Origin of the sequence: Lederbergia citrea, assembly GCF_018343525.1 — a bacterium.
Classification (GTDB): domain Bacteria; phylum Bacillota; class Bacilli; order Bacillales; family Bacillaceae_C; genus Lederbergia; species Lederbergia citrea.
Genome location: NZ_JAGYPH010000001.1, coordinates 1055449 through 1113119, shown reverse-complemented (window position 1 = coordinate 1113119; position 57671 = coordinate 1055449). Strand labels below are relative to the sequence as shown.

At 35.0% G+C, this 57671-nt stretch carries 69 protein-coding genes and 3 pseudogenes (2 of these 72 only partly in view); 55 read left to right on the top strand and 17 right to left on the bottom strand.

Going from position 1 to position 57671, the window contains the following annotated elements; genetic code table 11:
* From KHA88_RS05795 to spoIIP, 7 genes are all read left to right on the top strand, one after another.
* On the top strand, positions 1–169 hold the final stretch of the coding sequence (locus KHA88_RS05795; RefSeq protein WP_213121541.1) for an ABC transporter ATP-binding protein. 836 nt of this gene lie to the left of the window's left edge; 169 of the gene's 1005 nt are visible here — the last part of the coding sequence; its start codon lies off the left edge, out of view; its stop codon occupies positions 167–169.
* Positions 150–1118, top strand: coding sequence for an ABC transporter ATP-binding protein (locus KHA88_RS05790; protein ID WP_213107155.1), 969 nt, complete (start codon positions 150–152; stop codon positions 1116–1118). The genes KHA88_RS05795 and KHA88_RS05790 overlap by 20 nt, the downstream gene beginning before the upstream one ends.
* Before the next feature lie 54 nt (positions 1119–1172).
* Positions 1173–2753 (top strand): ABC transporter substrate-binding protein, encoded by a 1581-nt coding sequence (locus KHA88_RS05785; protein ID WP_213107154.1) that lies wholly within the window; start codon positions 1173–1175, stop codon positions 2751–2753.
* 93 nt (positions 2754–2846) lie between these two features.
* Positions 2847–3848: an ABC transporter permease gene (locus KHA88_RS05780; RefSeq protein WP_213096755.1), complete on the top strand. Its 1002-nt coding sequence runs from the start codon at positions 2847–2849 to the stop codon at positions 3846–3848.
* A gap of 14 nt (positions 3849–3862) precedes the next feature.
* On the top strand, positions 3863–4777 hold the full coding sequence (locus KHA88_RS05775) for an ABC transporter permease (RefSeq protein WP_213096756.1): 915 nt from the start codon (positions 3863–3865) through the stop codon (positions 4775–4777).
* Positions 4778–5148: 371 nt separating this feature from the next.
* On the top strand, positions 5149–7899 hold the full coding sequence (gene ppc, locus KHA88_RS05770; protein WP_213121540.1) for a phosphoenolpyruvate carboxylase: 2751 nt from the start codon (positions 5149–5151) through the stop codon (positions 7897–7899).
* A 242-nt stretch (positions 7900–8141) separates the two neighbouring features.
* Complete coding sequence (gene spoIIP / locus KHA88_RS05765; protein ID WP_213121539.1) at positions 8142–9152, top strand: stage II sporulation protein P; 1011 nt, start codon at positions 8142–8144, stop codon at positions 9150–9152.
* 66 nt (positions 9153–9218) lie between these two features.
* Here spoIIP and lexA read toward each other — a convergent pair whose 3' ends face one another.
* Complete coding sequence (lexA, locus tag KHA88_RS05760; RefSeq protein ID WP_213096759.1) at positions 9219–9839, bottom strand: transcriptional repressor LexA; 621 nt, start codon at positions 9837–9839, stop codon at positions 9219–9221.
* A gap of 162 nt (positions 9840–10001) precedes the next feature.
* Here lexA and yneA point away from each other — a divergent pair, with 162 nt between their 5' ends.
* From yneA to KHA88_RS05725, 7 genes are all read left to right on the top strand, one after another.
* Positions 10002–10325, top strand: coding sequence for a cell division suppressor protein YneA (yneA, locus tag KHA88_RS05755; RefSeq protein WP_213107151.1), 324 nt, complete (start codon positions 10002–10004; stop codon positions 10323–10325).
* Positions 10326–10339: 14 nt separating this feature from the next.
* Positions 10340–10996, top strand: a complete 657-nt coding sequence (locus KHA88_RS05750) for a YneB family resolvase-like protein (RefSeq protein ID WP_213107150.1) — start codon at positions 10340–10342, stop codon at positions 10994–10996.
* 102 nt (positions 10997–11098) lie between these two features.
* The gene (locus KHA88_RS05745) at positions 11099–11332 is read left to right on the top strand and encodes a DUF896 domain-containing protein (RefSeq protein WP_213107149.1); all 234 of its coding nucleotides are present in this window, start codon (positions 11099–11101) and stop codon (positions 11330–11332) included.
* A gap of 171 nt (positions 11333–11503) precedes the next feature.
* Positions 11504–13507 (top strand): transketolase, encoded by a 2004-nt coding sequence (gene tkt / locus KHA88_RS05740; RefSeq protein WP_213107148.1) that lies wholly within the window; start codon positions 11504–11506, stop codon positions 13505–13507.
* A gap of 202 nt (positions 13508–13709) precedes the next feature.
* Complete coding sequence (gene sirA / locus KHA88_RS05735; protein WP_213096764.1) at positions 13710–14141, top strand: sporulation inhibitor of replication protein SirA; 432 nt, start codon at positions 13710–13712, stop codon at positions 14139–14141.
* Positions 14142–14217: 76 nt separating this feature from the next.
* Positions 14218–14430, top strand: coding sequence for a YneF family protein (locus KHA88_RS05730; protein ID WP_213096765.1), 213 nt, complete (start codon positions 14218–14220; stop codon positions 14428–14430).
* 401 nt (positions 14431–14831) lie between these two features.
* Positions 14832–15299 carry a DinB family protein gene (locus KHA88_RS05725; protein ID WP_213096766.1) on the top strand — a complete coding sequence of 156 codons (468 nt, stop codon included), beginning with the start codon at positions 14832–14834 and terminating at the stop codon, positions 15297–15299.
* Positions 15300–15602: 303 nt separating this feature from the next.
* Here KHA88_RS05725 and KHA88_RS05720 read toward each other — a convergent pair whose 3' ends face one another.
* A complete protein-coding gene (locus KHA88_RS05720) occupies positions 15603–15746 on the bottom strand; it encodes a hypothetical protein (protein WP_213096767.1) in 144 nt (47 codons plus the stop codon).
* Between the two features lie 220 nt (positions 15747–15966).
* On the opposite strand from KHA88_RS05720, the gene KHA88_RS05715 reads away from it, so the two are divergent.
* The 17 genes and pseudogenes from KHA88_RS05715 to KHA88_RS05640 all read left to right on the top strand — a co-directional run bounded on the left by KHA88_RS05715 (position 15967) and on the right by KHA88_RS05640 (position 27689).
* Complete coding sequence (locus KHA88_RS05715; RefSeq protein WP_213096768.1) at positions 15967–16350, top strand: YkvA family protein; 384 nt, start codon at positions 15967–15969, stop codon at positions 16348–16350.
* A 270-nt stretch (positions 16351–16620) separates the two neighbouring features.
* Positions 16621–17748, top strand: coding sequence for a helix-turn-helix domain-containing protein (locus KHA88_RS05710; RefSeq protein WP_213096769.1), 1128 nt, complete (start codon positions 16621–16623; stop codon positions 17746–17748).
* A 414-nt stretch (positions 17749–18162) separates the two neighbouring features.
* Positions 18163–18681, top strand: coding sequence for a hypothetical protein (locus KHA88_RS05705; RefSeq protein WP_213107147.1), 519 nt, complete (start codon positions 18163–18165; stop codon positions 18679–18681).
* 86 nt (positions 18682–18767) lie between these two features.
* A complete protein-coding gene (locus KHA88_RS05700) occupies positions 18768–18971 on the top strand; it encodes a hypothetical protein (protein WP_213107146.1) in 204 nt (67 codons plus the stop codon).
* 164 nt (positions 18972–19135) lie between these two features.
* A complete protein-coding gene (locus KHA88_RS05695; protein WP_213107145.1) occupies positions 19136–19300 on the top strand; it encodes a hypothetical protein in 165 nt (54 codons plus the stop codon).
* 907 nt (positions 19301–20207) lie between these two features.
* A complete protein-coding gene (locus KHA88_RS05690) occupies positions 20208–21125 on the top strand; it encodes a polysaccharide deacetylase family protein (RefSeq protein ID WP_213107442.1) in 918 nt (305 codons plus the stop codon).
* Between the two features lie 58 nt (positions 21126–21183).
* On the top strand, positions 21184–21474 hold the full coding sequence (locus KHA88_RS05685) for a hypothetical protein (RefSeq protein WP_213107144.1): 291 nt from the start codon (positions 21184–21186) through the stop codon (positions 21472–21474).
* A 186-nt stretch (positions 21475–21660) separates the two neighbouring features.
* On the top strand, positions 21661–21831 hold the full coding sequence (locus KHA88_RS05680) for a hypothetical protein (protein ID WP_213107143.1): 171 nt from the start codon (positions 21661–21663) through the stop codon (positions 21829–21831).
* A 12-nt stretch (positions 21832–21843) separates the two neighbouring features.
* Positions 21844–22044 (top strand): annotated as a pseudogene (locus KHA88_RS21530) (YhfM domain-containing protein); the annotation flags it as partial.
* A 263-nt stretch (positions 22045–22307) separates the two neighbouring features.
* Positions 22308–22817, top strand: coding sequence for a DinB family protein (locus KHA88_RS05675; RefSeq protein ID WP_213107142.1), 510 nt, complete (start codon positions 22308–22310; stop codon positions 22815–22817).
* Positions 22818–23107: 290 nt separating this feature from the next.
* The gene (locus tag KHA88_RS05670) at positions 23108–23794 is read left to right on the top strand and encodes a hypothetical protein (protein WP_213121538.1); all 687 of its coding nucleotides are present in this window, start codon (positions 23108–23110) and stop codon (positions 23792–23794) included.
* A 243-nt stretch (positions 23795–24037) separates the two neighbouring features.
* Positions 24038–24313, top strand: coding sequence for a DUF4190 domain-containing protein (locus KHA88_RS05665; RefSeq protein WP_213107139.1), 276 nt, complete (start codon positions 24038–24040; stop codon positions 24311–24313).
* A 165-nt stretch (positions 24314–24478) separates the two neighbouring features.
* Entirely contained in the window at positions 24479–24793 is a 315-nt protein-coding gene (locus tag KHA88_RS05660; protein ID WP_213107138.1) for a putative quinol monooxygenase, read from the top strand.
* Positions 24768–24950, top strand: coding sequence for a hypothetical protein (locus KHA88_RS05655; RefSeq protein WP_213107137.1), 183 nt, complete (start codon positions 24768–24770; stop codon positions 24948–24950). Before KHA88_RS05660 ends, KHA88_RS05655 begins: the two co-directional genes overlap by 26 nt.
* A gap of 78 nt (positions 24951–25028) precedes the next feature.
* On the top strand, positions 25029–25694 hold the full coding sequence (locus tag KHA88_RS05650; RefSeq protein WP_213107136.1) for a hypothetical protein: 666 nt from the start codon (positions 25029–25031) through the stop codon (positions 25692–25694).
* 261 nt (positions 25695–25955) lie between these two features.
* The gene (locus KHA88_RS05645) at positions 25956–26441 is read left to right on the top strand and encodes an NUDIX hydrolase (RefSeq protein WP_249305868.1); all 486 of its coding nucleotides are present in this window, start codon (positions 25956–25958) and stop codon (positions 26439–26441) included.
* 123 nt (positions 26442–26564) lie between these two features.
* Positions 26565–27689 (top strand): restriction endonuclease, encoded by a 1125-nt coding sequence (locus KHA88_RS05640; RefSeq protein WP_213107135.1) that lies wholly within the window; start codon positions 26565–26567, stop codon positions 27687–27689.
* A gap of 157 nt (positions 27690–27846) precedes the next feature.
* Here KHA88_RS05640 and KHA88_RS05635 read toward each other — a convergent pair whose 3' ends face one another.
* On the bottom strand, positions 27847–28242 hold the full coding sequence (locus tag KHA88_RS05635) for a VOC family protein (protein ID WP_213107134.1): 396 nt from the start codon (positions 28240–28242) through the stop codon (positions 27847–27849).
* Positions 28243–28588: 346 nt separating this feature from the next.
* Between KHA88_RS05635 and KHA88_RS05630 the strand changes: the two genes are divergently transcribed.
* From KHA88_RS05630 to KHA88_RS05580, 11 genes and pseudogenes are all read left to right on the top strand, one after another.
* Entirely contained in the window at positions 28589–28993 is a 405-nt protein-coding gene (locus KHA88_RS05630) for a GNAT family N-acetyltransferase (protein WP_213121537.1), read from the top strand.
* 89 nt (positions 28994–29082) lie between these two features.
* A complete protein-coding gene (locus KHA88_RS05625) occupies positions 29083–30039 on the top strand; it encodes a phosphotransferase (RefSeq protein WP_213107132.1) in 957 nt (318 codons plus the stop codon).
* A 141-nt stretch (positions 30040–30180) separates the two neighbouring features.
* A complete protein-coding gene (locus KHA88_RS05620; RefSeq protein WP_213107131.1) occupies positions 30181–30417 on the top strand; it encodes a DUF3977 family protein in 237 nt (78 codons plus the stop codon).
* A 117-nt stretch (positions 30418–30534) separates the two neighbouring features.
* Positions 30535–30714 (top strand): hypothetical protein, encoded by a 180-nt coding sequence (locus tag KHA88_RS05615; RefSeq protein WP_213107130.1) that lies wholly within the window; start codon positions 30535–30537, stop codon positions 30712–30714.
* A 188-nt stretch (positions 30715–30902) separates the two neighbouring features.
* A complete protein-coding gene (locus KHA88_RS05610; protein ID WP_213107129.1) occupies positions 30903–31094 on the top strand; it encodes a hypothetical protein in 192 nt (63 codons plus the stop codon).
* A gap of 215 nt (positions 31095–31309) precedes the next feature.
* Positions 31310–31621, top strand: coding sequence for a DUF4367 domain-containing protein (locus KHA88_RS20900; RefSeq protein WP_249305866.1), 312 nt, complete (start codon positions 31310–31312; stop codon positions 31619–31621).
* A gap of 480 nt (positions 31622–32101) precedes the next feature.
* Entirely contained in the window at positions 32102–32503 is a 402-nt protein-coding gene (locus KHA88_RS05600) for a hypothetical protein (protein WP_213107128.1), read from the top strand.
* 344 nt (positions 32504–32847) lie between these two features.
* Positions 32848–32913 (top strand): annotated as a pseudogene (gene rpsI / locus KHA88_RS05595) (30S ribosomal protein S9); the annotation flags it as partial.
* Positions 32914–33289: 376 nt separating this feature from the next.
* Positions 33290–33526: a hypothetical protein gene (locus tag KHA88_RS05590; protein ID WP_213096787.1), complete on the top strand. Its 237-nt coding sequence runs from the start codon at positions 33290–33292 to the stop codon at positions 33524–33526.
* Positions 33527–33588: 62 nt separating this feature from the next.
* Positions 33589–35808 carry a transglycosylase domain-containing protein gene (locus tag KHA88_RS05585; RefSeq protein WP_213121536.1) on the top strand — a complete coding sequence of 740 codons (2220 nt, stop codon included), beginning with the start codon at positions 33589–33591 and terminating at the stop codon, positions 35806–35808.
* Between the two features lie 918 nt (positions 35809–36726).
* Positions 36727–36909 carry a hypothetical protein gene (locus KHA88_RS05580; protein WP_213121535.1) on the top strand — a complete coding sequence of 61 codons (183 nt, stop codon included), beginning with the start codon at positions 36727–36729 and terminating at the stop codon, positions 36907–36909.
* A gap of 41 nt (positions 36910–36950) precedes the next feature.
* Here KHA88_RS05580 and KHA88_RS05575 read toward each other — a convergent pair whose 3' ends face one another.
* From KHA88_RS05575 to KHA88_RS05565, 3 genes are all read right to left on the bottom strand, one after another.
* Positions 36951–37109, bottom strand: a complete 159-nt coding sequence (locus tag KHA88_RS05575) for a YvdQ family spore coat protein (protein ID WP_213121534.1) — start codon at positions 37107–37109, stop codon at positions 36951–36953.
* A gap of 321 nt (positions 37110–37430) precedes the next feature.
* The gene (locus KHA88_RS21130) at positions 37431–39032 is read right to left on the bottom strand and encodes a metal ABC transporter solute-binding protein, Zn/Mn family (protein ID WP_213121533.1); all 1602 of its coding nucleotides are present in this window, start codon (positions 39030–39032) and stop codon (positions 37431–37433) included.
* Between the two features lie 123 nt (positions 39033–39155).
* Complete coding sequence (locus KHA88_RS05565; RefSeq protein ID WP_213107123.1) at positions 39156–40340, bottom strand: GTP-binding protein; 1185 nt, start codon at positions 40338–40340, stop codon at positions 39156–39158.
* A 435-nt stretch (positions 40341–40775) separates the two neighbouring features.
* On the opposite strand from KHA88_RS05565, the gene KHA88_RS21525 reads away from it, so the two are divergent.
* Positions 40776–41174, top strand: a complete 399-nt coding sequence (locus tag KHA88_RS21525; RefSeq protein WP_283247401.1) for a hypothetical protein — start codon at positions 40776–40778, stop codon at positions 41172–41174.
* A complete protein-coding gene (locus KHA88_RS21520; RefSeq protein ID WP_488153870.1) occupies positions 41077–41391 on the top strand; it encodes a hypothetical protein in 315 nt (104 codons plus the stop codon). Before KHA88_RS21525 ends, KHA88_RS21520 begins: the two co-directional genes overlap by 98 nt.
* Before the next feature lie 315 nt (positions 41392–41706).
* On the opposite strand, the gene KHA88_RS05555 is transcribed toward KHA88_RS21520, so the two are convergent.
* The 4 genes from KHA88_RS05555 to KHA88_RS05540 are packed head-to-tail and all read right to left on the bottom strand — an operon-like array spanning position 41707 to position 44341.
* Entirely contained in the window at positions 41707–42501 is a 795-nt protein-coding gene (locus tag KHA88_RS05555) for an ABC transporter permease (protein WP_213121532.1), read from the bottom strand.
* A gap of 12 nt (positions 42502–42513) precedes the next feature.
* Positions 42514–42759, bottom strand: coding sequence for an ABC-2 family transporter protein (locus KHA88_RS21285; protein ID WP_346729158.1), 246 nt, complete (start codon positions 42757–42759; stop codon positions 42514–42516).
* Between the two features lie 35 nt (positions 42760–42794).
* Positions 42795–43295 (bottom strand): ABC-2 family transporter protein, encoded by a 501-nt coding sequence (locus tag KHA88_RS21280; protein ID WP_213121531.1) that lies wholly within the window; start codon positions 43293–43295, stop codon positions 42795–42797.
* Positions 43292–44341 carry an ABC transporter ATP-binding protein gene (locus KHA88_RS05540; protein WP_213096795.1) on the bottom strand — a complete coding sequence of 350 codons (1050 nt, stop codon included), beginning with the start codon at positions 44339–44341 and terminating at the stop codon, positions 43292–43294. Before KHA88_RS05540 ends, KHA88_RS21280 begins: the two co-directional genes overlap by 4 nt.
* 421 nt (positions 44342–44762) lie before the next feature.
* Between KHA88_RS05540 and KHA88_RS05535 the strand changes: the two genes are divergently transcribed.
* The 3 genes from KHA88_RS05535 (at position 44763) to KHA88_RS05525 (ending at position 46011) form a co-directional block, all read left to right on the top strand.
* Complete coding sequence (locus KHA88_RS05535; RefSeq protein WP_213096796.1) at positions 44763–45254, top strand: VanZ family protein; 492 nt, start codon at positions 44763–44765, stop codon at positions 45252–45254.
* Positions 45255–45603: 349 nt separating this feature from the next.
* Positions 45604–45768, top strand: a complete 165-nt coding sequence (locus KHA88_RS05530) for a hypothetical protein (protein WP_213121530.1) — start codon at positions 45604–45606, stop codon at positions 45766–45768.
* Between the two features lie 60 nt (positions 45769–45828).
* A complete protein-coding gene (locus KHA88_RS05525) occupies positions 45829–46011 on the top strand; it encodes a hypothetical protein (protein WP_213121529.1) in 183 nt (60 codons plus the stop codon).
* 80 nt (positions 46012–46091) lie between these two features.
* Here the strand turns inward: KHA88_RS05525 and KHA88_RS05520 are convergent, their stop codons facing one another.
* Both KHA88_RS05520 and KHA88_RS05515 read right to left on the bottom strand, forming a co-directional pair.
* Entirely contained in the window at positions 46092–46457 is a 366-nt protein-coding gene (locus tag KHA88_RS05520) for a hypothetical protein (protein ID WP_213121528.1), read from the bottom strand.
* Positions 46454–46759, bottom strand: coding sequence for a DUF2089 family protein (locus KHA88_RS05515; RefSeq protein ID WP_058000497.1), 306 nt, complete (start codon positions 46757–46759; stop codon positions 46454–46456). Before KHA88_RS05515 ends, KHA88_RS05520 begins: the two co-directional genes overlap by 4 nt.
* Positions 46760–47615: 856 nt before the next feature.
* Between KHA88_RS05515 and KHA88_RS05510 the strand changes: the two genes are divergently transcribed.
* Entirely contained in the window at positions 47616–48713 is a 1098-nt protein-coding gene (locus KHA88_RS05510) for an L-dopachrome tautomerase-related protein (RefSeq protein ID WP_213121527.1), read from the top strand.
* Positions 48714–48866: 153 nt separating this feature from the next.
* On the opposite strand, the gene KHA88_RS05505 is transcribed toward KHA88_RS05510, so the two are convergent.
* From KHA88_RS05505 to KHA88_RS05485, 5 genes are read right to left on the bottom strand one after another with little or no spacing between them, the layout of a single operon-like run.
* Complete coding sequence (locus tag KHA88_RS05505) at positions 48867–49166, bottom strand: spore coat protein (protein ID WP_213121526.1); 300 nt, start codon at positions 49164–49166, stop codon at positions 48867–48869.
* An 18-nt stretch (positions 49167–49184) separates the two neighbouring features.
* Positions 49185–49379 (bottom strand): hypothetical protein, encoded by a 195-nt coding sequence (locus KHA88_RS05500; protein ID WP_213121525.1) that lies wholly within the window; start codon positions 49377–49379, stop codon positions 49185–49187.
* A gap of 17 nt (positions 49380–49396) precedes the next feature.
* Positions 49397–50533: a zinc-dependent alcohol dehydrogenase gene (locus tag KHA88_RS05495; protein ID WP_213121524.1), complete on the bottom strand. Its 1137-nt coding sequence runs from the start codon at positions 50531–50533 to the stop codon at positions 49397–49399.
* 18 nt (positions 50534–50551) lie between these two features.
* Entirely contained in the window at positions 50552–50920 is a 369-nt protein-coding gene (locus KHA88_RS05490; protein WP_213121523.1) for a spore coat protein, read from the bottom strand.
* Positions 50921–50935: 15 nt separating this feature from the next.
* Positions 50936–51181 (bottom strand): spore gernimation protein GerQ, encoded by a 246-nt coding sequence (locus KHA88_RS05485; RefSeq protein ID WP_213121522.1) that lies wholly within the window; start codon positions 51179–51181, stop codon positions 50936–50938.
* Between the two features lie 175 nt (positions 51182–51356).
* Between KHA88_RS05485 and KHA88_RS20875 the strand changes: the two are divergent.
* The 7 genes and pseudogenes from KHA88_RS20875 to KHA88_RS20870 all read left to right on the top strand — a co-directional run.
* Positions 51357–51881, top strand: a pseudogene (locus KHA88_RS20875) (class I SAM-dependent methyltransferase); the annotation flags it as partial.
* 150 nt (positions 51882–52031) lie between these two features.
* A complete protein-coding gene (locus KHA88_RS05475; RefSeq protein ID WP_249312914.1) occupies positions 52032–52439 on the top strand; it encodes a GNAT family N-acetyltransferase in 408 nt (135 codons plus the stop codon).
* A 180-nt stretch (positions 52440–52619) separates the two neighbouring features.
* On the top strand, positions 52620–52883 hold the full coding sequence (locus KHA88_RS05470; RefSeq protein ID WP_430413693.1) for a transposase: 264 nt from the start codon (positions 52620–52622) through the stop codon (positions 52881–52883).
* A gap of 188 nt (positions 52884–53071) precedes the next feature.
* Entirely contained in the window at positions 53072–53362 is a 291-nt protein-coding gene (locus KHA88_RS05465; RefSeq protein ID WP_213121521.1) for a hypothetical protein, read from the top strand.
* A gap of 479 nt (positions 53363–53841) precedes the next feature.
* Entirely contained in the window at positions 53842–55377 is a 1536-nt protein-coding gene (locus KHA88_RS05460; protein WP_213121520.1) for a dsDNA nuclease domain-containing protein, read from the top strand.
* 7 nt (positions 55378–55384) lie between these two features.
* Positions 55385–56032, top strand: coding sequence for a hypothetical protein (locus KHA88_RS05455; RefSeq protein WP_213121519.1), 648 nt, complete (start codon positions 55385–55387; stop codon positions 56030–56032).
* Between the two features lie 2 nt (positions 56033–56034).
* A protein-coding gene (locus tag KHA88_RS20870) for an SMC family protein (RefSeq protein WP_249312912.1) crosses the window boundary here: on the top strand, positions 56035–57671 show its 5' portion. The gene runs 451 nt beyond the window's last position; the window shows 1637 of its 2088 coding nt (coding positions 1–1637); the start codon lies at positions 56035–56037; its stop codon lies off the right edge, out of view.

Genomic DNA, 57671 nt, shown 5'->3' with positions numbered 1-57671 from the left:
ATTAATCAAAACAGGCTGTGAATTTGCTCCAAGATGTCCTCATGCCTTCCAGCGCTGTATAGATGAAACTCCTGAATTAATCGCAATTGCCGGCGGACAAAAGGTCAGATGCTGGCTCTATGAGGAGGAGAAGAAGGAGGAAGTCTTAAATGAGCGAGTATTTACTTGAGATTAAAAGCTTAAAAAAGACTTTTCCGATTAGAAAAGGAATATTAGGAAGGAAAATAGGTGAGGTCACCGCAATTAATGATGTGTCGTTTTTCATTAAAAAAGGCGAAACCTTAGGTCTCGTTGGTGAAAGTGGCTGCGGAAAATCCACAACAGGCAGGACGCTGCTCAGATTGCAGGAACCAGATGAAGGAGAAATCTTTTTTGAAGGACAAAATATCACACACTTATCCCCTAGTAAAATGAGACATATGCGCAAGGAAATGCAAATGGTATTCCAGGATCCATTTGCTTCTTTGAATCCCAGACATACAGTTGAAAGAATACTAGAAGAACCGTTAATTGTTCATGGTGTAACCGATTCAGCAAAAAGAAAGAAGAGGGTGTACGAGCTCCTTGAAATTGTTGGATTGAGTGAATTCCACGCAAAGCGTTATCCACATCAGTTTAGTGGTGGACAGAGGCAGCGGATTGGAATAGCTCGTGCATTAGCATTAAATCCAAAGTTGATTGTGGCAGATGAACCCGTATCTGCGCTAGATGTGTCTGTACAGTCACAAATCTTGAATCTTCTTCAAGATTTGCAAAAACAATTACACTTGACTTATTTATTTATTGCTCACGATCTTGCTGTCGTTAGGCATATTACCAATCGGGTGGGAGTCATGTACCTTGGAAGCATCGTCGAACTATCGCCAAGTGAACAAATCTATGAAAATCCGAAACATCCATACACTCAAGCATTGCTTTCAGCAGTACCAATTCCAAAGATGGGTGAAAGAAAAGAAAGGATTATTCTTGAGGGGGATGTACCAAGCCCAGCGAACGTGCCAAAAGGTTGTCCCTTCCATACTCGATGTCCGAACGTGATGGATATTTGCCGTACAGTCCGCCCTGAATTTAAGGAAGTGGACAAAGATCATTATACAGCATGTCATCTTTACCACTGACAGTTTGTATATATGTAAAGAAAGAAAAAACGATGGTGGGGGGAAGAAGATTCAATGACAAAAAGGATGATTTATGCATTTGCAATAATGCTGGTTCTATCGATTGTGATGGTAGGTTGTAATTCAAATAAAACAGGAGGTTCCGGCGGCGGTATTTTAGTTTATGGACGAGGCGGTGATTCGGTCAAACTAGATCCCGCATCAATAACGGATGGAGAATCACTTATTGTCACAGAACAGATAACGGAAACACTTGTAGAATATGAAAAGGATAGTACGGTCGTTATTCCGCATCTTGCAAAAAAATGGGAGATTTCAGATGATGGGTTAACCTATACTTTTGAATTAGAAGAAGGGATCAAATTCCATGATGGGACTGATTTTAACGCTGAAGCGGTAGTGAAAAATTTTGAGCGATGGATGGTCGGCCCTGAGGAAAGCTTTCCTTACTTTAAATCACAATTTGGCGGTTATAAAGGTGAAGAGTCCGCAGTCATTAAAGAGGTAAAGGCATTAGATGATAATAAAGTGGAATTTACACTATTCCGCCCACAAGCTCCTTTCTTGAAAAATCTTGCTATGTCACCATTTGCCATATCTAGCCCTACGGCATTCGAAAAAGCTGGAGACAAATATTACAAGCATCCTGTTGGCACAGGACCTTTTAAATTTGATAGCTGGAAGCAAAAAGATGCGATAACGGTCGTGAAAAACGAAAAGTATTGGAAAAAAGGACTTCCGAAAGTTGATAAGGTTATCTTCAAAGTCATCGAAGACAATTCTGCACGCTTGAATGCTTTAATAAAGGGAGAAATTGATTTAATGGATGGATTAAATCCAAGTGATGTTGAGCGTGTGAAATCTGAAGGGAAATTGCAGATATTTGAACGACCTTCCATGAACGTTGGCTATCTTGGATTTAACGTCGAAAAAGAACCTTTTAATAATAAGAAAGTGCGGCAGGCATTGAGCCACGCAATCAATAAACAAGCGATCATCGATAATTTCTATGAAGGGACTGCGCAACCAGCTAAAAACCCAATTCCACCTACAATTAACGGTTATAACGATGATGTCCAAGATTATGAATATGATTTGGATAAAGCTAAACAACTTCTTGAAGAAGCTGGTTTTGGTGATGGCTTCAAAATGGATTTATGGGCAATGCCCGTACCACGTCCATACATGCCAAATGGCAAGAAAGTAGCAGAAGCGATTCAGGCAGACTTTGAAAAACTCGGTATAGAAGCCAAGATTGTATCAGTGGAGTGGGGACCATATCTCGAGAAAGTCCGAGACGGAGAAGCGCCAATGTTCATGCTTGGATGGACTGGGGATAATGGGGATGCAGACAATTTTTTATATGCTTTGCTTGATAAAGATAGTATTGGCTCCAACAACTATTCACGTTACGCAAGCGAGGAAGTCCATGATCTGCTAATAAAGGCACAGACGGAAACAGATGAAGATAAGCGAAATGAGTATTATAAAACAGTTCAGGAGCTCATCCATGAAGATGCTCCATGGGTACCATTGGCACACTCAGTGCCACAGCTCGCAGGAAAAAGCACAATAAAAGGGTTTGTTCCACATCCTACAGGTTCACAAAGTTTCGCTGACGTTACAGTCGAGTAAACAAAAGAATTTTCTATCATAGGAAAGGGATGGTGAACTGTGCCTTCCCTTTCTTTCTTACATATTTATTGGATGTGGGGAAGGGGTGACAGCGTGTTAGCTTACACGATAAGGCGTCTTGCATTGCTTGTTCCGGTTTTATTAGGAATGGTTTTCATTGTGTTTACAATTATTCATGCTATTCCAGGAGATCCAGCTCAATTAATCCTTGGACAACAGGCTACTGAATCTGCTGTAGCCGCTCTCAGAGAAAAAATGGGTCTCAATCATGCCTATCATGTTCAATTTTTAACTTATATTAAACAATTGCTTATGGGAGATCTCGGTATTTCAATGAGAACTCAGAATCCAATTTCAGAGGAAATTTGGCCATTCATGGCTGCGACGATTGAACTTGCCTTAGCTGCAATGCTTGTTGCTGTCATAGTGGGGGTAAATGCTGGCATTGTCTCTGCATGGTTTCAAAACTCATGGTTTGATTATGGGGCTATGCTTGTAGCCTTGATCGGCGTATCAATTCCAATTTTTTGGCTTGGGCTCATGGGTCAATATGTCTTTTCATTGCAGCTTGATTTACTTCCGACAACAGGAAGAGATAATATCCGAGACCCGGTTTCCGCAATCACTCATTTGTATTTGCTTGACACCCTTATCCAAGGTAGGTTTGATCAGTTCATTGAAGTAGTGAAGCATTTAGTACTTCCAGGGTTGGCACTAGCAACCATACCCATGGCGATCATTGCAAGAATAACCCGTTCAAGTATGCTAGAAGTAATGCGCTCGGACTATATTAGAACCGCACGAGCGAAAGGCTTAAGAATGTTTTGGGTCGTGTATAAACACAGTTTGAAAAATGCCTTTATTCCAATTTTAACAATGATCGGGCTTCAAACAGGACTTTTGTTGGGCGGGGCTATATTGACCGAAACCATTTTCGGATGGCCTGGTATTGGAAACTATATTTATAATGCAATCCAATTTAGAGATTATCCTGTTATTCAATCTGGGATTCTAGTCGTTGCCATGATATTTGTATTGATTAATTTGCTTGTAGATATTTTGTATGCTGCAATTGATCCTCGCATTAAATATTAACTGGAGGGGAAAGTATGGCAGAACCAACAACAAATATACCAGCTACCAAGCCAAGTTTTATCCCACATCAAGTAAAGGAAGAAAAAGTGCTTTCCCCCTGGATGGAAGCATGGCAAAGCTTCAGAAAAAATAAAGCGGCACTTTTTGGTCTAGGCTTGGTCATCTTTTTTATTTTGCTAGCTATTTTTGCTGATTTTTTGGCTCCATATGGTTTTAAGGAGCAAAACATGGCCAATAAACATTTGTCTCCATCTGCTGCACACTGGTTTGGAACTGATGAATTTGGAAGAGATATTTTAAGCAGAATTATTTATGGTGCTCGTATTTCATTAACCGTAGGATTTGGCGCTGTTGCGGGTTCAGTGGTTTTCGGATCTGGCCTAGGAATTTTGGCGGGATATTACGGAAAGTGGGTAGACGGGATAATTTCTAGATGTTTTGACATCTTGCTTGCATTCCCAAGTATATTATTGGCGATTGCAATCGTTGCGATGCTTGGGCCATCGTTAAGAAATGCATTAATTGCCATTGCGATTATTAATGTTCCGACATTCGGTCGCCTCGTTCGCTCTCGCGTTTTAAGCGTGAAGGAAGAGGAGTATATCGTTGCGGCTAGAGCAATTGGCATGAAGGACAATCGGATACTGATACACCATGTTTTGCCGAATAGTATGGCACCGATCATTGTACAGGGATCATTAGCGATTGCTACTGCTATAATCGAAGCTGCAGCATTGGGTTTTCTTGGTCTCGGTGCCCAGCCTCCTTCACCTGAATGGGGAAAAATGCTTGCTGATTCAAAAGACTTCATTATTAATGCACCTTGGACAGTATTTTTTCCAGGTATCGCCATTGTACTGACTGTTTTAGGTTTTAATCTGATTGGAGACGGTTTAAGAGATGCGCTAGATCCAAGGATGAAAAACTAAATGAAAGCTTTAATCGTGTTGTTCGAATGTTTAAAGAGAGATTTTAAGGGGAAGACCTTGACAATAAGCGTCAAGGTTTTTACTTTGAACATTAAACTAACCTTATTGTAGAATAATTATAATAATTGTTCCCATAGAAAATATTAATTGACTATGGGAACTACCTCCAACTCTAGTATTTATTTTCAATAATCAAAACTTCATTAACCCAAATCAATTGATACTCTTTACTACTTATGATAAAATTTTATGTACTTTCAGGTGGTACATATTTCTATTGTATAGGGACAGTTTATACCTCTCAGGGAGATAAACTGTCCTTGATTTATTCCGAAGAAAAACAGCAGTATTGGGAAAAGGAGGAAGCATGAATGATTGATACAATCGATAATAATGCGTTATTGCGAAATGATGTAAAAAAACTTGGGAACATTTTAGGAGAAATATTAGTTCATCATGGTGGGATTGAACTATTTAATAAAGTTGAATCTATTAGAGAGATGACAAAGAGTATACGTAAAGAATATAACGAAGAAACGTATAAGAGGTTAAAGGAAGAAATCAATCTACTTAAACCGCCGACCCGCCAACAAGTTATTAGAGCATTTTCAATTTATTTCCATCTAATTAATATAGCTGAACAAAATCATAGGATTCGCCGGAGACGTCAGTATTTGCTCCAAGATCAAGGAAGTCAGTCTTTTTCACTTGAAAATGCAGTATCCAAAGTTAAAGACTATGATCTTTCCAACGAAATCATTCAGCAAGTATTAAATGAATTATCAATTGAATTAATTATTACAGCGCATCCTACTGAAGCAACAAAACGAACTGTGCTAGAAATACAAAAGAGAATTTCAACGATCCTTCAAAAGTTTGATAATCCAATGACTACACGTAAGGAACGGAAATTCCTTGAAGAAAGCTTGTTCAATGAAGTAACTGCTTTATGGCAAACGGATGAATTGCGTCATCGTAAACCAGAGGTATTAGATGAAGTTAGAAACGGTCTTTATTATTTTGATCAAACTTTATTTGATACATTACCATCCATTCACCAGGAATTAGAATTGCAATTACAGGAACATCTGCCAGATAACAATTGGGAAGTACCAAACTTCATTCATTTTGGCTCTTGGATTGGTGGAGATCGAGATGGGAATCCGAATGTGACGCCTGAAATCACATGGAAAACATTGCAAATGCAGCGAGAACTCGTATTAAAGAAATATGATGAGGCGATTGTTGATTTAATGAAACGGTTCAGTCATTCAACATACCGAATTACTATTAGTGAACAGTTTATCGAAACAGTCCAACGTGAAGAGCCAGTCTATTTAGAAGAAGAGGAAAAATGGCCAATTGAATCTGAAATCTACCGCCGGAAATTTGCGATCGTTCTTAAACGTCTTCGTGAAGTGGGTAAATCAGAGCTAGGATATCAACATGCCGAAGAATTATTAAATGATTTGATACAAATAAAAGAGTGTTCGGAAAAACATCAGCCTGCAAAGAAAAAGATGAAAGAAATCCGAACGCTAATTCGCCAAGTTCAGTTATTTGGCTTTCATTTAGCTACACTTGATATAAGAAACCACAGTGGAGAACATGAATCGGCAGTAAATGAAATATTACACGCTGTCAATGTGACTAAAAACTACTCAGAGCTTACTGAAGAAGAAAAACTGAATATACTTGGAAAAGTATTATCCGATCCTAGGCCTCTTCTCCTGTTTGAAGAAGCATATACAATAGAAACACAAAAAGTTTTAAAAGTTTTCAGAATGATTAAAAATGCTCATGCCGAGTTTGGTAAACGCTCCATTGAAGTATATTTAATTAGTATGACTCAATCAGCAAGTGATTTGCTTGAAGTTCTTCTTCTAGCAAAAGAGGCAGGGATTTATCGACTCCACTCAAATGGTAAAGTTGAAAGTGATTTACACGTAGCGCCATTACTGGAAACAATTGATGATTTAATCGCTGGTCCAAACATTATGAGAACATTATTCGAAATGGATGTTTACCGAAATCATCTTTCAGTTCGAGATAATCATCAGGAGATCATGCTCGGGTATTCTGATGGCAGCAAGGACGGCGGCACATTAACCGCTAATTGGAAACTTTTTAAAGCTCAACAAGAAATCCATAATATGGCGAGAGAATACAATATTCGCCTAAAGTTTTTCCATGGTCGCGGTGGTTCTTTAGGTCGTGGTGGCGGATCTTTAAACACAAGCATCCTTTCTCAGCCCGTGGAAACACTGGGCGATGGTGTGAAAATTACCGAACAAGGAGAAGTCCTCTCTTCTAGATATTTACTTGAGGATATCGCATATCGTAATCTGGAACAGGCAGCTTCCGCCTTGTTTGAGGCTTGTGTTAGAGTATCAGCTGCCCCGGAACAAGATCATTTCCGTAAAAAAGAATGGGAAACAGCAATGGAAAATATATCTACTGAGTCTTTGAAAAAATATCAATCCCTCGTTTTTGGAGATAAGGATTTCTTAACATATTTTAACCAAGCAACGCCATTAAAAGAATTAGGTGCATTAAATATTGGCTCACGTCCGATGAGCAGGAAGAACAGCCAACGTTTTGAAGATTTACGTGCGATTCCATGGGTATTTGCGTGGACACAATCAAGGCAAATGATCCCTGCTTGGTACGCAGCTGGAACAGGCTTGCAATTATTCATTGAGCAGGATCCGGGCAATTTGAAAATGCTGCAATCTATGTATAAAGAATGGCCATTCTTCCATTCGACGGTTAATAATCTTCAAATGGCATTGATGAAAGCTGATATGAAGACAGCAAAGGAATACTTGAATTTGGTAGAAGACCAAACGATCGCTGACCGTATTTATAAGGATATTTCGGATGAATACTATCGAACACGGGCAGCGCTTTTACAAATTTCAGGAAACGAAGAATTGTTGGCACATACGCCGAATATTCGCGAATCCGTCCATCGACGCAATCCATATGTAGATCCATTAAATTTCTTACAAGTGGATTTAATCCACCAATTAAGAGAAACCGAAAATCCTTCGGAAGAGCTAGTAACGGAAGTGTTGCTAACAATTAATGGGGTAGCGGCAGGTTTAGTCAATACGGGTTGATATTTCAACAAAAAATCTTAAAAAACCTTGAGGTGCATTATTTGCCTTCAAGGTTTTTTTGTTTTTTAAACGACTCTATTAGTTTTTTTAAAATTTCATTCATAGACTATTATTTTTATCATATGAATGAATAGTAATCACATTTTAATTAAGGAATGAAGCCCATGTTCAAAATTGCCGCCAGATCCTCCCTTTCAATTATAGCCGTCTTCTGCTTAATTTCCGTGATCGCATTTTCTAGCTTGAAGATCAACTTTTTCTCATTCATTGGTAATGAAGCAAATCGTACGGAATCTTATCTATATATCATGTCGCTTGAAAATCGCTCACTCCAATCAGTATTACCGGAACGAGCTGAGAAATCGCTAGGAAAGGTGGCTTTAGAGCTGCTGACAAATATTAATTTATCAGATATGAAAAGCTTCTTGATCAGTGAAATCCCAGGTTTAGACGCTACCAGTCCAAAGATTCTGATAGCTGGTGAAGGAACGGATTTTACAAATTTGCCTATAGAATCTCCGCCACCACCAGATTTCGGCCTAAATGAAGGTCCAAATGATAAAGAGGAAAAACCACAAGAGGTGAAAAAACCAGAAACAAACGACTACACCGCTTTTATTTATCATTCACATACACGCGAATCATTTTTACCACTATTACCGGGAGTGAATGATCCTGATTCCGCATCCAGTAAAGATAAAAATGTCACTCTGCTTGGTACTAGACTCGGTCAAAAACTAGAGGAAAATGGGATAAAGACATTGGTTGACACTACTGATATTCAGGACAAGCTCGTAAAAAGAAATATGAATTACTATCAGTCTTACGCAGTATCAAGAGAGATCGTTGTGGAAGCGATGAATCAAAATAAGAAACTTCAACTAATCTTTGATATCCACCGGGATTCACAAAGGAAGCACGTTACAACAACTACAATAAACGGCCTACCATATGCAAAACTCTACTTTGTTATTGGAAAAGGAAATTCAAATTACAGAAAAAACCTTCAGTTTGCCGAGAAACTTCATAATAGTTTGAAAAATAGATATCCAAGTTTATCCAGAGGTGTTTTTGAAAAGCCAAAGACCATAGGTACTAACGGAGTTTATAATCAGGATCTAGCTGAAAATGTTCTCGTAATCGAAATTGGCGGTGTAGATAATAACCTCGATGAACTGAATCGGTCGGTTGATGCTTTAGGAGAAGTAATCAGTGATTATTATTGGGGAGAGGCAGTAGAGGTAAATAAATAGCCTCTTCATAACGTAAACAGAGCCTTAATCAAGAAAACCACTCGTTAAGGCTCTAAGGATAACATATTAATGGATAACATTCCTGTAAAGACCTATTACTTTTCCTAGAATAGAAACTTCTCGCAATATAATAGGTTCCATATTAGCGTTTTCCGGTTGAAGACGGAAGAAATCTTTTTCTTTAAAGAATCTTTTTACAGTTGCCTCATTATCTTCAGTCATCGCAACGACAATCTCACCGTTATTTGCAAATTGCTGTTGACGGACAATTACGTAGTCGCCATTAAGAATTCCCGCTTCAATCATACTTTCACCAACGATTTCAAGCATAAATATATGTTCGTCTGCAGGTGCAAGCTGCTCAGGAAGAGGAAAGTATTCCTCGATATTTTCAATGGCGGAAATAGGTAATCCAGCGGTTACTTTACCAACCAATGGCACATTGACTGTTTTTTGGCGCGGAATATCATCTTCCTCAAGTTGTAAAATTTCAATTGCTCTCGGTTTAGTTGGATCTCGTCTAATTAAACCCTTGCTTTCCAGTCTTGCAAGGTGACCGTGTACAGTCGAACTGGAAGCTAGTCCAACAGCTTCGCCGATTTCACGCACGGAAGGGGGATAGCCCTTAGACTGAACTTCAAGCTTTATAAAATCAAGAATATCTTGTTGTCTTTTTGACAGTTTCATAACGTTTCACTCTCCCTTTTTTCATATTATCGATTAATTTCATTATAACATGGTATACGAACGCATACAAACATAAGTTCGAATTTTGATTGACAACAAACGGATGTTCGTAATATAATAAAATCATAAATAGGAACATACATTCGAAAGAGGGTTATTGTAATGATTTCATTATGGAGAAAATATTCTTTCAGTATATTATTTATTATTCTATCATTGGTAATGGGTCTTTATTTAATCTTTAATGTAAGTGAAGATGACTCTACGAATATAAAAATTACTGTTCAAGACGGGGATTCGCTTTGGACAATTTCTAATGCACATGCTGAGCGCTTTGGCATGTCTACCTCTGACCTAGTAAAATTAATCCAAAAAGAAAATCATCTATTCGGTACTACTATTAAAAGCGGAGATGAATTAGTCATTCCCGGCTCATATTTAAGAAATAATAATAAAGAATCTGAACTCGCTTTCGAAACAAACTAAGGATGTGACTTCAATTGAGGGCAATTATATACTGCAGGGTCAGCACGGATAAGGATACACAAGAGACCTCACTGACAAGGCAAAGGGAAGAACTCCATGCAGCAGCAGAAAAGTGGGGATTTGATGTCGACTCTATCATTTGCGATCAATCCAGTGGTTATGATCTTGATAGACCTGGTGTTCTAGATATGCTAGAAAAAATTAAAGCAAAAGAGATTGATGCGATTCTTATTCAGGATGAAACAAGGCTTGGTAGAGGGAATGCAAGAATCGCCTTGCTCCATTGCTTGATGAAAGAGGGTATTAAGCTATATTGCTATTCACAAAATGGAGAGCTTCAATTATCTGAAACCGATTCAATGGTATTAAGCATTGTAAGTATGGTTGAAGAACATCAACGAAGACTCCATAATTTAAAAATTAAACGTGGCATGAAAAGAGCTGTGGAACGAGGTTATCGCCCTGAAAAAAATTTAAAACAACGCGGTAATGTAGATGGACGAGAACGAAAGGATGTCCCTATTGAGGAAATTGTCCGTTTACGAAGTAACGGGCTTACTTTTGGTGAGATAGCTGCGACGATGAGAGGATTTGGCTATGATGTTTCAAAAGCCACTGTACATAGAAGATACAAGGAATATGAAAATAATATAGAAGTCATAGTTGATTAGCATCTTTAATGAAAGGACAGATTATTTGAGATCTGGCCTTTTTTTTTGTATTATGGCATAAAGTCCCGAACTCTAAGGGAATAAACCAAAGGAGTTTTTTAGATGCTGCCAAAAGAAAAACTTGCAAGAATCAACGAACTGGCTAAAAAGGCAAAGGAGCTTGGACTTACACAGGAAGAAGCAAAAGAACAATCAAGTCTTCGTGCGGAATATTTGCGAACCTTTCGTTCTTCTATGAAGCAAACAATTGAAAATGTAAGGATTTATGATTCAGAAGGTGAGGAAGTTACACCAGATAAAGTAAGGAAAATACAAACGAATAAAAAATTGCACTGAAAAAGTAAAAGCGGAAGTCGGTGCGGTCAGGGGTGGTGCTAAACGCGAAAATGGAATTTTCAGGCTATCGTTTTTTCAATCACTTCTCACTTCCTTTAAATAAAGTTGTTTATTCAACAAATTATCTTTATGATAGAAGAGATAAAATTCAAGAAAGAAAGGTTGTTGTTAATGTTTAATCAGGTCGATCAATTAGCGGTAAATACTATTAGAACCCTTTCCATCGATGCGATTGAAAAAGCCAAATCGGGGCATCCTGGATTGCCAATGGGGGCAGCTCCTATGGCATACGCTTTATGGACTCGATTCATGAACCATAATCCTAAAAATCCTGCATGGTTTAACCGTGACAGATTTGTCCTTTCTGCTGGGCATGGATCTATGCTTCTTTACAGCTTGCTTCATTTATCAGGATATGGAGTAGAAATGAATGATATTAAAAACTTCCGACAATGGGGAAGCAGAACACCAGGACATCCTGAGTATGGGTATACACCTGGAGTAGAAGCAACAACTGGACCACTTGGCCAAGGTATCGGAATGGCTGTTGGAATGGCCATGGCAGAGCGTCATTTGGCGGGAGTATATAATAAAGATGGTTATAATGTTATTGACCATTATACATATGCATTATGTGGTGATGGAGATTTAATGGAGGGTGTGGCCTCTGAAGCAGCTTCTTTAGCAGGGCATCTACAACTAGGTAAAATGATCATGTTATACGATTCTAATGATATAACACTTGACGGGGAATTGGATAAATCATTCTCAGAAAGTGTAGCGGAACGCTTTAAAGCATACGGCTGGCATTATGTTAGAGTTGAGGATGGAAATGATATGGAGGAAATCTCCAAAGCGATCGAAGCCGCAAAAGCTGAGACATCAAAACCGAGTTTAATCGAAGTGAAAACAGTCATCGGTTATGGCTCTCCAAATAAATCAGGTAAATCAGCCGTACATGGAGCTCCATTGGGCGAAGCAGAAATGAAGCTAACGAAAGATTATTATAAATGGACATATGAAGAAGATTTTTACGTACCATCTGAAGTTTATGAAGTATTTGAAAATACAACAATACAAAATGGTACACAAAAAGAATCAGAATGGGAAAGCCTCTTCTCAAAATATAAGCAAGATCATCCAGAGCTTGCAAATCAGCTTGAACAAGCAATTGCCGGCAATTTACCAGAAGGCTGGGATAAGGATATTCCTGTATATGAAGAAGGTAAAAGCCTTGCAACAAGAGCATCTAGTGGGGAAGCCATGAATGCAATTGCTAAAAATTTACCTTCTCTCATCGGAGGAGCTGCTGACTTAGCTGGTTCAAATAATACGATGATTAAAGGTGAAACGGATTACAATCATGACAATTATTCCGGGAAAAATATCTGGTTTGGTGTAAGGGAATTTGGCATGGGTGCAGCTATGAATGGTATTGCACTTCATGGAGGACTTAAAATATTTGGCGGAACTTTCTTCGTCTTCTCTGATTATTTACGTCCAGCTATTCGTCTTGCATCCTTAATGGAATTACCTGTTACTTATGTATTTACTCATGACAGCATTGCTGTTGGAGAAGATGGACCAACTCATGAGCCTGTAGAGCAGCTTGCTTCATTGCGTGCAATGCCTGGTCTTTCAATTATTAGACCCGCAGATGCTAATGAAACTACAGCAGCATGGCGCCTGGCTGTCGAGTCTAAGCATAAACCAACAGCCCTTATTTTAACACGACAAAACTTGCCTACATTACCAGCAACTGCTGAAAATGCACAGCAAGGTGTTGAAAAAGGTGCATACATTGTTTCACCTGCTAAAAATGATGCAGACGCCCTATTGCTTGCTACAGGTTCAGAAGTAAGTCTTGCAGTAGAAGCGCAAAAAGCGCTTGCAGAGAAAGACATTCATGTCTCAGTTGTGAGCATGCCATCATGGGATCGCTTTGAAGAGCAAACAAAAGAATACAAAGATTCTGTTCTTTCGCCAACTACGAAAAAGCGTTTAGCCATTGAAATGGGCTCCTCTTTTGGATGGGAAAGATATACTGGAGATGAAGGTGAAGTCTTAGCGATTGATCGCTTTGGGGCTTCCGCACCAGGTGGAAAAGTTATTGAAGAATATGGATTTACAGTTGATAATGTTGTAGCAAAAGTAGAAGCTTTAATACAAAAATAATAGTGACAAGAAGAGAGGAGTAAATTCCTCTCTTTTTTCTTTGAAAAAAAATGCAGGAAAAATGAATTATGTAAAGAAATATTAAATAAGAATGTTTTCTGACATATTTATATTAACAGAATATTAATTACAGAATTAGACAAAAATTTTAAGATACCTCGTCTATAATATTAGAAAGCCTGGCTGAGGAGTGATGTTTACCATGAGAATCTATTTCATTTATTTAATAGAGGATGAAATTGCCGAGTACTTTTATGGGCGTGAAAGTAAATTTATGGAATTGTTTTCTGCGAATGACCAAGGAGAACTGCAAAATATTGTTCAAAAACAAGTACAATATATCACCAGACCATTGCCATATTTAGATCTTCATAAACATCTTTCTCACTCAGTCCAGAAAAAAGAATTTTATATTAAAGGGAAGATCTATTGGACAGAAAGCGCAGATGGCCGTGAAGGGGCACAGTTAAGTATAGGAGAACGGAGTTTGCAGTTAAAAGCATGGGGCGGTTTAGCATGTGAAACACTATTTTTCGAAGTGCTACGAAAATTCGATGGTCGCTTTTTAGCAATGGACTTCGAAAATAATCGGTATGGATGGTTAAAACCCCTAAAAGAAAGAAAATTCGTATGAAATAATCGTCGATTATTGTATAATATACAAGGATTTAGTAAACTGAAGTGTAGACAACTTGAAGGAGGAAATACAAATGTGGCAAATATGGTTAACGGGCTTTCTAGCGCTATTAGCTGGAGTGGCGCTTGGATTTTTCATTGCCCGTAAATATATGATGAATTATCTAAAGAAAAATCCACCAATCAATGAACAAATGTTAAAAATGATGATGATGCAAATGGGAATGAAACCGTCCCAAAAGAAAATCAATCAAATGATGAGTGCGATGAACAAACAAATGAAGTAAAGAATCCTTATGTATCAAGAGTTGAGACAGCCATTTATATGGCTGCCTTTTCTTTTTATTATTGTATTTTTAAATAATTACTTTTCATTTAAAGATAGATAAACATAAAAAAATACGAAAACTTGAAATAGTATAGGGTATATTTAGGTTAGAAAGGGCATGTACTGATTTCCACTTTTATTAAAGAGGTGTCGTATATGTCAAAACAGGAGGAAGCTAATATTGAATTAGAAAACCTTAAAAAATTAAGTGATAAGCTGGAAAAAAGAAAAAATCTTGTTAAGCTAACTGGTGCAATCCTTGAATAGTTGAATAAGAATAACCCTTCCAAAAAGCAGGAGTTTAATGGTTATATAGCCAATTTTTATAATAGATTCAAAATACTTTTGGGAGAGTTTAAAATGAGAAAGTTTTTTGAGTACAATTGGCAGATAAGAGACGAATGGTTCGATTGGTGCAAGCAAATAACTACAGAGCAGTTAAATAAAAAACGTATTGGGGGTGTAGGAAGTATTTTATACACTCTTTTTCACATTACCGAAGTGGAATATAGCTGGGTGCGAGGAATTCAAGGAAAAGAAGATATAGTATTTAAATTCAGTGATTATGATACCCTTGAGAAGGTTAAATTGCTTTCAGATGAACTTAGAAATGAAATTACGAATTTTTTGAAAACGGAATTTTATACTTTAAAGGATGAGTTTGTAAGTGTGCCTTGGGATAAAGATAAGTATAAAAAAGATGAAATTTTAAAACATATTATCGCACACGAAATTCACCATATTGGTCAACTTTCAGTTTGGTCAAGGGAATTAAAATTAGCACCTGTCCAAGCCAATTTTATTGGAAGACAATTCAATTTTATTTAGCCGTCTTAAACTGTGAGCCGTAATTATATTAATTGGGAAAATCAGGGATAACCTTAGTAATATAACAGTAACTACTATTTCTGGTTAGGGGCATAACCTTTACAAACCAGACAACAGGGCATTTTTAAAAATAGTTCAGAAATTCCTGCGGAAATTAGATGCTTCTTCTTGAACACTGGTTCTAGAGTGAAATAAAAGCATTTTAGAATTATTAACGCTTGGATCTAAACCCAAGCGTTAATAGGTGTAGTATTAGTTTGTTATTCGGTATGCTATTTCAAGTGTTTGAACAATAAACTTACTTTAAAGATTATCTGTATTAATTCTTGGAGTTTCTGGTTCACCAGCCGCCGCTTCCCTAGCATTATCGTTATGTCGATCGTTTTTGTATCTATCTAATTTACTGTATCTTTCTACGTGCTTTGAAGTTTTCTTTTTGTCAGCCACCTTATCACCTCCTACGGATAATATGTCCAACTTTTACCTTGAAAGTAAAAATGGTTGAAGTAAATTAATATTTCTTAACGCTATCAACAAATCGATATTTGAAGGATTTATAGTGATGATAGCTCACTCGATTATTGAACTAAAGGGGAAGGCTAGTTCAATAAACAAAATTCCTTTTGTAATAATAAAAGCAAAATCTTAAATGGTTTTAGGAGATAAAATGTTTAAAAAAATTAAGGCTTGGGCGAAAAATTTAAAACGACAGATATTTATTCTTTATTATGCTTGTAAAGATCACCGAGTACCTTGGTATGCAAAAGTATTTGCTGCAAGTATTGTCGCTTATGCATTCAGTCCGATTGACCTCATACCAGATTTCATTCCTATTCTTGGCTATTTAGATGAGGTAATTCTTCTTCCGTTAGGGATAATGTTGGCATTGAAGATGATACGAAAAGATGTATTATCTGACTGTGAGGTAAAGGCAGAAGAACTAATGAGAAATGGTAAGCCGAAGAATTGGAAAGGCGCTTTAATAATAATATTGATTTGGGTCGTAATTACGGTATGGGCTATTATGAAAATTTATCCGCACTTCAGCTAATGTGTGCTTATGTTTAAGGGCAAGATTGTTGCGGCAGTCATTTTTCTTATTGTACTAACTGGTGCGATTGTTCAACAAGGCGATTATTAATTGATCGTCTTTTCTTATCCAAAAAACCCAAAATTATTTTCGGAATATTATGTTGGTATTGAAATATAGATATTGAATTAACGGGGCAGGTTTGTTGGATAAGAGACTTTCTTAAAGCAAGGAATCCTTGCTAGATTTTTCTTATATAAGTGAGATAATTTATTTAAGGAGAAGATGGTGATGAATATTGGTGAAAAGTTAAAGCTCAGAAGAAAAAAAACAGGTTTTACACAAGAGCAAGTCGCCGAAAAAATGCATATTACTAGACAAACATTATCCAATTGGGAAGTAGGGAAATATTTCCCTGATATTGATTCCATAATTACTTTAAGCCAAATTTATAATCTCTCCTTAGATGAATTGTTGTTAGGAAAAATCTATTTTAAAGGAGAGTCTGTAATGACTAAAAAATTATCTTTTAAAGAAACCATGTCTCTGTTAAAAACGCATTACCCAGATGCGATCAATGTTAAAGAACTTAATGGTGGTTTGGTTTCACAAACTTACCTATTTGAAGTAAAGGAACAACGTTTTATTTTTCAAGTAGGTAATAATCTTGAAAGCTATAAAAAACAAAGTTTCATTGATAGAAAGTTCAATGGAATATTACCTGTTCGTGAAGTATTGGAAGTTCACCAGACGGATGATGGGGTAGCTTATTCTATATCCAAATATATCGAAGGTGATAAATTGTTTGACCTTAATAGCCAACAATTACTCGATATTGTTCCTGCTGTTTTAAACACCTTAGAAACTTTGGAGTCAATTGATGTGCTTGATGATAAACAAGGATATGGTTATTTTGACAGTACAGGTAATGCTTCCTTTCCCACTTGGTTAGATTTTGTAGAGGGAGTTTACAATAACGACATTTATAATTGGGATTCATTAGAAGAGAAAGGATTGGATTCAGAAGTTGTAGAAAAAGCAATTAAAGAGTTAAAAACTCATGTAAAGAGTATCAATTTTAGCAGTAAAAATATTATCCACGGAGATTTGGGCTCATTTAATTTATTGGCAAAGGATAATTTAATCACAGGCATCATTGATTGGACTTTGGCAATGTATGGAGACCATTTATATGATAAAGCAAATTTCCTTTTCTGGAACGAAGAAAAGCTGCAACCACTCATTAAGGAAATAACAACTAAACATATTACAAATAATGAAACAAAAGAAAAAATTTATTGCTATATGCTTCGGATAGGATTAGAAGAAATATATAATACCGTAATACGTAACGAAGTAGGTTATGACATCGAATGGGTAGCCAATCGGTTGAATAAAATTATGGACGATTTTTTGTAAATCGTTGCCAAGATATTTAATTCCTATTTTGCTAACGTGTGCTTTCATTAAACAAGGTGATCGAGTTGGATCACCTTTTTCTTTTGGTAAATATCCGGCAGGGAGAACATTTTCAGCCTTAATAATAGTTGTTTCAATATTAGATATATTTATTTGGTTCGTTCTATCGAAACCAGTAAGGGCGATAAATGTAAAAATAGTTGAGAAGATCAATAAGAACCTTCTCATAATTTTTCAGTTTCCTATCCATTATTATTTTACCTTTTTTAGTATTAACGTTACTGAAGAACTATTCAGATTAAATGATCAATAAAAAATATGTGACTAACTTTTTAGGTTTGTTTCAATAGGGCAGGCATTTTTATTAAGGAAACAGAATAAATTAACTAGTTATCAATAAAAAGGGGGGCTTGTATGAAACTAATTTACCCACTAATTTTGTTTATGATTTTAGGAGGATGTTCTTCAACAACACTAATTGATGTAATTGAAGAGAATGGTTATGAAAATGTTGAAATTTTATTTCAAGATGATAATGAAAAAGTTGTAATATTTTTACACAGGAATTATTTAGGACAATCATTATTGAGCTTAAATACTTTTACTTTGAAAAATTCGCGGTATAAATATGAATCTAATGGAGAATACGCCCAAGGGATAGATTTATCGAGTAAGCATGTAATTTTAAGCGTTTCTTCGGTCGGAAATAGTTCTTTTAGTGCTCTATGGGGATGGGTTTTTAGCTACCCTGACGCTTCAATAGTAGAATATTCTTTTGAAGATCAAAATGGAAAGATTATATGCTCGTCAAGTGTCAATTTAACCAAAAATAATATTTTATATGAAAAGTTACCACAGAATGTCTATGAAAGGATTGACATTCTTCATTACAAAATAATGGATAATGAAGGTAAAGTGATAGTTGAAAAGTGAACCCCCACTAGAAAAGCTGGTTTCATGTAGAAGGAAAAATCGGAAAGATTGTAGAATGATGTTTTACTATACGAGGGGGAGAAAAAATGGAAGATATGATTATTGTTTTTAGTTATATAGGATTGTATTTAATGCCTATCTTGTGCGTTATATTTTGTTTGAATTTAGTATCTATCTTGAAAAAGATAAAGATTGAAGAAAAAACTACTGTTAATAAAGCATGGCTAACTTTATCTTTTACTCTTATTATGTGGAGTATAGCAATGATAGCATTCGCAAATGCTTATTAAGGTAAAGTGTGTGTGATTTACTCCAATAAGGATATAGAATTGTTTAGTTGAACTTCTAATTGGGCTAACGAAGCAGGTTAATGAAAATAGAACAACTTAAAACATCACCCGTTTTTTCTCCTTTATGGTATTGTTAAAAGTAACAAATATTGGGAGGACAAAGGATGGAGATATATTTTTATGGATTTTTTGGTTTAATTCTTCTGTTTCTTATCATTACGTATGCTGTTCGATTGGGAATTGACACTTCAAAGCAAGTTCAGAATTTAAGGTCTGAACTTAAAGAAATGAAAAAACAAATTAAAGATTTAGAAAAAAATAAATCATAGGTGTTTCTATAAAAAAATATAACGTTCTTTAGAAAAAAAGTTTCCACCATTCCAAGGTTATTATGGTTCTAACCTGGCATTTCTTCGGTTTTTTTTATGCGAAAAAACGGGCACGAAGCAATATCTATTCAGTAAATGTTTGTTTCGTTTGTTCCAAATCCAATCCAAGTCCCGGCATTGATCCAATTGGATTTCGCTTCTTTTCTTTATTTAACATGCCTCCAACCCCTTGTCAATACTGGATGATTGTGACTTTCAATGTTTTTAAGTTATTATTATCACTCCATAAATCCACAGGATTTTCCACTCTTTATTCGATTAGCTTCCTAACTGTAAACACCAACACTTTCCATTCTCTCACTTCTCTAAATGAAAAGACAACATAATTTTAATTTATTTATCGAAGGTTTAGAGGCTATTAACAAATTTGATGCTGAATATTTATGTACGGGACACGGCGTGATCTTAAAAGGAAATATAAATAGATTTATTTCGGACTTACTCGAATTTGAATAGTAAACTTATTCAACTAATGGGTGCGTTTCTACAATAAGTAGAGACGCTTTTTTACTAACGGGCAGTTTAGTTGAAGAAGGAATTTGTATTTTTTCCGGAATATAAATTATCAGATATATTTAGGGGAGTATAAATGGGTTTCTATTGGGGTAGCTTCATTTTTTGGTTTTTAATTGTTGCTTCATTCTAATTATTAATATTGGGTTTATAGAAAAAGTCTTGGAAAGTTGTTTATGGTAATGAAGTCAGGGAATGTATAGGATTTGCTATTGTCTTATAACTTCATGCAGCATAGTTTCCTAAGCCAATGAGAAACCTACTATCATCAAAATATAAAAGTGAGGGATTTCAAATCAGACAATATCTAAAGCGTCTTTCATTGCTTTCAAGTATGTTAGTGTTGACATCAGGGTTCTCTATCCCCCCGCATAAATCTATGCCTACAGAGCCTAATAATAGAGATGTCAATTCCTCGGAAGTTAATAAAGATGTTCTATACAAAAAAATTGAGGCATACAACGAACAGTTTAAAATTGAACCGATTGATGCAAAAGTCGATAGAGTATGGAAAGCAATACCGGGTTACAATGGGTTGCGGGTGAATATGAAAGCCAGTTATAAAAAAATGAAGATAAGTGGTGAATTTGATAAAAACAAGGTTATCTATAAAGAAATACCGCCTAGTGTCCATTTGGAAGATTTAGCTCCCGAACCGATTTATAGGGGTAATCCGCAAAAACCTATGGTGGCTTTTTTAATCAATGTCGCCTGGGGTAACGAATACATCCCAAAAATTCTCAAGGTTTTAAATGACCATCAAACTAAGGCAACATTTTTCTTTGATGGAAGTTGGGTTAAAAAGAACCCTGGTCTAGCTAAGACGATTAAGGATGCTGGTCATGAAATCGGCAACCATGCTTATAGTCATCCTAATCTCCAACAGCGTTCTGAGCCTGAAACTATGGAAGAATTGAAAAAGACCAATGATGTCATTAAGGGAACCCTTGGTCTAACACCAAAGTGGTTTGCCCCACCAAGTGGAAGTTTTAATCAGGTAACGATTCAAGTAGCTAACCGACTTGATATGAAAACGATTCTATGGACAGTCGATACGGTCGATTGGAGAAAGCCTGCAACATCGGAAATGGTTAGAAGGGTTGTGTCGAAGGTAGAAAATGGCTCAATGATTCTAATGCATCCTACAAAGCCTACGGCTGAAGGGATGGAGACCATGATAACGGATATTAAAGCAAAGGGATACAAACTCGGTACGGTTAGCGAACTTATGAGTGAAAAGCGCATAAATTAATCAGTTAGCTGGCAAACAGATATTGAAGAACCGTTCAAATAAGGGTGGGTCTAACTATATGAGTGGAAAAACCTTAAGCGAACAAGAGTGGGTTTACAATTATCTAAAAGGTAAGAAAAGCCCGGTACCTCTTGTTATAGGGACAAGAGGTACCTGGGGCATAAATGGTAAAAAGTCGATTATCTTAGTTGCCTTTACAATACCGGATATAATGGTTTTTAGAGAAATGCACAATGTTGTAAAAAATCCAATTAGAAAAATGAAATATAAGGATATCATTTACTTCGCTGTAAACATAGTTGACAAAAAACAAGTCGAGTACCTGATTGACTATTGGAAGGAAAACTGAGATAACCCAACTTTAAGATTAGGCTGCTAATTGGCGGCTTTTTTTTATTAAACTAACTGCGTTCGATTCTTCGTTAGGGAGGATGGCTATTCCTTATTGAAGTAACGGAGCAGAATAGTTCAAAAAGAAATTTAATGGAACTATTTATGAAAAATACAAGTCTGATTAGATAAGGAGGACTTGGATATGAAATTTCAAAAGTTTGTAATTAGTTTGATTGCAATATTTTTATTTATAGTTACAGGTTGTAATAATTCAAAACCGAATATTCCAGAAGAAAAGGCGAAGGTAAAGTTTTACCAAATGAAGAACTTTTCATCTGTTGAAGAGGATTCGTTGATCACATTTACAGACTAAAAAACCGTTAAAGATTTTATAAAGGCCTTTAACAATGCTAAAAAGGAACCTGGCATAGTGAATATGGCTAACCCTGAGTATAAAGTTGAACTTGAAGATGAATCATTTTTTCTTTGGTTAAGTGAAGAATATGGAACGATAATGAATTTAAATGATACTAATACTATCTATACATTTCAAAAAATTCAGCAAAATCTATTAACGAGTTATTAAACTAACGGGTGCTTTACTTCAATAAGGAGTAAAGCTTTTTGCTTATTCAAGTAACGGAGCAGGGTAGTGGAATAAAAATGTATTAATCCATTATTATGTGTATTATGTTAACTGCATAAATCAGTTGTACAGAGGTAATAAAGTTGTTTAATTTGCAATTATTTCGCGGTAATGAAATTAAATATCAAATAAAGGAAATATCTTCTTGACTGTCGAATAATAGTCTAGAACCATAATTAACTATTCCGATGAGGAGGATTCTTGTGCGTCCACGACCATCATCTATTGAAAATCCAGAGCATGCTAAGTATGTTAGTCTTGTGCCAGATGGAGATATTGAAGAAATACTTAGTAAGCAACGAACTAAGACCATTACCCTCTTGAGCAGCATATCAGAGGAGTCAGCAAGGAAGGCGTACGCACCAGGGAAATGGACTTTAAAAGAAGTGATTGGGCATATGGCCGACTCGGAACGTGTGATGTCGTATCGAATGCTTGCCATTGCACGAAATGAAAGTGCGCCACTCCCAGCAATGGATCAGGATCAATACGTTTCTGCGGCAAACTTCAACAAATTATCTTGGGAGCAGCTAATAGCTGGTTTAGACACGGTACGCTCCAACACGTTAAGTCTTATTTCAACTATTGATGATGCAGCATGGGATCGTAATGGAACTGTAATGAACAGCCCAGTTTCGATAGGTACCATTGCATATGGCATTGCCGGGCATGAGTTACACCATTTGAAAGTGATTAGTGATAAATACTTATAAGTCTTTTTCTACTGATTAAAAAACCTAATTTCTCATATAATGCTGAGAAATTAGGTTTTTTATATTGAAACTTCCTTAACGTTGTAAATCCGCATTTTCCTGACGATACTGTACAGAGATAATAAAGTTGTTTAATTTACAATAAAGTCATTAAAAAATAATAATATTGTTTAAAAATAATAATGTTGTTTAAAAATCCTTATGTCACTAACGGGCAGTTTAGTTGAATAAGGAATGATTTGAAACAATATACACTTTCTTCACGTCTAACAATTCAAGGAGGCGACTTTTTGAAGAAATTAGCTATCATTTTTATATCACTGTTCTTATTATTAGCGGCTTGCCAAGCAAATGATCCCGATGCAATTACACTGGTGGGTCAAGACAACGAACATCCTATACACCGTTCTGATAATGAAAATTTCACCTTACCCGAGGGTGAAGAATTAGCGGTAGACATTTCTGACATTGAAAAAATGAATATCGGTCCCGAAATGCCCAGACTTTTATATGCCGATAACAACATAGTGGTAATGCAGGGTACATTTGGTGTAGTCGTATATAATATGCAAGACTCGATAGTTACGAATCGGATTTCATATGAACAAATTAAGTCATATGACCTTCCAATGATATTGGCATCTGTTTCACAAGATGGTAAGACCATCTTTATTGGGAATGATGATATGTCTAATGAGTATATATATACTTATCAATACTATATTAGTACGAGAGTAATCAAAAAAACCACACAACAGCCATCAAACTTATTTAGTCCCATAACGATCGAGACACCTGGTTACAACGAGGAATACGATAAATATTTCGATTTACATTATCTTGCGGGTGACAAAATTGTAGAAATGGATAATTCGTTTATCTATCTACGCTCTAAAGACTGGAATATGAAAAACCTACAAATCGTTATTTGCCAGTATGAAGATGGAGAAAACAAAGTTTTTGATGTGTTCAAATGATATGTATAGCCATAGCCTTTGTTCACCAATCGGGGGCGTTGATCCAGGAAGGATTAACGCCTTTTTGTTGAACTTATTGAACTAAAGAAGCAGGTTAGTTGAATAAGGTAAAAGAAGGATAAACATCCTTTCTTGTTGAATTCACTAAAGGGAAAGGATTGTTTAATAAAATGTTATTCACATACTGAACTTCCGAGGTAACGAATGTTGAAAAAGGATTAGAAAGAACAAAGGGGGGTCAAAATGGGCAATGTAGATGTTTCAAATGATATTGATTTCAAGAATAATAAAAAATGTATTATATCACTGTTTCTTGGTATTCTTTCAATTATTACTTCTCTTGTGGCTTTAGGTCTAATACTTGGTATTATTGGACTAATTTATGGATTTTTAGGGTTAAAAGAAGTAAATCGTTCCAAACAAAAAGGAAAAGCTATAATAGGTATTATTTGTTGTATTCTTGGAGTTTTATTGACTGTTATGTTTTCCACTATGGCTGGCAATGCTTTTTTAAACTAAAGGGTGCGTTAATCGAAGAAGGATTAGCGCTCTTTTTGTTGAAGTTATTCAACTAACGGGCAGGTTAGCTCAAGAAGCTTTCATTATTTTTATTTATGGGAATAATAGGAGAAGCGTGTCTAGATATAGAAATACTTAATAGATGACAAAATTAAGGAGGATGGTATGAGCAAATTTAGTTTATTTAACAAGTTTATGGTACAAGAAGGCCAAAAAGAAAAAATGGTTGATATTCTGTTAGAAGCGGCAGAATCAATGAAGAATCTGGATGAATGTGAAATATATCTTGTGAATATTTCTGAGAATGAACCAAGTTCTGTTTATGTTTATGAAGTGTGGGCTAATGAAGATGCCCATCAAGCGTCTCTAAGTCTTGAAGCTACCCAAACATTAATAAGTCGTGCGAAACCAATTATTACTGGTATGGAAAAAATCATTACCTTAATAACTAAAGGTGGGAAGGGCATTTCATCTAATTAGAATTAAACTCCATAAATTAGAACTGGCTGTCATTGTGGCAGCTTTTTTTATTCAATGCAAAGATTGTGAACAAATGTACTTAAACAAACGGGTGCTTATGTTGAACAATGGGGTTGCTGCGGCAGCCATTTTCTTATTCGACTATCAAGTCAGGTAAACACAAGAAGGAATTAATTAATGGAATATTGAAATTTATTATGTTTTGAATTTATCTGACTTAAAGCGAGTATTTTAAATGACAAAGAAACCTTATGGGAAACACTGGAAAGGTATAAAAGGGTACAGGGTAATAGAAGGAAACGATGAATATAATCATTATTTTGGTGGACAAGATTGTGATTTGCCTGTTTGTAAATTATGCGCGGAGAAGATGCATCTAATATTTTGTTTTGATTTGAAAGATGTAAGGCTATCCGAAATAAAAGCTGAAGAACTAAATATTTTACCTTTGGTTTCTTGCTTGAACTGTTCAATGGTGTGGGAGCCCCAATATTTTCAGTTAAGTAATGGGGGTAAATTCATTCAAGTAATAAGTCAGGAAAATACAAAAGATTGGCTTCAAGATGAGGAAGATAGGCTACCTGTACGACTTCCAAAGGCAAATGTAAAGCTAATTGAAATGAAAGCCGAAGATACTCCAATTAATGAAGATAATTATGATACAGCATTTGATTTATTTGGTTCGGAATATTTATGCCGACTTTTGGGTGCTCCTTTCTATGATGAATTTCCTGAAGATTTAGAATGTCCAATTTGCAACCAAGAAATGAAATACATTGCCACAGCTACACAAGACCCTGGGGAACGGTCACTTATTTCGGTTGTGGATTTTCAATTAGGTGAGATGATTATTTTCTTTCATTTATGCAAAGATTGTTTAGTAATAAAATCTCATATATAAGGAACATAAAAAATATTAGGCATTTTAGTAGATTAATGTAAGGCTGTTTCTACAGCCTTTTAAAAGTAAGTTTGTGAAAAATTGTACTTAAGCAACCGAGGACGATTGCGAAAAAAGAGCGATCGCTTTTTTTACTAACGGGGCAGGTTTGTTAAAGAACAAGGTGGAATACATAAATGTTCCCTTATAATAGTACAAAACAAAGAGTGAGGAGAATTATTGTTAGTTGAAGACCGGAAAAAAGAATGGGAGGAGTTAATGATGTTTAATAAAAAATATCATAGAGCCTTTGGAGTATATGGAATCTATGTGGATGACGACAGACTTTTGGTTATAAATAAAAATGGAGGTCCTTATATAAATCGTTTTGATCTTCCTGGAGGAAGTTTAGAAGATGGCGAGACTTTAACAGAAGCAATGAAAAGAGAATTCCTTGAAGAAACAGGTCTGGAAATCGAAATTAAAGAAAATATTGGAGTTATTGATTTTAAACTCCCCTGGTTGTGGAGGGAGTTCACAGACGTACATCATATAGCAGTTTATTATTCTGTTAAGAAAATTGGCGGAGAAATAAGCGTTCCGGAACAATTTGATGGACAAGATTCACTTGGAGCATTATGGGTATCAGAGAAAGATGTAACTTTGGATAATGCGTCACCATTGGTTCTTAAAGCAATTGAATGGTTAAGAACGAAAGATTTAGGTATTGATGCAGAAACCTACGAAGATTGGATGGTCTTAAAATAAAATCGATTGTTATTAAGCTAACTGGCGGGATAGTTTAATAGAATTTAATTGTATATTTAGTATCCGTATACTTAGGAATGAGATATGATGGAATAAATAACCATCCAAAGCAGGTGAATTTCTTTGTCACAAAGTAAGTTCCTCAATAAAACTAAACTTTCTGAGAGAGCTGGTCTTCCTGAATCAACTGGAAGGAAATATATATCAGACTTTCAAAACTATTTTCCTGTTACTCAAAAAAACAATAGTATCTTCTTTAAAGTTGAATCCATACATACCCTTAAAGCAATAAAATTATTAAAGCAAAATGGTCTCTCGAATTCTAAAATCAGTGATTATTTCCAGGAGAATGGTGTTCCTGAAAATTCAAATGAATTTGAAGCCTTGGTAAATCAATATAGAATAAATATTAATGATGGAATACCTCATTCAAAAGAAATAATGACTCCCTTTTTAGAGATTTTATCTGACGGTAAGGAACACACCTCTAGCGAAATATTAAACCTTCTTGCAATTTATTTTAATCTTAATGAAGAGCAAAGATTAATTAGACACGAAAACAGTAAAGATTATAAATTTACGGCTCGGATTCGTGGGACTCGTCATCGTCTTAGGCAAATGGATTTTATTGAAGAAGTTGGACAGTCATCTTATTGTATAACTACATCTGGATTAAATTTTCTTAAAAAGAGCAATAACAAAAAACCGAAGGAAGTAAACTTAGAGGCAGAAGATGAAATTATTGATCCCATTGATTTATTAAAAGACACTAAAAAACAAATTGATAAAGAGCTGGCCCAATCCATAATTAAGAAAATAAAAAGTGCTCATTGGTCGAAATTAGAGAAAATAGTCCTCTCTTTATTGGAGAAGATGGGCTATGGAGAAGGAGAGCTAACAGTAAGTGGTGCTGATAAAGGGATAGACGGGAAAATTAAAGAAGATAAACTAGGATTAGATAAAATTTACGTTCAAGCAAAAAGATGGGAAGATTCCGTTGGAGCACCAGAGTTGCAGAGGTTCTCTGGAGCATTAGATGGTGAAGGAGTAAAAAAGGGAGTATTTATTACAACATCCTATTTTACTCAACCAGCAATTGAATATGTTAACCGTTTAGAGAGTAAAACAATAGTCCTTATAGATGGAGAGCGGCTAGCAGAGCTAATGATTGAATATGGTATTGGGGTAACAGAAAAAGAATATTTTATTTTAAAAAAAATTGACCATAGCTTCTTTAATGAAGAATAGGATATTAGCTGCCTTAGTTTGCAGCTTTTTTATTGAACTGACGGGCAGAATAGTTGAAGAAGAAAATGGGAGTTTTTATGTCGCATTAGACTCATTATGTGTAATAGAAAGAAAAGCGCAAAAAAATTACGCCTGTAACTTAAATAGTAAAAAAAAATTACTGTTCTGGGTGAAGGATATTGCAGGCACTTAACCAATTTCCAGAAGGATCTTTAAATCCAAAACCTCCAAATTCGCCTTGTAAATTTAAAGGACCAACTTCAACTTGTTTTCCTTCAAGCCACTCATATAATTCTTTTAAGGTAGGAGTATAAAAGTCAATTATGCTATGAACGATATTAGTATTTGTATTTCTGAATGATAATCCATTAATTTCTTCAGTTTCAACCAAGAAAATCGTTGGAACTCCTTTTGATTTCATAGTAAGCATAGCATTTTTTTTACCTTGAAAGTGGACTTCGGCACCCAGGATATCGATATAAAACTCTATAGATTCTTCTAAATTAGTAACTGGTATTTCCAGTGTAGCAATATGTGATATTAAATTAGTCATAGTAGCCTCCTGTGTTTTGTTTGCACATATATTTTTCTACACTCAATTAAGAAACCCCTCTTAAGTTTCATTAAGAATGGAAAATAATTTATCGCTAGTTCCATTTGATATATGAAGTTTGAAGTATGACAAATGGGTGGAAAAAATACGATTAATATCTAATACGCATTTCGACTATAATGTGTAGTAAAAGAGAAGGTGCTTATTCAACTAACGGGTGCGTTAATCCAAGAAGGATTAACGCTTTTTTTGTAGAAGTTATTAAACTAATGGGCAGTTGAAGAAGGAAATAACTTTTAGCCCAAAAATTATATAAGGAATTGGACTATGTAAAAAGGTGATGTTTATGAAAGAAGTTAATTCGAAAACGATTGATCCAGCCATACGGAAACTTCTCTCCTTTGCCACATCAGATGTTAAGGTTGACCAAGAATATGAAAGATATTTGAAATCATTAAACCGAAAATTATATAGTTTTGAACTTGAAGGGGTACTTGTTGGTTGTATAGGTATTGAGATTATTAATGTCAATGAGTGCGAGATTAAACATATTGCAGTATCTTCCGGTCAAAGAGGAAAAGGGATTGGTAGCAAAATGATTAATTATGTAATTGATAAATATCCATTGATTTCTTCTGAAACTGATAAAGATGCAGTTGATTTTTATCGAAATTATGGTTTCAAGATAACAAGTCTGAGTGAAAAGTATCCAGGTGTAGAACGATTTCTATGTAAATTTAGAAACCAATAACCTTATTGAACTAACGGGCAGAATAGTTTAAGAAGGTATAATTTAGTTGTTCTAAAAAAAATATTAAGGTAGTTTAATGGGGGTATTTAATGCAATTTTTGAATTCAATTATTAAAGAAACTACTCTCGAAACAGCACTTTCTAATTTCTATGACTTACCTGGACCCATAAGTTGTAAGTTCATACGAAGAAGTTTCAATGACCACTATATTGTTGCTGTTGGTTCTAAGCAATTTATTTTACGAGTGTATATTAATAATAAGAGTTATATTAGTTGTATTAACGATATACACTTTGAATTAGATTTTCTTGAATACTTATATTCATATAAGCAACCAGTAATACCACCTATAAAAAGCAAAAATAACCAAAACCTAACTTTTCTAAAATTCAATAATGAAACTCGATATTTGGCATTGTTTCCATATGCAAAGGGAAGCCCTATCAACGAAAACCTGAACATCAGTCAATCAATAAATTTAGGTGAGATTATAGCCAAGCTTCATTTTTATTCAAATAATTTTAAAAGCCAGTTTTCACGTTATTCCCTAGACGTTAGAAGACTTGTAGAGCAACCATTACATACTATAGAGGAATACAGTCGTTTGTTTAGTTTTGGAAATCTTTCTTTTTTTAGGGGTTATTCTAGGTTTCTAATAGACAGCATTAATAATATACCTATTGATGACGAGACTTATGGTATGGTTCACGGAGACCCAAATCCTTCTAATTTCTATTTTAGTAATGATGATGGTTTTTCTCTTTTTGATTTTGACCACTGTGCAATTGGATATAGAATTCACGACTTAGCAGTTATTAGATTAAGTTTTCCAGAAAAGGTATATAAAACAGTGTTAAGGGGTTATGAACAAATTAGAAGATTAAAAAATGCTGAAAGGGATTGTATTAAGAAATACTCAGATATTTTATTAATTAAAAAATTTAGTGATATTTATAATATGTTGGATATAACAGGTGCTGATGAAAGAAAAAAACAATTTATTACTCAAAATGCTTATAACACATTAAAAAATATTGTTACTTAATTAAGCGAACGGGTGCAAGAGTTAAAGAAGGGTTGCTGCAGAGACCTTTTCTTTTTGTGCTAACGGTGCAGTTTAGTTAAGAACGAATGCAAAAACATATTTAAAAATATAGAAAAGAAATATTTTAAGGGAGAGTTGCTTTTGAAGTTCATTGAGTTTGGAATAGGCAACACTTGGTTGGTTAGGACAGAAACAGAGTTAGAAGATGGAACGGAATATGAGGAGAAAGGAATAGTTGGACCAATTAAATTTCACTCTTTGTATTTAAGGATTTGGATTAACAAAACTGTTTTAATATTTGATTTGAAGGAAGGATTTAAACGGATTAAGAAAAAGCGTGAAGAATTTAAAGTTATTTTAGGTGTAACCAGTCTTTAAATTTCTTGTTGAACTAAAGGGCAGGTTAGTTGTACAAGAAAGAAACCTTTGGTTTGGAATTTTCGTAACTTTAAATTATACGTTGTAAACGGATTCAAAGGGCAGGGGGCATATCTTATGCAGAAAGATAAAAAAGAAAAGCGAGGAAAAAATCCTCTGATTGATTTTGCTGATTCCGTTAACCGTTCAATGGTTGGTGACCCAGGTGCATTAGTAAATGGTGGCTGTTTTACAAAAATTATTACATTAGCTATCATTGTTATTGGAATTTTTATCCTTTCCCGATGTTCTTATTAAGGTAAAGGGGGCTTTACTTTAGGATCGTTGAGCTGCTTGATGGCTCTTTTTTCATTTGAACTAAATGGTGCGAGATTTGAAGATTAGGGCAGTCATTGCGGCAGCTTTTACTTATTGTGCTAACGCTGCAGTTTTGTTGAAGAAGATACTGTATTATATTTAATAACTGACTATTTAGGAGGATTAATATGGGTACATTGTTTGCGTCAGATGGTATGTTTGTTCTTTTAACTTTTTTACCAATAATTTTTTATTTAGTTCTTATGGTTTTTGCTATTTATTTTGTAATTAAAGTAATTAATTTCATGAATGAAAAAACAAAATTAGACCGAGAAAAAAACGAAAAGTTAACTGAAATAATTAAGGTTCTCAATCAATAAAAAGAATTAAATAAATCTTAGGGATAAATATTGCAACAGTATATGCAATTTCAAACGATAAACCTCGACCTTTAGAAGAAATCTATCCTGAAATTGGATATAAAACTGTCGAAGAAGCTATAAAAGAATTTGAACACCATTTTAAACAAGATTTAAAACTTCCACTTAGAGTTCCGCCAGTTTCCTTCACTCATGTTTTTGGACGATTTAATGATGTGGAAGGTAATGACTCTTTTGAAATGGAGTACATAAATGAACAATCTTCAGAAAATCATTTCATGATCAATGTAAGACCTGTAAAGGATAAGTTCAAAATAAAGGATAGAGAAGTTGTAAAGGAGTATATGCTCTTGAACGGAAAAGATGCAACATTTATAAGTATAAGTGGTGCTAACCTATTAGTTTTTGAAAGAGATAATTTGCAATATAGGTTTAGTGTTGATAAAAGAATTTCTGATAAGATTACTCCAGAGATGTTAGTAGGGATAGCTAATTCAATTGACTATACAACTGAGATAAAAGATTAGGATATTCAATGATAGAGGTATGTTAAATCAGGAAGGATTAACACCCTTTTTCGTTGTTTAATTAAGGGGGGCGTTTCTTTAATAAGTGGAGACGCTTTTTTACTAACGGGGCAGTTTAGTACAAAGAGGTGTAATAAAAACTTTATCGAATATAGTTTCTAAGTTATCTATTCATGTAAAAATATCAGGATGAAAATGAGGAGTATTCTTGAAACGGACAAAGATAATTATAGCTATCATTTCTTTTTTAACTTGGATAACTGGGGTATTTTTTATTTTTACCTTTTTTGGTCAAAGTGAAAGACCAATATTCATATTAATTCTTGGTGCAGTTGTAATTGTTTTTCAAGGATTGGTATCAAAACATTTGAAGAGGTAAGAGAAATCTACTTAACTAACGCACAGTTTGGTGTAACAAGAAGGTCTTTTATTAATTAATGTAAAAATAGACTTAATATTTTAATTTGGAGGACAGAAAATATGAAACGAATGCCATTCGAACCACCAACAGAGCACTATGATGAACGAATTAAAGCCATAGATGAACAGATATGTTATTTAATTAAAAAACGAAAGGATCTTTCAAATAATAATCCTAGTTTTCCAACCAAACAACTTATTACTGCTTGGTCAAAAAAATATAATTTTTATGAGGATTTCTTAAACAGTGTATTTGCAGACTTCTTAAATGAAAATATTTATAAACCCGTTGTAGAACCAAAACGATTGCTAAAAAATATCCCAATATTAAAATCATTGCGCTCATCTGAACATCAAGAAAATGGATATATAAGAAGTAGCGGTGTAGGAAAAGCGTCCTCTGGCCCAGGATATATACCAAATTTTAAAGGTGAAACAATACACCTATTACGACTCAATTAAACAAATTAGTTTAGATAATGTGAAAAAGTGTACTTACACAAGCGGGTGCGTTTCTACAATAAGTGGAAACGCTTTTTAACTAACTAATGAAGGGCTTTAATTGAATAAACAAGAAAGACATCAATTTTGTTTTATGAGTGGTGATTTATAAGATACGATTAGTATGGTAAAAAACCGTTTTAATAGGCTCTTTCTAGTATGCAGTAATTTTCCTTTGACCACAATTTGACCACCATAGGTATATAACCAGATTTACTCTGGTTTCTATAAAGTAAGAAAAAGCCCGAAAAACCGGGATCTTGTTAAATCATCTTATTTCTCGTTTCTTCCTATTATATTAGAACATGAAAGAACGTAAGAAGTACGGTCTTAAAGGTGCACGTCGCGCGCCACAGCTCTCAAAACGTTAATCTGTCAATACTTCAAAGGCTCTTTTCACTTATGTGGAAAGGGTCTTTTTATGCACGAAAATAGCTTTTGACCACGGAAATTTTATTGACCACACACCACTTTTCATAGATCAATATTCCTTTGGAATTGTTCCGCTGTTTGCTCTTTCTTATGGCCGGTAACATGTGTATAGATGTTCATTGTCATTGTTTGTCGGAGTACCCGAGCCTCTCCTGTACTTAAGAGCTGCCGCAGCAACTCATTTCAATTCAACAAACCTGGGCCTTTAGTATTATAGTAACTAAACTGTAAACAGATTGTTACGTAAACAGCATTGTTAGAGGAGACTTCCATGTCTACAATTAATACTCGTTAGTTTTAAATGGGGGAGTTAGTATGAAGGAATTTATAGTTTGTTATACCTTAGAGGATGATATAAAACGTGAAAGAATAATGAAAGATGCTGATATTAATAAGGAACAAGTTATGCAAGAAATAGTAGAAAAGATTGAACAGCGCAAATACTTTCTTGTGAAAGGTGACCATGGGGATTATTGGATCGATCGTTCTTCAATCCGTTATATAGGAGTTCATGAAAAAGATGACTTAAAAATTAATCACATTAAACTATAATATCGACACAGGTGTTTTATCTTATATTAACTTTAATTATCTTTACATTGGAGAGAATATGAATGTCAGAAGAAATGTATCAATCTCGTGAGGAACGAAAAAAAGCGGAAAAAACAAGGGAAGGTCAACAAAAAAGCAGGAAATTCCCCTTCAAAGGGCCCTTGTTAAACAAAATCGTCATTGTCTGCTTGGTTCTTGGGCTTGTTTCAGCAGGGTTAGGGGCAATCACGTTTGCTTCAATGGTGAAGGGTACTCCCGATCTGGATGCCTCCAAACTGGTCGATCCGCTTTCTACAAAGTTTTATGATAAAGACGGAAACTTCATTTATGAATACGGGAAGGAAAAGCGGACAAAGATTTCGTATGACCAAATCCCAAAAGTATTGGAAGACGCATTTATTGCCACGGAGGATTCACGCTTTTATGACCATCATGGGATTGACATCAAAAGGACGGCCAAAGCTATTTTCGTGAACGTAACCGGAGATTTCGGATCACAGGGCGGCAGTACGATTACGCAGCAAGTAATCAAAAACTCTTTTTTAACTCCGCAAAAAACAGTGAAGCGGAAAGTTCAGGAATGGGACTTGGCGTATCAACTGGAACAAAAGCATTCCAAGCAAGAGATTCTAGTGATGTATTTGAACAAAATCTACCTCGGAAACCGATCGTATGGTGTGGCGGCAGCAGCCAAGAACTACTACGGACTTGAAGCAAATGAGCTAAAGAAAATGACCCTGGCGCATGCTGCCATGTTAGCCGGACTGCCGCAGGGCCCAAATAATTTCGACCCTTCCAAACCGGAAAACAAAGAAGCGGCCACAAACCGCCGTAATTTAGTCTTAAGCTTGATGCATCGGCACGGTTTTATTACAGAAAAACAGATGGAGAAAGCATCAAAAGTTCCCATAACGGAAGGTCTGGTGCCAAAAAGAGAGCAGCAGGGTATGCCATATGAAGCATTTTTGGATGCCGCTGTAAAAGAGATAAAGGGAAAGCTGAAGGATGTTGACGTCAGCACAGATGGTTTATCCATATATACAACCCTGGACCCTAAAGCGCAGGCTTATGCCGACAAAATAATGAACACGGGCGAAGTTATTGCCTATCCGAATGAGAACTTCCAAGGAGCTTTCGTCTTTTTAGATACAAAAACAGGTGAAGTAAGGGCGATTGGGAGCGGGAGAAATGACTATCAAGCCGACTTTTTAGGCTACAACTTGGCAGTTGATATTAATCGTCAGCCAGGTTCTACCTTTAAGCCGATTTTTGATTATGGTCCAGCGATTGAAAATTTAAAATGGTCCACGGGACATATGATCAATGACCAGGAGACCACCTATTCAACCGGCCAGCAGATTTCCAACTGGGATCATCAACATCACGGCACGCTAACCATCCGGAAGGCTCTGCAAAACTCATATAATATCCCAGCTCTTCTTACATTAAGAGAAGTTGGTCTGGATATAGCTAAGAGCTTTGCAGAACAGCTCGGCATTACTTTTAAAAATAACCAAGTATATGAATCCTATTCAATAGGAAGCAATACCGTCAGTCCTTTAGCTATGGCAGGAGCTTACAGTGCCTTTGGAAACGGCGGAATATACAATAAACCGCATTTTGTCCGAAAGGTTGTATTGGCAGATGGAACAACGGTAAATTTTGCCGAGCAACCGAAACGGGTCATGCAGGATTACACTGCATACATGGTGACGGATATGTTACGCTCAGTCGTAAATGACGGGACAGGAAAAGCAGCGAACGTCCCTGGATTGGATGTTGCCGGAAAAACGGGAACAACCAACTTTGACGCTCAGACCCGTGCGAAATATGGATATCCAAACAGCGCGATAAATGACAGCTGGTTCGCTGGATACACTCCACAATACACGATGGCTGTCTGGACCGGATACGCACAAAACGGCCATGGTAACTATGTGGCCGGAGATTTGTCGAAAATTGCCCATTTGATGTTTAAAGCGATGATGCAGTCATTTGGAACGGATTCATCGAATTTCCAGCAGCCAAGCAGCGTGTATGAGGTAAATGATGAACTTTATATAAAAGGTATCGCTTCTGCAGAAGTTCCACCAAAAAAAGAAAATGTAATAATTCATCCTAATAATGGCGGAAATAAAAAGGAAAAGAAACTAAAAAAAGAGGAAGAGAAGCATCGAAAAAGGGAAGAGGAAAAGAAATTAAAAAAAGAAGAAAAGAAACTGAAAAAAGAGCAAGAGAAGCGTCGAAAAAAGGAAGAGGAAAAGAAACAAAAGCATGGTTAAGATAGATATTATAGATAGTTAATCGGAAAATCTCGTTAATTCCAAAAAAATTAACAGATTAAATTCACATGGCCATTTTTTATGTGGAGGTAAAACCTTCCAATTGTTATGTTATTTGAGAATGTGACGAAATGTATTTAAATTAAACCAGCTAATAGTTTGTCAATATTTTTCATTAAAAACTTAAAATATCTCATGCTATACTAAAAAACAATTGAGTTGCTCCATTTACTTAAGGTTGTACGCCAAAGCAGAATTGAGTTATATAATGCCCGGATTCTTGGTCATAAAGCGGGTACTAAGACAGCGGGTGAGGAATTATTAGAATCCAGTTCTCTGAATATGAAAAGCCACAATCGGATAGACTACTTCCCCTGAAAAATTACAGAAGAATTTTTTAGCAATGTAAGCAGAACGCGCTGAACGTTTACAAGTTAAAAAAATGATCATTATACAAAGTGCTAAAAAATAGTTTTTTAAAGTTAGATTAACTACCTTCCAAAAAGTCGTTGCCAAAATGTTTCCTTCTTTTCTTCCTCCTGTTCTTTAGCTTTAAAATTTTAACTGTTGGCTCTCTTTTCTAGCTTGTAGCAGCTGCCTATCCAATGACTCCTTTATGTATTCGTGCTGCTTACCCTTTGAATGTTTAATGCTTCGATTAACTCATTTTGCTTATGTACAATGTCTTTCAGTTCAGGGATCCGGAGGGCTATACACTTTCATCCCGATTCACCGCCTTCTATAACACCATTTTAATGCTATAAAACTATGTAGGTAAATCATAAGTTGTTGGCAATTCCTGCACTTTTAGGACATGTAATGGGATGACAGATTCATTCGGCTAATTATGTTGTGACAATATAACAGAACTAAAGTTGTTTTTTTAGATATAGTTGTTTGATAGTGAGGATGACCATTATGAAATTTCGAATAAAAATATATAGTGCTGAAGGAAATGAACTTGAAATTGAAAATAAAATCATTGGTGATATTCTATTTGTATCTGAACAAGCAATTGAGCTTTTTATTAATGCAATTGCTAGCAGTCTACCACCAAATTTTAAATACAAAGTATTTTATGAAAAAGGAGCCGAGAAATGAAAAAAGAAATCCTAGCATATACCGGGATTTAATTTTCTTCCTTAAATTAGATGTTTAAATAGTTCCCGCATGATGGAAATATTCTCTTTCGATGTATCAATTGTCCATTCTATAATAGGATGGACTTCTTCATCTTCCACTTTTTCTAAGAAATAGCTATTTACACAAACGGTAATGTCTGGTTTATGTACTGTGCCCATAAACCAGACATTTTTAGCTCGGCGGACACTGAAACCCACGAAGGAAGAACTCGAACTAGCACTCCAGGGGTATGTAAATCCCCATCAACGTTTAATGCTTAAAACTATCCTAACTCACATTGATTTCCTTAATGAAGAAGAAAAGTGACGCTTCTTCAACTATCGCGCCCGATTATGGAACAACGACCACTTCTGATAGGAATATTTTAAAAACAGTGAGAAAAAAGGAACACATTACAGTGCCCCTCTACGCCTTTTAAAATGAGAACTTATAAAATTGATTCCAATCAGAAAATAAAGGATAACCCCATTACTCCTAATTTAATGCGCCATCATCTCATGGGCAATATCGTGTCCATCCATTTCTGATGGATAGTAGGTAGGCCAGTGTGTGACTTCATCTAATAAAGCTTTACGGTCGTCACCCCAATACAGGTGGTAGTGGCCTGCTTCATTCGGATAGATACTATGATCACTAAATTGAATATACTGAAGAAGTCCTTCAGTTTCTTCAGCTAGTTTAAATATGTATCTTACTCCTCTATTTCCCTTATCATATGTTAGAATTTCGTACCCATCATAGAGATACTCACCAGTATATTCTTCTCCATTTTTGAAAAACGTTACTGTACTCTCTTTAATCAAGATCCGGTCAACATCTGTTTGATATCCTTTATTATAATATTCTTTGTATTCTTCATCCGTCATGTCACCATCATGTTCTGCTTTGTGAGTAAATACCTCGTCAAGCGTACCATCTTGTAGGTATGGATAAACAGATTGCCAGTCTCCTTCCCAATCTGAGAGTGAACGATCCTTCACTTGACTGTCTTCAAAATAGCCGGCATATATTTTTTCTGTTTCTTCATCTTGTGCATGACTATGCTCATGGTCGTGATCATTTTCAACCGTACCTAGAATAGTTTTAAGTGTTTCTACATTTTTGTTCATGATGCTGAAGTAATCTTCATTGTTTTTAAGATCGTTCTCAGTAATATATTCTAAGTTGTGCAATATTACTGGCGTTGTTCCTGTTTCATTTTTAACTACATCTGCTACTTTTGAAACTGCGTTTTGATCATATATGATATAAGATAATTGATGTTCCTTAGCTGTTTCTATAATCTTTTGCAACTGTTTTTGAGATGGTTCATTTTCCGGACTTAATCCAGAAATGCTAAATTGCTTAAGACCATAACGATGCTCCCAGTATCCATAGGAGGCGTGTGAAACCAAGATTTCTTTATGTTCAGCAGCTTTAACAGTTTGTTGTAATTCTTTATCTATTTGTACTAATTTTTGTTTTATATCTTGAAAATTCTTTGCGAAATCATCTTTGGCAGAAGGCATTGCTTCCGTTAGTGCTTCCTTAATATTCTCAGCCATTTTTATTGCAAGGCTAGGCTCTAACCAAATATGTGGATCTTTGTCATGATCGTGATGTTCTTCCCCATCTTCTGTATGATCGTGGTCTTCGTGATCAGCTTCATCGTGGTCATGAGTCGCTTCATGCCCGTGGTCGTGATCCTCTAGCCCACTTAATAATTCGATTCCCGTTGAAGCTTCAACCATCGTTGCTTTTTCGTTTGCTAATGAACTTTTTGTTTTATCTATAAAAGGTTCAAGACCATTCCCGTTAAAAATGAATAGATCTGCATCTGCAATATCCATCATAGCCCTCATTGTTGGTTCAAATGTATGCGCATCTGCTCCAGCAGGATATACACTTTTCACTTCAACATGCTGTCCACCGATTTTCTTCGTAAAATCTTCAATCGGAAATATTGTTGTAAATATAGTTAACTTTTTATCTTCATTTTTGTTTACTGTTTGATTTGTTTTAACTGATGAATCCGTATTGCATCCACCTAAAAAAGCCGAAATGAGCAAAAATATGAATAAAAAGACAGATTTAATCTTCATTAAAAGTCTTCCTTTCTTTATTGAGCATCCACCTATTAAAAATAAAGATTCTTAACATTAAATAATAAAAGTTATAAACATTTTGGATTTATTAAACGGAATCATTACGATTTGCAAAGTGTATTAAGCGAAATTTGTGAAAGAAGGAAGAGGATCATATATTTTTTTCCAGTCTGTACACATTTCATCATCTGTTAGTAAGCATTTGTCCAGTTGATTTTCAATTAGATTTCTATCCAATTCCATCCCTATAAACACGAGCTCTGTCATTCGATCTCCGAAAGTTTCATCCCAATTATCCATTAATCCCGGTTCTTCTTGGAAAATGATCGCACGCTCATCTTCTGGATAGGCTGCAAGCCAGTATCCGGCAGCTTGAACAGTAATGGATGTACCAGCCTGTGATAGGAGGCCAGCCAATTCATTTCTAGTCGCAAGCCAGAAAAAACCCTTTGCACGGATCACTTCGACCGGCCAATCTTCTAGCCATTGATTGAATCTTTCAGGATGGAATGGTCTCTTTCTTCTATAAACAAATGAAGAAATACCATATTCTTCTGTTTCAGGAACGTGTTCTTCATTCAGTTCTTTAATCCAGCCAGCTCCTTGGCTTGCTTTTTCAAAATCAAAAGAATGTGTGTTTAATAGCTCGCTAAGAGGAACATTTCCAAATGATGTTTGGATTAATTTTGCTTCCGGGTTTAAAATTTGCAGTACTCTGGACAGTTCCTCAGCAGCCTCTTCTGCTATAAGATCCGTCTTATTTAACACAATGATATTTGCAAATTCAATTTGATCGATCAATAAATCAACAACTTCTCTTTCATCTGTCTCATTCATCCCGACATTACGATCTAGTAAACTTTCGCCAGATGAAAAATCTGTCCAGAAACGATTGGCATCAACAACTGTGACCATAGCATCCAATTTGCATTTACTTGTTAAATCTATTCCCAACTCCTCATCAAAATACGTAAAGGTTTGGGCGACCGGAATCGGCTCACTAATCCCAGTCGATTCAATCACGATATAATCAATGTTTCCAGATTCAACTAATTTTTTCACTTCAATCATTAAATCTTCGCGCAAGGTGCAACAAATACAGCCATTTTGCAGTTCCACTAGTTTTTCTTCCGTTCTTCGAAACCCACCGGAATGAATCAAATCCGCATCAATATTTATTTCACTCATATCATTAACAATGACCGCGATGCGAAGGCCATCTCTATTATGTAAAATATGATTGAGAAGAGTTGTTTTTCCAGCTCCTAAATATCCGCTTAATACGGTAACGGGTACTTTTTTCATAAATATCTCCTTTTCCAAATCGTAATCATTACGATTTGTATCGTATAATAAAAAAATGTAATTGGCAAGTGTTTATTTGTTTTCCTTTTTTTAATCTTGGTTGCCATCTGATAAAATTCCTTTTTCGCGTTTTTATTACCCAAGAGATTCCGCCTGTAAATACCTCGCTCTGTAATCTCTTAGTTAATTTCCTCCAATTCTAAGCAATTTCAAATCACCCTAGTTAATACTTTTAAATAAATATATAGAATAATAGCCCAATAGAATAAGTGCATGTTTCATAGAGAGTACTCGTCGCCACTTTTATCTGTCATTATCAGAAAGGAAGGAAAATATACTTCTACAGTGGCTTTTTAAATAGTGTGGTTTAAAGCTTTATAGTAAAACTCTAATATTTTGTTTTTTTTAGTTGAATTTTTATTGGAGGTGATTCCATTGCGTGTTTCTAATGTTGCTGTACGCAAGCGATTGGTTTTTGTATTAATCGGAGGGTTAGTGATTATGTTTCTAATGGGGACACAGTTAGGATATATTCAATTCTTTATTGGAGACTGGCTAACAGGGAAAGCGTTGGAATTAGCAAGCCGTGATATTCCTTTTGAGGGGAAAAGGGGTGAAATCATTGATCGGAATGGAATACCCCTTGTTAAAAATATGAGTGCTCCTACTGTCTATGTCATCCCGCGGCAAATTAAAGATCCTGCTAAAACAGCTAGAAAGCTCGAAACAATTCTTAATGGGAACAATGAGGATATTTATTTGCAAATCACCAAACCAGAGTCCATCGTTAGAATCTCAGCTGTATGGTCGGAAAATATCGGACGAGCAAGCTAGGAAGATTAAGAAATTGAATGAACGAGGACTATTTATTGGAGAAGACAGTAAACGTTATTACCCATTTGAAAATAACCTTTCCCATGTTCTTGGATTTGTCGGAGCTGATAATCAAGGATTAATGGGTTTGGAACTCTATTATGATAAACAACTAAGGGAGAGCAAGGAAGAGTATCTTTCTATTCTGATGCAAAGGGGAATAAAATCCCTTCTTTAAATGATGAATATGAACCTCCAAAAGAAAGCTTGAAAGAACTAGCAAATCCAAATTCTAAAAATTGATTATAGATTATATTGCAAATAATGCGTTGAAAGCAGTTGAATGGATATTAAGAGACTATGGAACAGGAAAAAATAAAAAAATTTTTGTTTAAATTTCTTAAGGATTGGATCCTAATAATAGCCAAATAAGGTGCAGAAATATAATAAACATAAAAAGTCGATCTTTAAAGGTGATCGACCATTTACGTTTAAAATTGCTATAAGATAAAAACCTTTAACATTAGAGCTACCTTTTTTAAATATTTCTATTTTATCCACCTGCGCCTTGATATTTATTAATACCTTTCATAAAGATTTTATATGCAAGCCAAAGGCTGAGAGGCCCGATTAAGGGAGAAATCCAAGCTGCCCAATTAGAGGTTATTCCGGTTGTTTTTGAGAGTAATAAGGTACTTGGAAAGTAATTTACAAAAGCTAGGGGTACAAGAAAGACGATTATGATTTGAACAAATGTACCATAAACTGAAATCGGGTATGAAATAAAATCTTTTAATCGAAAAAATAAACTAAATAAAAATCCGGTACGGACAACGATAAAAGACCATGCCCCAATAATTGAAAGGATTGCAGCTTGAATCATCGAACCACTAATAAGGATTAGGATAAAATATAAAGCTTTAATAATGGACCAATCAATGGATAATTGAAATAAGGACCATAACAGAATTGAACCAGAGATGAGGATATGAGCGATATAGCCAACATTGAACTTCATTGCTATAACATACATATATGGATTTGTTGGTTTGATTAAGATGGCATCGAATGTTCCTTGCCTCACCATTGATTCGAGTTCAGTCATTTGGATAAACGTAAAAGATGCTCCTAAAGAATAGGTGAACAAACCAATGCTGTATAACAGGGCAATCTCGGGCCAGGTCCAACCATCTATTGTCTGGAATTTATGAAGCAATAACCAGACTACCAAGTAGTTAGAACCATATCCAAGGATTTGTGCAATAATCCCCAACATAAATGCCCCACGGTATTCCATTCTTTCTTTCATTCGAAATTGGACAAATTTTAAAAAGACTCGTAGTGACATATAATACTCCTTTCATCCTCCTTGAACAATAAGGCGGTTGACCGCCTTCCACCATAGTAACCAAACGATACTTAATAGGATAACTATCCAAATGAAGCCAATTCCAATCGTTGATACGATATTTTCTGCTGGGATTCGGCCCATATAAATTGCTGCAGGGATGTATCCGATATATTGGAAGGGCAACGCCTGTGCTACCGCTTCCCATTTTGGCGGAAAGAACCAAATAGGCAGAAAGGAGCCCGAAAATACAGTCATTAAACCTATTAAAGTCCACTCTAGTGCAAAGGTAGTTAAAAACCAATAAGTGCAACTAGGTAGCCTAGTGCAAACGAAATTGTTAACGAAATCGAAATTGAAAGGAGAAAAGCTAGTAGATGATGCAGTGAATAAGGTTGTGTTATTCCAAAATAAATCCAGGTTATCAGTAAAGTAGGGATGACCGTAAATACAAACTGATAAAGTGAGTTACCTAAACGGTCTGCCAATAAGTAAAGTGGATAACGCAACGGTTTGATTAAATCAATAGCAATGCCGCCAGTCCGTAGTCGCTCATCAACTGTTCGGTAAACGTTGGTGAGCAGCAATGAGTAAATAAGTGTGTTAAGAATACTATAGGTAATCATGTCTTGTATGCCTATACCATCTATCGAGCCTTTGCCGATTACAGCCTTCCAGATTGCGACTTGGATAAAGATTGTGATAAAATTTCCCACCGTTCGAAGCCATACCTCGGAACGATAAGCGAGGTTTGTAGAAAAGGACTTTATACTAAAGGCTGCATAGGCTTTCATCGAACTGCCACCTGTTCACTTAATGATTTTGTAACATTCTGCAAATTGTTTGCGGTGTTAAGTGGATCTTCTAATTGTTTATAGAGGGTTCGGATTACTTCTTCGATATCTGCATCTTCTAATGATACATCTTCAACAGTATATTGATTTGATAGCGTCGCCAAAAGATCAAACACCGAAGCTGTCCCACGATCAAAGCTAAATTGCTTTCGTCTGCCTTCATCAAAGACTAAGTGGGTGCCTGGTAAATTAATTTGCCCAGGATTACTCTTAAATTCCACTGTTATTTTCCGTTGATTTCCTAGCTGCGATTTGAGATTTGTAACCGCTCCGTCGTATACCAAATGACCATTGTTTACAATGACCATTCGTGGACAAATTTCTTCAATATCTTTCAAGTCATGTGTAGTTAACATAATAGTTACTTTCTTCTCACGATTTACTGTACGCAGAAATTCACGAATGCTGTCCTTAGCCATGACATCAAGACCTATAGTTGGTTCATCCAAAAAGAGAATTTCAGGATCATGCAGCAAAGCCATCGCAATTTCAACTCTCATCCGTTGACCTAAACTTAACTGCCTTACTGGTTTGTTGATGAAATCTGCAATACGAAGCATGTCTACACAAAAATTTAAGTTATCTTTGAATTTACTTCCAGGAATTTTGTACACATACTTATGTAACTCGAATGAATCCATAACAGGAAGGTCCCACCAAAGCTGGCTTCTTTGGCCGAAAACAACCCCAATTTTATTTGCATTTTCCCTCCTTGATTTATGGGGAATGGTATTCATCAGTCGAACATGGCCCGAGGTAGGTACTAAAATACCTGTGAGCATTTTAATCATCGTTGATTTTCCGGCACCATTCGGACCAAGATAACCTACAGCTTCTCCTTTCTCAATTTTGAACGATACGTTATCCACGGCCCGAAGAACAGTATGCTCTCTAGTGACAAGGCTCTTGATTGAACCGAAAAATCCAGAAAATCTACGATATTGCCTAAACTCTTTGACCAAATCTTTTACTACTATTGCTGTCAATAATATTTCCTCCCTTTTCTCTATATAAGCTAATAGCTAAGTAATGAAATAAAAAAACATCAGTAAAATAGATTCAATGATTTTCTACTTTAGGAAATATACATCCCATAAGACAGTTTCGCTAAATATTTCCAAATGCCTTCTCTATTTGCTGAAAATTAATTTTTTTCAACTAATTCATTGTCGGATATTTGATTTAGTAGGAAGGAGAATTTCTTCAGAGCCCTTTTTCTTATTAGTATTAAAAGGATTGGTTAATATAAAAACAAGCCTCAGATTGAACGAAAGGGTCAAGATAGTTGAAGAATATTATGATAGAATATTTTTATGATAAATGATAAGAATCTTACGAAGATTGCTAAAAATAATTTGTAAGTAATTATTGTCGAGTAATTTCAATTAGAAAACAGTGGGGGAGAAAATGAAAATAGTAATTAAGGTTGCCTTAAGTATAAGTTTTATACTTTATTTGTTTGCATTAATGATTATATTATTTTTAGGCTCAAGAGGATTTCAATTATCAGACCTATCAATGCTGGAATACATAAGGTACTCTTCAAATTTCGTTCCATTTAAAACTATAAATACATATTTTAATGCAATATTTGATGGAAGTATGAATATGGATATACCTATAAAAAACCTTGGTGGTAATTTTATTTTATTTTTGCCAATGGGTATTTATCTACCGTTCTTCATAAAAAAAATAAACAACGTAAGTATATTTTCAATTTCAATGATTACTGTGCTTTTTGTTATTGAAGTTTTACAATTAGTTACAAGAAGAGGAAGTTTTGACATTGATGATTTAATCCTTAATATGCTTGGTGCTTTGATAGGATATGGAATTTGGAAAACAAAATTCGTTCAAAATAAATTACAAAACAGAACCACATTAACTATTTTCAACTAACGGGTGCGTTAGTTGAACAAGCAGAAGGCAGTAATCACTATCTTGATCTTCCGTAATCGGGCGCTTTTCTTGAATAGGAAGGCGTCTTTTTTCGTACTAAATTCTAGAAACTACTCATTTTAGGGATTGTCATTGTGAAGGTTTCTACCTAAACTATATGGTGCGATAATTCAAGAAGGATTATCGCTTATTTTTGTTGAAGTTATCGTACTAACAAGGTAGATTAGTTGAAGAAAAATGGAAGGGAATAATATGAAGTATATAACTAAGTATGGGTTTCTTTTGTTACCATAGTTCTGGATATTCAAAACTAATACATAGTGCCGGAAATGGAAGAGACTTGGCAAGCTTGTATGTACGTACTTCAATAGGCGGAAGTATGGACTCAGATGATTTCCAAATTATTACGGAAGGATATATTTTATCTAAGGTCATACTTGGTGCAATTATGTTTACAGTAGGACTTGTATCACTTTGTTTTTGTATATATAAACTTTTTAAAGAATTCAACTAAATAGTGCTTTCTATAATAAATGGGACGTTTTTTACTAACGGGCAGTTTAGTTGAAGAGTGTTGTTTAACTTATGTTCAACAATCGGGCCAGATTGTGGCAGATTAGGAAGGGAAAATAAAGAGACAGCAGTTGTTTCCTTGTATGAATTATTCAATGTAAAACAGAGAAGCCGTCTCTTTTTTGAGTATACGTGGAATAAACAAATAAGTTTGAAAAAAGGTGGGTATAATGGAAATCTATAATAAGTTGAATCGGTTTTGAATTACGAACAAATCTACTACAAAACAATTATACAGAAATATCCATTTAATGAATTTCACTATTATAAATCCTGAACACTCATTTTTTCAATCTCTCTATTCCTTTTTAGTTTATCGCGACAAGTATAATAAATGCCAAGTAGGATTGCTGTAGGAATGTTATAAAGGATAACGATATATATAGCCGCTAAAAGAGTAGCAACTTTAGGGATTTGAACAGCATTTAAAATGATTTTAAAACTTTGCTCGGTTAAGGTAGCCGGCATATAAAATGTAAGTCCTAAAACAGCTAAGATAGAAAAAAACAAAGTTATTGCTGGAAGAACTAAGCCTAGCCACTTATTATCTTTCTTTGAAAGAAAAATCTGCAGAAAAATGGCTCCAGTAATAAATACTGCAAGCAAAAGTATTGTAAAAATAATTCTCATAATTTTTTATCTCCCTTCATTTTTTTGAATTCTGAAATCAGAATCTTAGCTGTATCAAAGTCAAGCTTTTCGTTTATGACCATTCGTTTTATCAAGCCAATATACGGCTCATTGGAAGTATCCTCACTAATTTGAATTTTTTGAATCAACCTATCCAGCCTGAGGCGAACAGTTGGGTAAGTAACGCCGTACTGGTTTGCTACTTCTTTAAGAGAACCAGATGCTTGCAGGAATTTTTTTATGAACATAATATCTTCATCTTCCAGATTGACCATCCATTCTGGGATAATCTCAATTGTCATAATATCACCACCTTTAATAATATTAAACATACCGTTTAACTTTATTAAAAACAAATCATAAATTAATGTTTATAAAAAAATAAAGAAAATCGCTATTTAGCAATGCACGAGTATTACACCAAATAGCCAGCGAGAAATTAGTAAGGTAATTCAATCTTCCACAATCGGGCACGATTGATTAAAAAGCGTCTTGTTCTTACTAAACTAACGGGTCGATAATTCAAGAAGGATTATCGCTTATTTTTGTTGAAGTTATTGTACTAACGGGCAGGTTAGTGAAAGAAGGAATTATTTTCTATTATGGAAAATGGTACAATTTAGGTGAGAGGTGAGGTAAATGAGTCTTATTCTTTTTGCTTTCATTCACATACTAATAGGGTTAGCATTAATATACTTTTATCGTAAATTTCCAAAATCAATTACAACATTTGTGTTAGTTTTTTTTACTATGAGTTTTCTTTATTGGGGAGTCATTTTAACAAATTCCTTGTTGAAGTAACAGGGGAAAGAGTTAAAGATCTAGCTGGCATTTTTGGTGACTTCTTTGTTATTGAACTAAAGGGCAGTTTAGCTTAAGTACATTTTTTCACAAAGTTAAAAAGGAAAATTTTCCCAATTATTTATAACAGCTTAATGTTGATTCGGGAATATTGAACTTCGCTACCTGCTAATTGAATTCTACTATCTGGAGACCATTAAATTAAAATGTTTCCTTTCTTCTGACAGACTTATTAAATTTCGAAAATAATCAATTCAATCATCTTTTCGTATAGAAAAACTTATTAAGAAACATGCACTAGAAAAAATATAAATCATATATAGTAGATATCCCGTTTGAATGCTTGAGGAGGATATTATGAAACCTATGTTACCTAGTGAAAAATATTTCGGTAATTTAGAACTAGTTTATGCATTTTATGGGGCTATGCCTACAGGTGTTACTGTTTCAGAAACCGGTCGTATTTTTATTTGCTTTCCGAAATGGGGAGACGATGTTAAATTTACGGTGGGGGAAATTGTTGAGGATAAATTGCACCCTTATCCTAATTTACAAACCAATTTGGTTAACCCCGAGAATATCACAATGACTTTCATCAGTGTCCAAAGTGTAGTTGCTGATGGAAGGGGAACGCTTTGGATATTAGATACGGCGGCACCCAATTTTTCTGAACCTATTAAAGGGGGGGCAAAATTAGTCGCTGTTGATTTAGAAACCAATAGAATAAGAAAAGTATATACCTTTACAGAAGATGTTGTCCTGCCTACAACTTATCTGAATGATGTCCGTTTAGATTTTCGTGTTGGAAAAGCAGGTTATGCCTATATAACGGATTCTTCTTCAAGAGGACCAGGAGCTATTATCGTCGTAGATTTATCAAATGGAAACGCGTTTAGACGGTTAAATGGAACAAATTCAACTTCACCCGATCCCTATTTATTACCGAAAGTAGAAGGTCAAATTTTAATGAATCGAAACAAAGACGGTTCAACTTCTCCATTTAGATTGGCGTCTGATAGTCTTGCGATTTCTCCCGATGGAAAGATATTATTTTTTGCTCCACTAACCAGTCGGCATTTGTTCTCGATCTCAACAGAAGCCCTGAGAGACAGAACGATACCGGACATGGATTTATCTTATCATGTGGAGTATTGGGGAGAAAAAGGTGCGTCTGATGGAATGATCACCGATGCAAAGGGAACTGTTTATGCTGGAGATTATGAAAACAACAGTATACGTAAGATATTGCCAAATGGCATAATGGAGACTATCGCACATGATCCGAGAATTTTGTGGCCGGATACTTTTTCAATTGGTCCGGATCAATATTTATATGTAATTGTGAACCAATTACATAGACAGCCTAGATTTCATTATGGAAAAGACTTACGACAGAAACCTTATAGCTTACTTCGTATCAAAATTGATGAATTTCCTGCTCCGACCTTTTCATAATAAAAATAGTCAATTAATTGTTTTCATTATATAGTATAAAACAAACACGAATAAGCAAGAAGTATTAACTTTATTTACTTCTGCTAAATAAACTCAAAATGGTTTAATAGGAACAGTTCATCTGCTGAGTGTTAAACTGTTCCTGGAAATTTTTTATAATGTCGGTAAGTTCAATGCTGTATTGATATTATTTAAATCCAAACTGATCTGTTCGTTTGTATCCCAAGCATAGTACCATCCTTTTTCTGCCATATATGCGGATATTTGTTCATGCATATCAAGAGCTTCAACTAAATGGCGAGTGAGCATTTCTTTAATTTCCGGTGTTCCTGCCTCCGTAACTGCCATGGCATAATTTCTAATTCCACTTTTAGCTGAAATGAGTAGATCCATTGCAACGACTTGATCGGATAGTGCGTCCATGCCAGTTAAAGTTTCAATGATTGGATTCATGTTCATTCATCTCCTAATTTACTGCTTAGCGTTGGAAAGGATAGAAGCATATTCTTGTAATTGTCTCGTAGATACATCAATATCTTGCTGCATAATATCTTTTAATAGCTGATCTGTAACTAACGCTTTGATCGTTTTTGATTTAGTTAAACAAGTGGTCTTAAATGCAGCCATCTCATGGACCTCAAGAACTTCATGTAAGGCGTACTTCATTTTTTATACCTCCTTCCTCAAGGTTTCAACACGACTTTTATACAATCATCCATTTTTGTGTCAAAAATCTCATAGCCACGCTTTGCTTCACTAAGTGGAAGTACATGACTTACGACATCTCCTGGATTGATTTTTCCGGTCGAAACTAATTCAAACATATATGGCATATAATGAATCACAGGTGCTTGTCCAGTGCGTATATTGACGTTTCGGTTCATAATATCACCCATTGGGAATCCATTATATCTTCCACCATAAACGCCTGTGACCTGGATGTTTCCGCCTTTTCGAACTGCCTGTGAAGCGATGATAAACGCGCTAAACGCTCCCCCTTGAAGTTTCATTCCGCTAGCAAGGAACTCTATATCAGTCATTTTACCGTCCATACCAACTGCATCAATGACAACATCAGCGCCGCCATTCGTCATTTCTTTTAAATGCATTCCCACATTTTCAAAGTGTTCGAAATTTACAATTTCAACTTTGTTGGTACGTTTGGCGTGTTGCAAACGATAGTCTACATAATCTACGGCAATGACACGCTTTGCTCCTTTTAGCCAACAGAATTTTTGAGCAAAAAGACCAACTGGACCACAGCCAAGAACAATAACTGTATCTCCATCCTTTACGCCTGCATTGTCAACACTCCAAAAACCAGTAGTCATCGCATCGGCAATAACTGTTAACTTTTCATCTGGTTCTTCACAAGTCTCAGGAATTTTGAAATGAGTAAAGTTGGCAAATGGCACTCTTAAATATTCAGCTTGCCCACCTGGATAGCCCCCCGTCGTACCAGAATATCCGAAATAGGCACCCATATCACCATTATCATTAGAATTATCACATTGGCTTTCCAAATGGTTTTTACAAAAAAAGCATTCACCGCATGCTATATTAAAGGGAATAATTACTCGATCTCCCTTTTTTAGTTTAGTCACACCTGGACCAACTTCTTCGACGATTCCCATTGGTTCATGACCAATAACATAGTTTTCTTGCAGGTTAGGAATCATGCCATGAATTAAATGTAAATCAGACCCACATATAGCTGTACTCGTTACTTTAATAATCATGTCATCTGGTTTTTCAATCTTTGGATCTGGAACTTCTTTGACTACAACATTTTTAATACCTTGATACGTTACTGCCTTCATGCTATACAGCCTCCAGTGTTAGTGATCATCAGGTGTCCGGTCAAACATACCTTTTCTATTGGTCTCAACAGGGAATAGATTCATTTTGCCAATCATCAATGTATTGTTGGCAGAGAGTTGATCTAGTTTATACTGTTCACTTAGTTCGTATGGATGGAACCATTTTTTATTAATCATTAGTTCTGTAATTTCTTGATGCATGGCAATCCCTTGCATTAACTGGTTTCGTAAGAGGGTTCTTACATCAGGTGATGCAGACTCCGTTAATGCAACAGCAATATTGCGCACACCTTCTTTGGCACGAAGAAGTAAATCCATCGCAAATGTGGTATCTGCTAGCTCTGGTACGTGTAGCGCGTTTATAGGGTCTAAATAGTCCTGGTTCAATGATTTGCCTCCTTTTCAATTTATTATTGGTGTTGGCCGGTTTTGAGGAACTGAAGCTTCAAAAGGTGCGCGTTGATATATTGCCTGTAATTCTCCAAGCGCTAGCATGGATTGTTCAACATCTTTTTGCATTAATGCTCTCAAATCATGATCAAATACCAGTCCTTGCATTAGTTTTGATTTCGCTAAGCATAGGGTTTTAAAATTAATAACTTCATGTAGATCCAATGACTCATGATCGGCTAATTTTTGAATATCCATTTTGGTTCCCTCCTTTTTGACTAACTTTACAAATACAAAGGTATTATTCCAAATATACATTGAATCATTCTTTAATAGTTTTTTTAAGAGGTAGGAAAAACGCTGATTAAATGGCTGGATTAATCATAATGTAGCGAAAATTCATTCATAAGGAATCGCTAATAAATATTCGATAAATAGTATCCCAATTGCACAAGAAATAAAAAATAAAAATGGAAAAGTTGTTTGTGTAGATTTATTAGATTCTGCCTTAGATAAATTGAAACTAGATAGCGAAGAGTATGAAGTAGAAGAAGTAATTGAAACAAAAAAAGCAGATATAGGACATTACGAGATTACTAAAAATGAATATGATTTCATTGTTGCCGTATCAACTTTAGAACACGTTGAATCGGAAGATATTTTTGAAAGTGTGATTAGACAAATGGCATTAGGAACAAAAAATGAGGGCATAAACTGTATTATTGTTAATTCAGAAGTAGAAGAAATTGATATAGAATGCAACAAAAAATTAGACGTTATGATGGAGATTAATATTAAGACAGAAGATATGATAAATAAATAAAATGGAATATACGAAGGTTGGGCAGTTTTAAACCAACTGGTTAAGCCGTTAGAATATAAAATTGTTCGTGATGAAAAAGAATTATTATTAAATACAAATGCTATCACTTACGTTGTAAGAAAGAACGGTATTTAACTAAAGGATGCGATTCTTGAAGAATAACGAGGAATCGCTTTTTTCTTGTTCAAGTAACGGGCGGGATAGTTTAACAAGAATAACGAATTACTTAAGGGAATTTTATAAAATAATAAGGGGATACATACAATTCAACCAAGTGTAAAAATAATGAAATCTGATTTAGAAATAAGGTCTACTTTTAGCACTTTCAAACAACTTCGTCCACATTTAACAGAAGATAAATTTATAGGGAAAATTAGACGATTGCAAGATAATTATGGATTTAATTTAGTTGCAGTCATTGAAAATGATGAAGTTAAAGCTGCAGCTAGATATAGGATTACTGAATCTCTAGCTTGGGGGAATTATTTTTATGTAGATGATTTGATTACGGGTGAAACAAGTCGTCGAAAAGGATATGCGAAAATCCTATGGGATTGGCTAATAAGCCATGCAAAGGAAAATGATTGTGAACAATTTCGTTTAGATTCTGGTGTTCATAGACACGATGCACATAGATTTTACCTCAAAGGTGGATTAGATACTACTTGTCATCATTTTCAAATGTCTCTTTAACTAACAGGTGCGGGTGCATTAATCAAAGAAGGATTAACGCAAAAAGGTGAAAAATTCAGCCCAAGCATGTCAATGCTAATGGATGAGGTGAAAGTATGGACGGAGATAGAAAAAGTAGCCATGCGGTTTATGATATCAAGTACTATATCATATGGGTCATAAAATATAGATATAAAGTGCTTGGAGGCCAGGGGAATTACAATTTTGCGAGGCAGTGTAGGAAAAGACCACATACATTTACTGTTATCATATCCGCCGAGTATGGCACCAAGTAAAATTTTGCAGTATTTAAAGGGCGCTCTTCGAGATTATTACAGGATGAATTTTCCGAACTCAAGAAAAAGTTTGGGGGACGCAATTATAGGCAAGAGGATACTTTTGTGTAACGGTTGGGATTGTAACGAAAGAGATAATAAGAAACTATATTGCAAATCAGTTCAATGAAGGTAAAGATGAATTATTCCAGATTGAAGAATGAGTTCAGTCAAATTTTGAGTATGCTTCAGTTTATGGACATTGAGCGGGACTTCAGCCCGAAATACGACTTTAGTCGTCGACATTTATGTCAAAATCCACCTGCTTTAGTAGGTGGTCGTTTAACTTAGGGTGAAACAGATATTTTATTTGTTATTTTGGCTACACTTATTAACTATATCCAAGTAGTAGCGGTCCTTATTGGCTTGGAAAAAGCACAGCGTAAGCAAATGGCTATTATGAGCTTGGTACCTCCGATTATGATTGGATTTATCTCACTAAATGTACCAGCTGCATTGACCGTTGGTGGACTATTTATGATTGTGCAGGCACTGATTATAAAAAATATGTACATTAAATATAAAGGTTGTTTTAGTAAACTTTATTGCTCTTTAATTAGAATAAATTTGTATCATTGGTATGAGGTGTCTCTAATTGAAACAAAGTAGCAGGAAAGGTTTTACGAATTATTGGTGGTTTTCCTCTTGTGCGTACTAATTGAGGAATTATTCTTGTATTTAATTAAAAAACGCTGTTTCACTGTATAAACAACATCAATAACCTCTTTTAAGGGGTTGTTTTTTTGTGTATTTCGAACCAACTAAACAATAATGTGGGATCGGCTTGTTTAAAATAGTAATTTAAGTTTGCAGACTGCTTGATTTGAAGCATCGTACGATTTTAAGTAATTTTAATTCGAAAGCAAATGGGCCTGGAACTAGATTCCAGATTGACGCAACCATTGCAGATATTTATTTATTTAGTTAGTTCGCTTGATAAGTATGCAATTTTGTAGGTAGTTTTTCCGTCAGATTTGAGCAATTTTTGATAATAGTAAATTAATGAAAGTATAGATTGTTTAAATATGGTAGAATAGTAGGAAAAATGTCTTTAATTAAATAGATGTTTGGCGGGGGAAATAGAATAGATGACTACTAATGAACTGATCATATTCAAAAAAGATACAGATGCCCCTGGTTCTAACAGGGGTTTTGTTTATCAGTATCTAAAAACGTTGTTGCTTTGGTTGGATAATTATAAAAATAAGAAAGATATTACCATTTTTTGTGAAGTGGATGATGACATCAAAGAAATTAATTTGATGGAACAGACAGTTAAGTTCACCCAATTGAAATGTTATTCCACGGCATTGAATATAAATAGTGAGGAGATAAAAAAGTCTTTTTATAATTATTTTCTATTGCATCTAATTTATGAAGATTATGAAGGGGAATATGTTTTTGAAACTAATACTCATATTTCAAATCGAGATACCATTATCGAGAATTGGATGACTCATCAGGGGGCTTTACATACAAATAAAGAAATTCGAAATGTGTGTATAAAAAAGACAAAGGAAATTTTGCGTGAGGTATTTGTTGGTGAAAAGAAATCAATGGAAAGAGCTATCGAAAAAAAAATAACTACTCGCCAAGCAAAAGTTGAAAGTGCCTCAAAAGAAAGTGAAGAATTGCTTCAAGAAATTGAAAGGCTAGATAAAGAGCTTGAAGCTCTTTTGAATCTTGCAACGATCTTTGAAGGAAAAATTAATGACAATGAAATCATGCAAGATTTTACAAACCGGATAGCATGGGTATTTGAAAGTATAGATGCTGTTCAATCTATTGAAGTTTTAAAAGAGCTGGTGAACGAGGAATTAAAGAGCCTTTCTAAAGAAGAGAACAGAATTGATTTGCATTTTGGAAGATTACTTACGGAGATTAATTTTAAAGCTGTAAAAGAGAAAAGGGAACAAAGGTTTCTTGATAATAACTTGTTAGAAAAAATTCTTGGAGAAACAGATGATGTCATTCGCTCAGGTATTGATAAGGAAGTATTAAAAGGGTTTGACATATTAGGGCTAAAAATAGACCAAGGATTCTCAAGTGTTAATCAGAATATTTCTGATTCGGAAAATCGAATTAGGCAAGATATTGATTCTTTGGGTAACAGGCTTGAAAATCAATTTCAGTCATCCTCTAATGAGGCAGATTATCATTTGTTTGAGATGCCGATAGTTGAACCTGAAGAAGTAGAAAAATTTATTAAACAAGAAAATAATGAGGAACAAAGTAAGCTGGAGATGAAGTTTCATAAAATTGAAGGATTAGATGAGGAAATTAGAAATAATTTGCTTCAAACGGCAACCGAATTACGATGTAGGTACTTATTGTATCTGCAGAGGCTTACTTTTCAAAATTTTCATCGTGAGTACGATGAAATAAGAAAATTGGAAAAGAAAATAGAAGGAATATGTAATGATGCTGTAATAGAGCTACAATTAGACAGCGAGATTTCATCAGCAAGATTCTATCTTGCCTTCAAAAAAGATTTAACATTAGCTTTGAAAGAATTTAACGAACAGATGAAAATTAAGAAGTTCGTTGTGGACACTGAAGTTGTTTATGGACAAATGTTTCACATGGCAGCGAAGTGTTTCTTAAGATGGCATAGGGAAAGGTAAGGGAAGTATGGAGAAAAAGGAAAACTCGACAGAAGATTTTTTCGATATATTAATCAAAAATGATGTGATTATGGAAACGGCCCCTTTAGAAGAGCAACAGGAATACATTCAACCCGATAATGATTATGATTTTCATGCCTATAGAATTTTACTTTTAATTCGAATATGCGGCATTATTAATGAACCTTTTTTCAGCCATAATACGATTTATGGAAGGGGAAAATTTTCATTTTTCGATTTTCTAATTCGTTATCCTTTCTATTTAAAACGGATTATTGAAATTGAAAAGAAGCCTAAGCTATTAGACGGGTTAAAACTTAAATCATTTGAAACAGAGAGGGCGCTTTCGCCAATGATTAAATATATACGAGGACCTTGGGATCATCGATATGATTCTATTTTGAGTTATATGGTGAGTAAAAAGTTGATTAAAGTTGATTTCACTAATTTCAATAAAAGTAAAAAAGCCATGTGTCTAACTTTAACTGAACTCGGGATTCAAATCTCGGAACAAATAATCGAAGAAGAACCAGTTTGGGTAGATAGAATGGAAATCATCAATGCTATCTTTCCTAAAAATGCAACAAACGAACGTATTGATGGTTATATAAGAAAGCATTTTCCGTCACTAATGCTAGGAATTGAAGGTGAGTAATTTTGTTTATTGAAGCGATAAAGATAAGGATTTTAGCTAAGAGCGGTAATAAATATGGTCGTTACCTTAACTTTTTGGTGGATAACAAGATAAGTGAAGTAAATATGATTTTTGGTAAAAATACCTTGGGGAAGTCTACATTAATTGAAAGCATTGTATATGGGCTGAACGGTGAAGCCATATACGGGAAAAAGCAAAGAGAAATTATCAACTTTAAATTGTTATTAAGAAAATTTATGGATGAAAGAATTGAACACGCTGAGATTTACTTACAATTACAAAGTAATGGTAATCGAGTCGTTGTATTAAGGGATGCTATTGATAATAACGAGCCAGTTATTGTTTTTAAAAAAGTTTCATTAGAGGAACATGATACGGGGAAAACACTAGATGACCGCGCAAAAGGGAAAGATTTTTATAAAATTAACAAAGATAAAAATATAATTGGTAATCAAACATATCAAGAATTTTTATTTTCATTCTTAGAAATGAAACCAATTCGCAAGGTAAGTGAGGATTCAGAGGAAGAGGATGATACTAAAGAAGAACGATTGATTTTCTATATCCAAAACCTTTTGCCGCTCTTTGTTGTCCCGCAAGAAGCGTGGACAGATATCCAAGCGACAAACCCAAAGTATGAAATTGCAGATGTAAAGAAAACAGCGTTTGAATTTTTACTAGGCCTTTCTAATGCGGATGTTGCAAAGTATAGACATTCATTGGATTTTTACAATTCACAATTAAGACAAAAGGTGAATTCTTTAAAGGATTTGCAAGAAGTAGTGCAATTGCTGTCCCACGATAAATCAAAACAAGTAGATGTTGAGATTAGGGATAAGAAAAACGAAGTAATTGGCCTTCAAAAGAAAATATTAGAAATGGAAAAAGGGAATCGTGTAGTCGATAACGTCCTAACAGAAATTCGCACTAAATATCGTCATATGACCATGGTAGCCAAAAGGCATGAAGAATCATTAGAATTACTGGAAGCTGAAATATCCCAATATCAATATTACATAACCAAGATTGAATCAGATATAGAGAAAAATGATAAGCTTAAAACTGCCAAAAAACTAATCGGAATTTTGCCTATTGAAACTTGTCCAAGGTGTTTGAATGATGTCAATATTAAGGAAGAAGAAGAATTGTCTTCTGGTTGTTGCGATTTATGTGGTTCAGAGTTACAAAATGTTAATAATACCGTCCAAACGCTGCATTATCTGTTGGATGAGCTGAAAGATTTCAAAAGATTAATGGGGAAGAAGGAAGATGCAAAAAAAGAAATAGCGAATAAATTATTCTTAGCTCGTTTGGAACTAAAAGAGTTGAGGAAGACAATGGATAGTTATGAAGACCAACTAAAACCGCAAAGCATGGAGCAATATAATTACTTTTCAAGAGAAGTTGGCCGAATAGAAAATAAAATCAAGGAATTAGAGAAAGATAAAGAAGTGCTGAAAAAGTACGAAAATATCACAAAAGAAAAAGATAAAATAGCTTTAAAAATTAAAGAATTGAAAAAGAGTATTAAAGATGCTAAAGCAAGTGAAGATACAGATAAAGAAAAACTTGGAAGCTTTGAAGAGGAATTCAAAGATATTCTCTTTAAATTGGACTTCTTAAAAGATGGCTTTGACAC

Excerpts from the sequence above, each read along its gene's own strand:
- KHA88_RS05790 (WP_213107155.1), top strand. The coding sequence starts at position 150 with ATGAGCGAGTATTTACTTGAGATTAAAAGCTTAAAAAAGACTTTTCCG.
- KHA88_RS05785 (WP_213107154.1), top strand. The coding sequence starts at position 1,173 with ATGACAAAAAGGATGATTTATGCATTTGCAATAATGCTGGTTCTATCG.
- KHA88_RS05775 (WP_213096756.1), top strand. The coding sequence starts at position 3,863 with ATGGCAGAACCAACAACAAATATACCAGCTACCAAGCCAAGTTTTATC.
- ppc (WP_213121540.1), top strand. The coding sequence starts at position 5,149 with ATGATTGATACAATCGATAATAATGCGTTATTGCGAAATGATGTAAAA.
- lexA (WP_213096759.1), bottom strand. The coding sequence starts at position 9,839 with ATGAAACTGTCAAAAAGACAACAAGATATTCTTGATTTTATAAAGCTT.
- yneA (WP_213107151.1), top strand. The coding sequence starts at position 10,002 with ATGATTTCATTATGGAGAAAATATTCTTTCAGTATATTATTTATTATT.
- KHA88_RS05745 (WP_213107149.1), top strand. The coding sequence starts at position 11,099 with ATGCTGCCAAAAGAAAAACTTGCAAGAATCAACGAACTGGCTAAAAAG.
- tkt (WP_213107148.1), top strand. The coding sequence starts at position 11,504 with ATGTTTAATCAGGTCGATCAATTAGCGGTAAATACTATTAGAACCCTT.
- sirA (WP_213096764.1), top strand. The coding sequence starts at position 13,710 with ATGAGAATCTATTTCATTTATTTAATAGAGGATGAAATTGCCGAGTAC.
- KHA88_RS05730 (WP_213096765.1), top strand. The coding sequence starts at position 14,218 with ATGTGGCAAATATGGTTAACGGGCTTTCTAGCGCTATTAGCTGGAGTG.
- KHA88_RS05725 (WP_213096766.1), top strand. The coding sequence starts at position 14,832 with ATGAGAAAGTTTTTTGAGTACAATTGGCAGATAAGAGACGAATGGTTC.
- KHA88_RS05715 (WP_213096768.1), top strand. The coding sequence starts at position 15,967 with ATGTTTAAAAAAATTAAGGCTTGGGCGAAAAATTTAAAACGACAGATA.
- KHA88_RS05710 (WP_213096769.1), top strand. The coding sequence starts at position 16,621 with ATGAATATTGGTGAAAAGTTAAAGCTCAGAAGAAAAAAAACAGGTTTT.
- KHA88_RS05705 (WP_213107147.1), top strand. The coding sequence starts at position 18,163 with ATGAAACTAATTTACCCACTAATTTTGTTTATGATTTTAGGAGGATGT.
- KHA88_RS05700 (WP_213107146.1), top strand. The coding sequence starts at position 18,768 with ATGGAAGATATGATTATTGTTTTTAGTTATATAGGATTGTATTTAATG.
- KHA88_RS05695 (WP_213107145.1), top strand. The coding sequence starts at position 19,136 with ATGGAGATATATTTTTATGGATTTTTTGGTTTAATTCTTCTGTTTCTT.
- KHA88_RS05690 (WP_213107442.1), top strand. The coding sequence starts at position 20,208 with ATGTTAGTGTTGACATCAGGGTTCTCTATCCCCCCGCATAAATCTATG.
- KHA88_RS05685 (WP_213107144.1), top strand. The coding sequence starts at position 21,184 with ATGAGTGGAAAAACCTTAAGCGAACAAGAGTGGGTTTACAATTATCTA.
- KHA88_RS05680 (WP_213107143.1), top strand. The coding sequence starts at position 21,661 with ATGAAATTTCAAAAGTTTGTAATTAGTTTGATTGCAATATTTTTATTT.
- KHA88_RS05665 (WP_213107139.1), top strand. The coding sequence starts at position 24,038 with ATGGGCAATGTAGATGTTTCAAATGATATTGATTTCAAGAATAATAAA.
- KHA88_RS05660 (WP_213107138.1), top strand. The coding sequence starts at position 24,479 with ATGAGCAAATTTAGTTTATTTAACAAGTTTATGGTACAAGAAGGCCAA.
- KHA88_RS05650 (WP_213107136.1), top strand. The coding sequence starts at position 25,029 with ATGACAAAGAAACCTTATGGGAAACACTGGAAAGGTATAAAAGGGTAC.
- KHA88_RS05645 (WP_249305868.1), top strand. The coding sequence starts at position 25,956 with ATGTTTAATAAAAAATATCATAGAGCCTTTGGAGTATATGGAATCTAT.
- KHA88_RS05635 (WP_213107134.1), bottom strand. The coding sequence starts at position 28,242 with ATGACTAATTTAATATCACATATTGCTACACTGGAAATACCAGTTACT.
- KHA88_RS05630 (WP_213121537.1), top strand. The coding sequence starts at position 28,589 with ATGAAAGAAGTTAATTCGAAAACGATTGATCCAGCCATACGGAAACTT.
- KHA88_RS05625 (WP_213107132.1), top strand. The coding sequence starts at position 29,083 with ATGCAATTTTTGAATTCAATTATTAAAGAAACTACTCTCGAAACAGCA.
- KHA88_RS05615 (WP_213107130.1), top strand. The coding sequence starts at position 30,535 with ATGCAGAAAGATAAAAAAGAAAAGCGAGGAAAAAATCCTCTGATTGAT.
- KHA88_RS05610 (WP_213107129.1), top strand. The coding sequence starts at position 30,903 with ATGGGTACATTGTTTGCGTCAGATGGTATGTTTGTTCTTTTAACTTTT.
- KHA88_RS05600 (WP_213107128.1), top strand. The coding sequence starts at position 32,102 with ATGAAACGAATGCCATTCGAACCACCAACAGAGCACTATGATGAACGA.
- KHA88_RS05590 (WP_213096787.1), top strand. The coding sequence starts at position 33,290 with ATGAAGGAATTTATAGTTTGTTATACCTTAGAGGATGATATAAAACGT.
- KHA88_RS05585 (WP_213121536.1), top strand. The coding sequence starts at position 33,589 with ATGTCAGAAGAAATGTATCAATCTCGTGAGGAACGAAAAAAAGCGGAA.
- KHA88_RS05580 (WP_213121535.1), top strand. The coding sequence starts at position 36,727 with ATGAAATTTCGAATAAAAATATATAGTGCTGAAGGAAATGAACTTGAA.
- KHA88_RS05575 (WP_213121534.1), bottom strand. The coding sequence starts at position 37,109 with ATGGGCACAGTACATAAACCAGACATTACCGTTTGTGTAAATAGCTAT.
- KHA88_RS21130 (WP_213121533.1), bottom strand. The coding sequence starts at position 39,032 with ATGAAGATTAAATCTGTCTTTTTATTCATATTTTTGCTCATTTCGGCT.
- KHA88_RS05565 (WP_213107123.1), bottom strand. The coding sequence starts at position 40,340 with ATGAAAAAAGTACCCGTTACCGTATTAAGCGGATATTTAGGAGCTGGA.
- KHA88_RS21520 (WP_488153870.1), top strand. The coding sequence starts at position 41,077 with ATGGGAACAATGAGGATATTTATTTGCAAATCACCAAACCAGAGTCCA.
- KHA88_RS05555 (WP_213121532.1), bottom strand. The coding sequence starts at position 42,501 with ATGTCACTACGAGTCTTTTTAAAATTTGTCCAATTTCGAATGAAAGAA.
- KHA88_RS21285 (WP_346729158.1), bottom strand. The coding sequence starts at position 42,759 with ATGACTGTATTTTCGGGCTCCTTTCTGCCTATTTGGTTCTTTCCGCCA.
- KHA88_RS21280 (WP_213121531.1), bottom strand. The coding sequence starts at position 43,295 with ATGAAAGCCTATGCAGCCTTTAGTATAAAGTCCTTTTCTACAAACCTC.
- KHA88_RS05535 (WP_213096796.1), top strand. The coding sequence starts at position 44,763 with ATGAAAATAGTAATTAAGGTTGCCTTAAGTATAAGTTTTATACTTTAT.
- KHA88_RS05520 (WP_213121528.1), bottom strand. The coding sequence starts at position 46,457 with ATGAGAATTATTTTTACAATACTTTTGCTTGCAGTATTTATTACTGGA.
- KHA88_RS05515 (WP_058000497.1), bottom strand. The coding sequence starts at position 46,759 with ATGACAATTGAGATTATCCCAGAATGGATGGTCAATCTGGAAGATGAA.
- KHA88_RS05510 (WP_213121527.1), top strand. The coding sequence starts at position 47,616 with ATGAAACCTATGTTACCTAGTGAAAAATATTTCGGTAATTTAGAACTA.
- KHA88_RS05505 (WP_213121526.1), bottom strand. The coding sequence starts at position 49,166 with ATGAATCCAATCATTGAAACTTTAACTGGCATGGACGCACTATCCGAT.
- KHA88_RS05500 (WP_213121525.1), bottom strand. The coding sequence starts at position 49,379 with ATGAAGTACGCCTTACATGAAGTTCTTGAGGTCCATGAGATGGCTGCA.
- KHA88_RS05495 (WP_213121524.1), bottom strand. The coding sequence starts at position 50,533 with ATGAAGGCAGTAACGTATCAAGGTATTAAAAATGTTGTAGTCAAAGAA.
- KHA88_RS05485 (WP_213121522.1), bottom strand. The coding sequence starts at position 51,181 with ATGGATATTCAAAAATTAGCCGATCATGAGTCATTGGATCTACATGAA.
- KHA88_RS05475 (WP_249312914.1), top strand. The coding sequence starts at position 52,032 with ATGAAATCTGATTTAGAAATAAGGTCTACTTTTAGCACTTTCAAACAA.
- KHA88_RS05460 (WP_213121520.1), top strand. The coding sequence starts at position 53,842 with ATGACTACTAATGAACTGATCATATTCAAAAAAGATACAGATGCCCCT.
- KHA88_RS05455 (WP_213121519.1), top strand. The coding sequence starts at position 55,385 with ATGGAGAAAAAGGAAAACTCGACAGAAGATTTTTTCGATATATTAATC.